The organism is Shimia gijangensis, assembly GCF_900142085.1.
Lineage (GTDB): Bacteria > Pseudomonadota > Alphaproteobacteria > Rhodobacterales > Rhodobacteraceae > Shimia > Shimia gijangensis.
Genome location: NZ_FQZQ01000015.1, coordinates 1 through 57,671 on the forward strand (window position 1 = coordinate 1; position 57,671 = coordinate 57,671).

The window sequence follows — 57,671 nt, forward strand, 5'->3', positions numbered from 1 at the left end:
GACCTCGGGTAGCCCTTGTTTTGCTGGAGCTACCAGCTGAAGTGACGCCTGCAGCGGGAACACAAGCCGCACCACTAACCGTGTGGGGGCACCATCACGTCAGCTAACTCATTGGTATCGCTTCAGCTTTTAGCCCTTGCTAGGAGCCGTAGACCATGTCGGCACGTAGCTTTGCAACAGTCACGACTTTAGTGCCGGAATTAACCCCCACCATTGATGACAGAAACGCTGTCTCCCTTTCGCCTTAGTTAGGGCGAAGGCCTCCTCCAGCACAAAGGAAACAAAATGACTGAACAACTCAATCAAACCCAAATCGACGCGATCCTGGCCAGGCACGAGAGTATGACTTCCATAATTGCGGATTTGCGGATGGAAGATGACCATTTGGAGCAGCTCGAACTGCTTATCGACGTATTCGGCGCGGACACGACATTCGGTGAAGCAATAAAGCGCCAAGCGACCACTATTAGTGCGCTCGAAGAAAGGCTTATTGAAACAGAATGATACGTGATCGCGGGAGGGCTATTGGCCCTTCCTCAACCGGCATTTTCGGCTAAACGATCCTTACATAGTCTTCGACAACCACTTTCGAAGCACCTCCAGCGGGTAGCCTGAGCCATATCCGTGCCCCACTCCGTCTGTCTGCCAGCCCCCTATCTGGTCAACGATGTCGGCAGGACACTCAACGGCTCTGAGCCTATCACGCATCGAGTGACGGAAGCTATGCATCGAACATCCTGCAGGTACGTGTTCCTTCATCCATTTGTTCAGTGCGGCACTTGCTGCGTTGGCGTTCGTGGTGTCGGTCTTGTTGTACCGAGGGAAGGCAAACTGAGAGGAGGTCTGCTGATCGAGGATGCGTTGTGCTGCCCATCGCGCCTCGCCTTCTAGCGGGACGTCCCGTTCACTGCCCTTCGTCTTGAGGCGACGCCAAGGATGAGGGCGGACCCGAGCGTACAAGGACCCATCCTCGCCTTGAACCAAGTCCTCTCTGGTCATCCCTGCAGCTTCAGCTAGGCGCATCCCCGTGTCGGAAACAAGCGCAACCAGCCAGCGTAGATCGTCATCAAGCTCCCGACACTTGCCCTGAACCACAGCCAGAGCTTCGGCAGGAACAGAGGTTCGATCCGAGACGCCTGCCGACCTATCATAGTAGACGCCAGCGAAGGGGTTGTTCAGGGTGAGACCCTGTTCGCTTGCGGCGAAGTTCGTCACGGCCCGGACGGTACCAAAGACCCGCGTCATACTGCTCCCAGCGAGACCACGGGCTATCAGCGCATCACGAAAGGCGTTGGCGTCGGCTTTGGTGTAGGCGTCGAGGTGCTTGTCCCCACAGGCGTCGATCACGTAGCCACAGGACCTCTCAGCGGCTCTTTGGAAAGTCACAGGGCGGCCTTTGCCCTTCAGCTGCAGATAAATCCCCACGGCCTCTGACAAAAGAACAGATGACGAGGAGACAACAAGCGGAAGATCAGAACTGTTGGCTCCCGACGTCCTTTGCAGCCTCAGCATGTGCTTTCCCGGCAGCTCTGCGTCACGACATCTCAGGTGATACCAGTACTCATCAAGCTGATCGGCAGCTCTTCTGGCTCTCACTTCGGCGATCTTCGGCGATTTCGTGCGCAGCGAATACGCAATCCGAGATGAAGTGTAGTGCTCCTTCAGTTCTCTCGGGATTCGACGGCTGAAGTAAAAAACACCATCTTTGACGAAGGTGAATGGGCGTGAAATGGTCTCCGACATGGTCTACGGCTCCTAGCAAGGGCTAAAAGCTGAAGCGATACCAATGAGTTAGCTGACGTGATGGTGCCCCCACACGGACTCGAACCGCGGACCTACTGATTACAAATCAGTTGCTCTACCAGCTGAGCTATAGGGGCACTGGGCGTTCGTTTAAGCCGAAATCCACGGTGTCGCAAGTGCTAATTTCAACGATTTGCGCGTGCCAGAAGTCCAACAGCAATCATTCCCACCGCAACAATTAAGATGGCGCCGGGGCTCGCGTCTCCGAGGTTTTCTAAGGAGGCCTGATCGTGCACGCGTGTGGCCAGCGTATCAAAGTTAAAAGGGCGCAAAAGCATGGTCGCGGGCAACTCTTTTACGCAATCCACAAAGACCAACAACAAGGCGGACCCGACCGAGGCGCGGATCAGAGGGAAATAAACCTCAATGAGCGTTTGGCCACGCGTGCGCCCCAAAGATCGCGCTGCCAAAGGTAAGCTGGGCGACACCCGCCCCATCGCGCCATCCGCAGCACCCTGTGCAATTGCAAAGAATCGCACGCAATAAGCCAACACCAATGCAAAGGCGGACCCGGTCAGCAGTAGTCCTGCATCCCGACCGGTCACGGCCTCGATGAAATCTGCCAGACGGTGGTCAATCACGGCGAGAGGGATGAGGATCCCAACGGCCAGCACTGCCCCCGGTGCTGCATAACCAATGGTTGTCAATGGCAACAACAGTTTGGGCAAGGTTCGCCCCGACAGGCGCACGCCATAGACAAGGAATACACCCGCCAAAACCGTGACAATCGCTGCAATACCACCCACCATTAAAGTGTTGAACAAAGCCCGAATGAGAGCCGGGTCGCTCCAACGGTCTGCATTATCAAGCGCGTGTGTCAGAATCACGCTTACTGGCAGGACAAACCCAACCGTGAATGGAATGAGACATGCCACGGCGGCGACCCACCCCCATCCAGTAGCCAGCTGCGTGCGTGTCGGTGGGCGATGGCGGGTTGCAAGGTTGAAAAACTGAAGCTTTCGCCGGCTTGTCTTTTCCAAAGTCACCAAAAAGATAACCAGCATCAGCACCACACAGGCCAATTGGGCAGCCCCGCCGGCATTGTTGCTTTCCAGCCAGACGCTAAAAATTCCAGTTGTCAGCGTCTGGACCGCAAAATAATCCACAGTACCGAAATCGTTGACCGTCTCCATCATGACGATGGCGGTTCCGGCAGCGATGGCGGGGCGTGCCAATGGCAGGCCCACACGACGGAACCGCTGAAAGGCCCCTGCCCCAAGCGATTGCGCCACTTCTTCACCTGCACCAGATTGTTCGCGGAATGCAGCGCGTGCCAGAATATAGACGTAAGGATAGAGTGCTGCGGACAGGACGATGATGGCCGCCCCCATTGAGCGTATTTCAGGAAACCAGTAATCCCGCGCATTTTGCCATCCAAATATCGCGCGCATGCCAGTTTGGATCGGGCCTGCGTATTCTAGAAAGTCTACAAGAGCATAAGCACCGACATAAGCCGGAATGGCCAGGGGCAGCAAAAGTGCCCACTGCAGCCAGCGCAATCCCGGAAAATTGTACCGACTGACCAACCACGCTGCACCGGTTCCGATGCTTGCTGACAACACACCAACCGACACCATCAAGACAACGGTATTGCGCAGATATCTAGGCAGCGTGGTGGACAGCAAATGCCCCCAAATATTCTCGGTGGGATTAAGCGCCATCCAAAAGACCGCGACGATCGGCGCAACTACAATTGCGCAAATGAAAACGGCGCCAACGGACCACGGGCTAAGTCCGCGCCGTGTTTTCCGGGTTCGGGGTGTGACGGTTTGCGTCTGATTCATGACCTTCTGTTGCCTGAATCTTGTTCCACTGTCCAGAAAGCAAGATATAATGTTCAAACCAAAGCCAACCGATCCGGGGACCAATGCAAGTAGCCTTACATACAGGAGCACATTTTACAGATGATGATCGGCTTCTGAAATCCCTTGGTAAAAACCGTGATATGCTGGCAGAACGTGGTGTGTTCTTACCCAAACCCAGAAGCTATCGCCGACAGGTGCGGGATTTATTGAATGACGCACGCTCAGCACCGCTCAGTCATAGTTCGCGTGATAGTATTCTGTCTGGTCTCAAAGGCGTTGAGATCGTAGATCCTGACCGGATTATCATGTCCAATAGCAATTTTTTCGGGGTTCCACGCCTGGCCGTAAGCGACAACAAGTACTATCCCACAGCCGAATCGCGCCTTCAGGATTTCTGTAGTGTTTTTGCCGAAGAAGAAATTGACGTGTTTCTGGCTATCCGCAATCCGGCAACGTTTTTACCTGCTTTGCTGGCGGGTTGCCCGGAAGACACCATTGATCAGGTCACTGATTCATCAGCCCCCACAGCGTTGCGGTGGTCAGAGCTGGTAATGCGTCTGCGTCAGTCCCTTCCGAACGTTTCTTTCACAGTATGGTGCAACGAAGACACCCCCCTTATCTGGGAGCAATTGCTACGCGAACTGTCGACAGTTGAAGCCACTTTACCAATGGAAGGTGGCAGCGATCTGCTCGGCGAAATCATGTCTGAATCAGGGATGAAACGATACGGTGAATACCTCCAAACTCATCCGGGCATGACCGAAATTCAGAAACGCCGCGTCATGGCGGCGTTTCTGGATAAGTTTGCATTGGAAGACGAAGTCGAAGAAGAACTCGACATGCCTGGATGGACTGAGGAATATGTCGATGCGCTGACCGAAATCTACGACGAAGATGTCTATGAAATCTCGCGTATTGAAGGCGTGTCTCTGATTTCCCCCTAGCGCCTTAACCCATTCCCAAGGCTTCTTTAATATGGAGTAGCTTTGGGCATAGATGCTTGTTTTTTTAGTCCCGTAACATTTTGACCTATTTTGCATCTGGAACGTGCCCGTTTCCTCCACTGAAATCATCGTTGGAGACCGAACAACAGGCTATCACCTTTTTGGAGCTGTCCTGCCCCCCGAAACTTCCCTCAGTTTGATGTAGAGTTTGTTCAATCTTTCGAAGGAGCAAACGAATGCGAAAGAGCCAATTTCCCGCCTGCGGTGCGCAAAAGCATCTTCACAACGAATGCCATCGAGAGCCCGAACAGAGTGACCCGCAAAACCACCAAAACTACAGGCAGCCCCCCCTCTCATGCATGTAAACATACACCGCGGAGCAGCGGATGATGCCGCAACCAAACTGGTCTATCTGGCGATCCGCAGTTTCGAGAAGGCAGGTCGATGCGTCAGAGAATGGGTTGCTGCAAGGAATCAGTTCGCTATTCTTTTCCTAGAACGGTTCAACAGATGTTCCGCTTCAACGGCATGGGCTAAACCGCATACAGAGAGTTGCAGATACTCCCACGCATCAAGTTCAAATTTCGGCATGGCTTTCTCCTATCATCGAACCCGGTGTTCTGCGTTCCCTGAATCGAGGCTCTTCGCCATACTCATCACCGTTAAGTTTAGACAACTTAAAACTCACAGTTCACAGTACGCGCACAAGCTTACATCAAAGCACCTGGTTCCAGATGACACTCAATAGTGTGACCAGTCCCGACCCGCATTCGGGGAGGGGCGACAAGATCGCATTTGCCAGCAACGCTTTGTGGACAGCGCGCGAAAAATGGGCAGCCAACGTCCGTCAATTCCACGGCTCCGGCGATACCAGCTTGCGCTTCCTGGGATTGTATTGCGCCTTCCAGCCAACCTATCCGTGGTTCAGGTACGGAAGAAACCAATAGCCTGGTGTAGGGATGGAATGGCGGAGTAAGGACTTTGTCGGTCTCACCCTGCTCAGCGACCCGCCCTGCATACAGCACCACGATCTCATCTGCAAAGGACGCGACCGTTGACAGATCATGGCTGATGAACACGAACGAAACGCCAGTTTCCTTCTGAAGCCGGGTCAACAGGTCGATCACATTCGCACCCACAATAGTGTCAAGCGCAGACGTGACCTCGTCACACAGCACAACTTCCGGTTCGGCCGCCAGTGCGCGGGCAAGGTTAACGCGCTGCTTTTGGCCTCCGGACAACTCGTGTGGGAAACGATCAGCAAACTGTGTTGGCAATTCGACCAGCCGTAAAAGCTCTTCTACACGAGCGCGTTTTTTGGCGCCCTTTAAGCCCCGGTAAAACTCAACCGGGCGGCCCAGAATATCGCGTATTCTCTGATGAGGGTTCAGCGCTGTTTCAGCCATCTGATAAACGAACTGAACTTTACGCAGTTGTTCCCGTGTACGCTTTTCCAGTTGGGGGTGCAGCACTTGGCCATCCAACCGGATCTCGCCATCACATGCTGGCAGCAGCCCTGCCATCACTCGGGCAAGTGTTGATTTTCCGCAACCGGATTCACCAATGATTCCAACGGTCTTGCCCCGCTCAATTGCAACATTGATGTCACGCAGAACCATTACATTGGGTTTTCCTCCTGAGCCTGTGCCGTAGCCCGCGTCAATGTTGCTAACCTCCAGAGCAGCGTCATCGCGCAAGTGCTCATCCGAGGATATCTCTCCCTGCCCTGCTTCTGGAAGTGGTCTTATCGCCGCCATCAATCGCTTGGTGTAGGGGTGGGCGGGCGCATTGATGATTGTATCAACCGGCCCTGCTTCTTTCACTTCGCCATTGTAAAGCACCACAATATGATCCGCGATCTGAGCAACGACCGCTAGGTCGTGAGTCACATAAATTGCCGCGGCACCCTGATCCTGGATCACCGATTTAAAGGCCTTCAGAACTTCGATCTGGGTTGTCACATCAAGTGCCGTCGTTGGTTCATCCAGAACCAACAGATCCGGATCGCCACACAACGCCATCGCAGCCATGAGCCTTTGCAACTGGCCACCGGACACCTGATGGGGATAACGGCTGCCGATGTTTTCCGGATCGGGAAGTTCCAGCGCTTTGTACAGCTCAAGGGCTTTGGCATTAGCCTCGGCCTGCGTTTTGGTGCCGTGTAAAACCGGGGCTTCGGTCACCTGTTCGTTAATGCGGATTGATGGATTGAACGTGGCCGCGGCACTTTGCGCCAGATAAGCAACATTTTCACCGCGCGCAGGCCGCAACTCATCTGTGGTTTTCCCGGTCACATCCTCGCCTAGCAGAATCGCCTGGCCACCCGCGAACTTCAAGCCGGGTTTGCAATATCCCAGGGCGGACAAAGAAATTGTGGTTTTACCGGAACCGGATTCACCAATGAGCGCCACAACCTCTCCACGCTTGACCTGAAAGTTCACGCTTTTGACAATTTGAAGTTCGCTGCCATCTTCGCTCTCTGCGCTAATGACAAGATCTTTCGCCTCGAAAATTACATCATTTGCCTGTGTATCTTTGGGCACTTCTTACATCCTTTTCGAAAGCTTGCCACCGCCATGGGCAGAGACGTCGTCGACGATCAGATTGATTCCGACTGTTAGCGAAGCAATGGCGAGGGCTGGTGCAACAACAGAAATGATTGAGCCGCCATATTGAAGCGCGCCGAGATTATCACGCACCATGGAGCCCCAGTCGGCCTTAGGTGGTTGCACACCAAGACCGAGAAAGCTGAGACTGGAGATGAACAGGATCACGTAAATAAGCCGCAACCCAAAATCCGTAATAAGCGGCATCCGGGCGTTCGGCCAGATTTCACGGGTAATGATCCACCAACGCCCCTCACCGCGCACCTTTGCCGCCTCGACAAAATCCATCACCATGATCTCCATGCCGATTGCCCGCGACAAGCGAAACACGACACTGGCATAGATCAGTCCCGCGGTCACAATCAGGACCGGGATCGAAGACCCCACGGCAGCGACAACAACAAGGCCAAGCATGATGGTTGGCAGGCTTAAAAACGCGTCATTGATCCGGCTCATGGCCATATCAACACGGGGCCCTGACACGGCGGCACCAATACCCAGTACGACGCCCGTCAGATACGCCAGCAAAGTTGCAGACAGTGAAATGCCGATGGTCCGACCGGCTCCAAACATAATGCGCGACAGGACATCGCGATCCTCAACGTCAGTGCCCAGCCAAGCACCCGATCTTGGTGACTGAAACTCTGAATATGCATCGGGAAAAGGAAGGGCGTTTTCACCATAAGGGGCAATAAACGGCCCAATCAATGCAACGGCCAACCAGAAAACCGCAACGGTGATCCCGATCCAGCCCATGATGGAAGGGCGATACCCGGTTGTAGGCGGTGCATCAGGCAATTCATCAAAGCTAACGCTATCATCATACGGTGCAACGAAGTGCTCAAGCGGGTCAGAATTGCTCATTTCGGGTGCCTCAGGCGGGGGTTAGATGCAAATGATGCGACGTCAGCGGCCAGCATCAGGATGACGTATGTCAGGCAGAAAATCATGCCCAGTCCCTGAACAAGGACAAAGTCGCGTGTCTGAACGCCTTGCACGATCAGCGTCGCAAGACCTGGGTAGCCAAAATAAACTTCGACCACGACAACGCCAGTCACCAGATAGGCCAGGTTAAGCGCCACGACGTTAACGATTGGCCCGATTGCATTCAGCAATGCGTGGCGCAAAATGATCCTGCGGCGCGGAACGCCTTTGAGAATTGCCATTTCGATGTAAGGTGAACTCATCACATTCAGCACTGCGGCCCGGCTCATCCGGATCAACTGAGAGGCAATCACGAAACTTAGCGTGGCTATCGGCAGTGCGAAATGAGCATACATGCTAAACAGCCCTTTGCCATCAGGGCTACCGACAACAACTGCATTTCCCAGATCGAGCGCAAAGACAAACAGCAGCACCAAAAGCGTTGCCGTGAAAAACTCTGGCGCGGCCACAAGCGTCACCGAAACCAGCGTTAGGATGCGGTCGTAATAGCTGCCGGGAAACATTGCGGCCAGAATGCCAAGCGCCAGCGAGACCGGCACCGCGACGATCGACGTCAGAACGCTCACATACACCGTATTCTGGTAGCGGTCTGCAATGAGGTCTGTAATCGGGACATCGCTGGCCAGAGAAATTCCTAAATTGCCAGACAAAAAGTTACCAAGCCACGTCACATATTGCATGACATAGGATTTATCGAGCCCCATGCGTTCGCGCATCGCAGCCATGTTGGCCTCGGTCGCCTCCTGACCCAACCGGATTTGTGCCGCGTCGCCGGGCAAAATCTTGGTTCCAAAGAAAATGATGATCGACACCGCAAGCGCTGTGATCATACCAATGCCAATTCGTTTGAGGATCAAAGATGTCATCTGAGCCTTTCGCAGTATTCGAAAAAGGGAGTGGCCCCGCAACGCGTGCGGGGCCATCGTGGTGGATTACACCTTAGGAGTCACGCCACAGCGAAACCGGAGATTCTGATCCACCAAAGTTGTTCAGCGGCACATGGGTGCGGCCTTTGACATGCGATGCTGCCGCATCAACGTAGTTCCGGTGCACCGGAATAACCATGCCGTTCTCTTCATGAATCATGGTCTGAAGGTCGCCGTACATCTGCTTGCGTTTAGCCGCATCAGTGACACCGCGAACTTCGACCAGAGTCTGATCGAACTGCTCATTGTGCCAACGGGTTTCGTTCCACTTGGCATCGCTCTTGAACAGCAGTGACATCAGAATGTTGGCAGTTGGCCGCATGTTTACCACGGCAACGGCAATCGGTTCTTTCAACCAAACAGCACCCCAGTAGCCGTCTGTTGTCACCTTTTTGACGTCAATGTTCATGCCAATCTTGGCACCTTCACGCTGCAGGTAGAGGCATTGCTCGACGGTTCCGGGCGACAGGTCGGCGGTCACAATTGGAATTGTTGTCGATCTGAGGCCGGACTTTTCAAAGTGGTACTTGGCTTTTTCCGGATCCAGCATGCGCTGCGGAATATCCGGGTTGTGATCGAAATAGGCCGAGCTGATTGGCTGGTCGTTGCCCAGAGATGCCTGGCCTTTGTAAACGCCTTTTACCAGACGCTGGCGGTCCATCAGGTGTTGCAATGCTTTGTGCAGGTGCTTGTTTGACGACTGTGCCATATCCAGACGTGGCGCGATGTTGATGTATGCACCTGATTCAATCGACCAGACGTCTCTGCCTTCTGCGGCTTCGACCTGCTCAATGGCTTTGGGTGGCAGGTTCACCATAGCGTCGACATCGCCCGCCATAAATGCGTTCAGGCGCGCGACACTGTCACCGATGCCATAATGCTCCAGCTCGTCCAGATAGCCGCCTTCGCCCCAGTAGTTTTCAAACCGTGCACCGACCGCGCGCACACCAGGTTTGAACTCTTTGACCCTGTAAGGTCCGGTGCCGATCGCGGTCGAGAAATCCGTGGTTCCTTCTTGCACAATTTTGAAATGGAAGGTTCCCAAGGCAATGGCCAGGTCAGCATTTGGTGAGCTTAGAACCGCGCGCACCTCATAGTCGCTTACCTTTTCCCAACGATCGACCATTGCCACCAACGAGGCCGCTTTTGAGACGCTGTCTGCGCCCATATGCCGGTTCATCGAGTAAATGACATCATCCGCCGTCAGCGTTTTGCCGTCGTGGAATTCAACGCCTTTACGGATTTTGAATGTCCATACGGTTGCGTCCGGGTTCGAAATGACCTCTTCGGCCAATTCAGGCTCGTAGCCCAGTGAATCCGTCAGCCGGGTCAATGACCCATAATACATCCTGCCACGGAAATAGTCGGCGCCAGACGCGAACAGCGCCGGGTCAAGCGTGTCATTGGGGCCATGCTGGTCAGCCGCCATGACCAAACGGCCACCTCTCTTGGGCGTATCGGCAAAGGCTTTGGTTGCACTGCCAAACAGCAAACTGGACGAGGCAGCAGTCGCCCCGGCAGCCATAAACCACTGCATAACCTGACGGCGGGTCGCGCCGCGCTTGATCATGTTGTACAGCTGTTCGTCATCTGCATGGTTGAGGTGACCATACCGTGGGTCGTTCTTTCTGAATTCGGTCATGTTACTTCCTTCTGTTGGGTGTTCACCGCGTTTTTCTTGCGAGTGGAACGGATTGCCCGGTCAGGGGTTGGTCGATATCAGATGATGGGTTTCCAACTGCTCTAAGCAGTGCTCGATTTGTTTTTGTTTTTCATCATCTGACCATTGCATCGCGCCGGCGACGGCTTCTGCAGCCTTGGATACTGTCTCGGAATTCAGCTCCCCGCTCCAAAGCGCACCGGATCGCCGCAGCAGGATATCCGCGAGAGCAACTGGCATTTCCTCGCGCGCAAGATCTTCCAGATGAGACAATCGAACCGAGGGGTCACTTTCAAACAAGGGGGGAGAATTGGTATTCTCACGCGGTTGCCGCGATCTGAGATCCGGTGTTTGTGGTGCGCGGCTTGGGCGCAAACCCTTGGTCGCAATCTCGGCGGCCTTACGACCTGTGAAACGATGCGTCATAAGTGCGCCACCGGGAACTGACAGAACGTCCGGATAGCCATCACTGTCATGCGTATTGTACTCAGGCAAAAGATTTTGCTTGCCCGTATATCCCTCAATATGTGGCATGGGGCGAACGCCAGCCCAAGAGTAAAGCACGTCATCGCGCGAAAGCGGTATCCCCGGAAGCATCCGGTTCGCCTCAAAAACGAGCCAGTCGAGATCCTCATCGGTGACGCGCACATCAGAAGGGTTACCTTCAAAGGGCGTTTCGCTTGCGCCTATGACATGGTGGTCACGCATCGGCAGAAAGTAGAACGGGTATCTGCCGGTTGTGAAATGCGCAAAGGATTGCCCTTTGTACTTTTCCGGCAACTGGATGACCGCGTGAGCCCCTTTTGTCGCTGCAATCTGGCGGGTTGCGTTCAAGCCGGAGTCACCCAAAACCAGATCGATCCATGCCCCGGCTGTGTTGACCACGCGTTTGGCGCGGACAGACACAATTGCGTTGGTCTCTGCATCCTCAAGGGTCAGAGCGATGTCACCTTCCTTGGCGCGCTCCATCTTGTTTAGGCGGGTGTAGTTACGACACACGGCCCCCATGCGCACCGCATCCAGCATATAGTCGGCAACCAGCCGTTCAGGCCAATCATAGCGATGTTCGGTGATGGCAAAAACCGCTTGCAGTTGATCGCGGTCGCGCGCATCGGCCACAAAAGGTGTGGTGTCCATTTCTGACCTGGACAGGCGACGCCACTCGGCTGGTGTGCTGCATCGTGAAATCGCATTCATCAACCGCAGGCCCATTTCGATTTGCCACGGTGCAACAAAATCTTCCTTATAGATGGGCACATACATCGTATAGGGGATCAGGCGCTCGGGCATGTCGCGCACAAGCTCGGCACGGTGTCGCATCGTATCCCGGGCGCGTTTGCATTGAAGGATGAACCAGGCGGGATTTTTGATGTAGTTCCAGATCGGCTCGCCGCGATCAAGATATCGCAATCCAAAATGCATCATCTTTGCAGATCTGCTGCTGGCGCCCGAAGCAAAATCCTGTGCTTCGACAAGCAGAACGCTATACCCTTTTGCCGCCAGACTCTGCGCCGTGCCAGCCCCGTTAATTCCACCGCCAATGACAGCAACATCATAGCTTTGGCCATCCAAATCGGCCAGATCAGGGCGTTTCAAGGCCTTTGATTGCATGTTCATCACGCCGCTTTCATCGTTTCAATTTCTGCTTTGCGCTTTGCCACATAGGCATGGATTGCCTCGCGGCGGTCTTCCTCGAGGGGCGGTGGAGTGTATTCCTGCAAGAGCTGCTTCCAGACCGCATTGGCCCGCTGCGTGGCGTCCAGACCTCCGGACTCGTTCCAATTCTCAAAGTTGTTCCAGTCGGACACCATGGGCGCATGGAACGCATTGCGGTAACGGGCCAATGTATGGGCCGTTCCGAAAAAGTGCCCTCCGGGGCCCACTTCGTCCACGACCTCGACGGCCAGGTTTTCTGCAGAAAACGACAAAGGCTTCATCGCCGCTGTCATCATTTGCAACATTTCGGAATCGATGACCAACTTTTCAAAAGACGTCGTCAGCCCCGACTCGAGCCAGCCATGACCATGAAAAAAGACGTTTACGCCACCAAGAAAAGCCCCCCAGATCGACATCTGGGATTCGTATGTGGCCTGCGCATCAACGACGTTTGAAGAGTTGATATTGCTGGATCTGTACGGCAGGCCATACCGCCGGGCCAGTTGCCCCGAGATAATCGCACATTTGTTGTATTCGGGCGTGCCAAATGCTGGCGAGCCGGTTTTCATGTCCACATTTGACGAGAATGCGCCATAAACGACAGGGGCCCCGGGGCGCACAATTTGAGTCAGCACAATCCCCGACAGAACTTCGGCATTCTGCTGGGCCAGAGCGCCTTCCATTGTCACCGGAGACGTTGCACCTGCCAGCGTAAACGGCGAGACGATGACCGCTTGCCCCATCTCGGACATCTCAATCAGACTATCAGACATTGTGTCGTCAAAAGTGAGCGGCGAATTGATGTTGACGTTGATGAGCAGACTTGGCTCATTTTTCAGCTGCTCACGCGAAATACCCCGCGCAATACAGATCATTTCGAGACCGTCCTTGACCGCATCCGGAGTTGTTCCATACGGCCGCCAGACTTTGTCGGTCAGCTCAATGAACGCCGCGTAGCAATCGAGATGTCGGGTCGGAACCGGCAGGTCTTGTGGCTCAACCGGATAACCGGTCATGGCATGCACGGTGTTCAGACTTTGGCACAAGCGCAGCAAATCAGACATGTCCTGGAAATTTCCGGTCCGCCTGCCGCGATCAATGTCAGAGCAGTATGGCGGCGTTGCCGCTGTGAGAAAGGTAAGATTCTTTCCACCGATTTCCAGATTTCGATCCGGGTTCCGGGCGTGAAGCGTAAACTGGGAAGGCGCTGAGGCAAGGCAAGCCTTTACCATGTCGCGACCAAGGCGAACCCGGTTGTTGCTATAGTCAACCTTGGCGCCCGCGGCTTCATACAGCCGCAACGCTTTTTCGGACAACACGTACAAGCCGGTGTTTTCCAACAATTCCATCGAGGCATCGTGAAGTGCCTCAATCTCTTCTGCGGCCGCAAAAGTGATTGGGCCAAACCGATTTATGGGTTGCCCCCAGGGTGATTGGGCAAGTTTGCCCGACCCTTTCACAACATTTCTTCCGCGGCGCGCCATCTCATCATCCTTTAGAGAATTCAATAAAGGTGAGAGTTTATCATCTGATTTGTAAAGTATAGTGAAACGTTCTCATCATAGGTTGAGCCGTTTTCAGCAGTTGGTGCAAAACAGGTCGGGAAATCCGTACTTCAGCCCCTTTTAGACTGGCTCACGATCCAGTCTCGAAAGGCAGAAACTCTGGCTATGGACAGTCGCTCTGGCGTCGAAATGAAGTAGTATGATTTACTGTCAGAAGCAGACACTCCGAATGGTGCAATGACCCGCCTGGTGGTCAGTTCTTCGTCAATCAGAGGATGGCGCGCCAGGGCCACTCCCAAACCTGCAGCCGCTGCGTCAATCGCTGTATCACGTGAGTTTACTCTGTGATCGCGTGCTGAAAAGTTACCCTTTACCCCAGCTTTTTCTCTCCACCAGTCCCATTCCTCGGGGTGCAGCAGGTTGTGAATGCGGTTCAAATTGTTCAAAGCATTCGGATCGGTGGGGCGCCCTGAGGCGATATGAAACTGCTCACTGCAAATCGCCACGACTTCTTCGCTCAGCAGCTTTACGCATTCATAGTTGTCGATTGGCCGTTTGGTGTATTCGATCGCAATGTCAGTATCGGAAGACGAAAAATCGAATGGACTAGTGGTAATGACCAGGTCCATTTCGATATCGGGATAGCGGCTGGTAAAACTTTCCAGCCGGGGAATCAGCCATCGATGTGCAAACGTAGGATATAGACGAATCTTTAGCGGTCCCGACAACCCTTGATGCCGAATTTGGTCGCCTGCGATGCTGATCTGATCCAGGCCGGAACGCACCCCCGCAAGATAGGTCTTGCCAGCGTGTGTCAGAGACAGGCCGCGGCCCTTCGGCTCAAACAAAGCTATATCCAAACGGCTTTCCAGGGCAGAAATCCGGTGGCTGATGGCCGAGGGTGTCAGGTTTAGCTCCTCAGCTGCAGCTTTCAGACTGCCCAGCCGCCCAGCGGCCTCAAATGCTTGCAACATGCTAAGCTGCGGCATGGCCGTCGACATAGCTGTGTACTCCCCGATGAGTAAAAATGGTGCATCGTCTGTAAGACTGTATGTTCAAAGCCTGCAAGAATGAAATGGGCTTTGTTATGTAGTATGTCGCAAACATCTGGCTTTGGGTCCTTCTGGTCGAATGTCGCCAGCAGCGGAAACGCCGAGCCCCGGTTCATGCGCATTTTAGATATTGCACAGCAATCAAGGTGCATTATCAAATAATGGCAATTTGGCCTTTACCCTTCGGCATATCGAGTTAATCAGGTTGATTTGATTATTATTGCCAATAAAGGACGCAGCTCTCATTGTCCTTGTTTTCAAGAAGAATAGGAGGGTTTGGCCCGAACTGGGGGTCACCCTACTCGAGACGCGAAATAGATCGGATTCACAAGATCGAACTGAGTGAACCGCGCCGGGTCTGCCGGAGGCTGATTTGCCTTATTTACGCGGCCATGTCTGATCTTTCCAGAGCAGCGTAGAAGTTTGTTTCTGCTTCAGCTGGTGGGGTGTTCCCGATGGGTTCGAGAAGACGGCGGTTGTTGAACCAGTCGACCCATTCGGGGGGGGCATATTCGACGGCATCAAAGCTACGCCAAGGGCCACAGCGAAGAATGACTTCTGCCTTGAACAAGCCGTTGATCGTCTCGGTCAAGGCATTGTCATAGGAATCCCCGACACTCCCAACCGACGGCGCGACCTTCGCCTCCGCCAGTCGTTCGGTGTACTTGATCGACAAGTATTGCGACCCGCGGTCCGAATGATGCACGAGTTGATCCTGTTCTGGCCTACGTTGATGAACGGCCTGTTCCAAAGCATCTAAGACGAAACCCGCATTGGCTGTGCGGCTGGCCCGCCACCCCACGATCCGCCGCGCAAATACGTCGATGAGCGAGCGATTGACGGCGCCATTGGTTCGAGCCCAATGGCGAGCCGCCACATATACGAACCCTTGCCACGTCGCGACATAGGTAAAGTCACTGACCCAGAGCACGTTCGGTGCTGGTGCATGGAACTGCCGGTTCACGCGCTCCAACGGGCAAGGTAGCGCCTTGCCAAGCACCGTTGTCTTTGGTTTTTTGCCGCGAATGACACCTTCAATGCCAATGTCCTTCATCAATCTGGCAACGGTGCAGCGTAAAATGTAAAAGCCTTCTCGGCGCATTTGGTGCCAGATTGTACGCACGCCATAAACCTTGAGGTTCTCCTCAAAGACCGGTTCAATCTCGGGCTTGAATTCTGCGTCACGTTTGGCGCGATCTGAAAGATGTGAAGGGTTGGCGCGGATAGCCAAATGATCGTAGAACGGTGCAGGGGCAATCGGCAAAACACGGCAGATTGGCTCGCCCCATGATCATCACGGTGATCTTCGATGAACTGGATCATCGTTTGAATGGGCGGTCGAGCTCCGCCTGGGCAAAATATGCGGACGCTTTGCAAAGGATCTCGTTGGCTTGCTTGAGCTCGCACACTTCGCGCTCCAAGGCCTTCATCTTCTCGGCCTGTTCGGTCGTGATACCGCCTCGCTGGCCAGTATCGACTTCGACCTTCTTGACCCATTCGTTTAGCGTCTGAGGCGCACAGCCGATCTTCGACGCAATCGACACAATGGCCGGCCAACGGCTCTCATGCCGTTCTGCGCCGTCCAAAACCATCCGCACGGCACGTTCGCGCACTTCAGGTGAATATTTGTGCGTTGTCTTGTTCATGATGCTCCATCCTACTCATGAGCTGGAGCCTCCGGCAAACCCGACGCGGTTCAGAGTGACCAAGAACCCTTTCTAAAGTGGCCAGAGTAATAACGGATTGTCTCTTTCCGAACACCCTTCCATGTTTAGCCCGTGCTTCCGATTTTTCACTCACATCAATAACGTGCGATTAGCTTTTCTTGTTCCTTTTTAGCATGCTTCACTGCTATACGAAGCCTTGGGTAGTGGTGTTCATGATCAAAACAGCATGCGGTTCAACAAGATTTTAGCGCGCATTTGTAGGGCGGAATTAGGTTAAGTGACTGATTTTCAAATATTTCCCGTAGCTGCTAGCCCGACCACTCAAAACCGCCCGTGCGCCGCAAGGCCCGGGCGTTTTTTGCATTCTGGGGAACGACGATGACAGGTGTATTGCCTAGCCAAACTATTGAAAACATGTTGGACTCTGGTCAGATCGTAACAGATCTTCCGGCTGTCGATGGGCAAGTGCAGCCTGCCAGTCTGGACCTGCGACTTGGCACCGTCGCGTACCGCGTGCGCGCTTCGTTCCTGGCGGGAAATGGTCGCAGCGTCAAGGATCGTCTGGAAGAGTTTGAGATGCATCGCATCGATCTCACAGGAAGTGCGGTTCTGGAAAAGGGCTGCGTCTATGTTGTGCCCTTGATGGAAAGCCTGAACCTGCCGGACGATGTTCAGGCCGTGGCAAACGCCAAAAGTTCGACCGGACGGCTTGATCTTTTGACCCGTACGATCACGGATGGTGGCACAGAATTTGACCGTATTTCTCAGGGGTATAGCGGTCCGCTGTATGCCGAGATTTGCCCACGATCCTTCTCGGTTCTGGTGCGCCCCGGGATGCGGCTGAACCAAATTCGGTTCCGTCAGGGGCAAAGCATTCTAAGCGACGCTGACTTGCGTGTTCTGCACGAGCGCTCTCCGCTTGTGGATGGAGATGCCGTCATTGACGAAGGCCTGGGTTTTTCGGTCGATCTCAAACCCGACAGCGGAACACTAGTTGGATACCGGGCCAAACCACATACCGGCGTGATTGATCTGGAAAACATCGGCCATTACGAGCCGTCGGAATATTGGGAAGAACTGCACTCATCAGATGGGCAGATCATCCTTGATCCCGGTGCGTTTTATATCCTTGTGAGCCGCGAAGCTGTGCACATCCCCCCTGCCTATGCCGCCGAGATGGCGCCGTTTTTGGCCATGGTGGGCGAGTTCCGTGTGCATTATGCGGGCTTTTTTGACCCCGGATTTGGTCATGATGCGGCTGGCGGCACCGGATCACGCGGTGTGCTTGAGGTACGCTGTCACGAGGCGCCTTTTGTGCTGGAACACGGGCAGGTCGTCGGGCGTTTGGTGTACGAGCGCATGGCCGACGTGCCAGATCAGCTCTATGGCTCTGGAATCGCGTCGAATTATCAGGGTCAGGGCCTGAAGTTATCCAAGCATTTTCGCATGAAGTAGACCCTATTTGATGTTGGTGCCTTGCGACAATTCAGGGGTAACACCGACCTGAACACCGCGCTCCAGATGGGTTGAAAGCACCACATAGGTGCGTGTGCTGCGCACACCGGGCATGTCGTAAATCCGCCAAAGAAACCCCTCCATCGCTTCGGGGCAATCCATGCGCACTTTGAGAATCAACCCGGTGTCACCGGTGACGGCATGGACTTCTTCCACTTCCGGAAGGTCAGCCAGTTCCAAAATGCCTTCGGTTTTGCCCCAGCCGGCGGCCTCAACATGCACAAAAGCCAGAAAATCTTTGCCGAGCGATGGCCCATTCAAATCAGCGCTGGTGCGTTTGATCACCCCAGTGGCGCGCAGACGCTTGACCCGCTCATGAACGGCAGGGGCGGAAAGCCCGACATCACGCCCCAGATCGGCGTAGGATCGGGTCGCGTCCTGAGACAGCGCAGCCAGGATTTTTCGGTCAAAAGCGTCGAGAGCCTTGGACTTGGGGGCTGTTTGCCGAAGATTGTCTGTTTCTTCACTGCGGTTGTTCATCGGGGTATCCCCTGAATGCCATCTGGATCACACCCGAAGTATCGAACCCCATTCACTGTTTCAAGGGCCCTACCGATGATCCTTTTGCGGATGGTATCTGTTGGCGGGATGAATGACAGCGCGCCGGGGCGGTCTGCGATTGCTGCTCTCAAGTGTGTTTGGCACAAAACCGTAGCTCAACTCAGTTTTTCAGACGAAACGACCGAGTCGGTGCAAATGGGGTTACGTCATTCAATCGGTTTGGTGCTCGAGGCAACCTAAGACATCAAGCATTGGCAAGGCAAAGGCTCAGAAACGGGTCATCTTTTTTGTGATGCGCATCGCCTGACGGGTGTGTTGGGCGTCTGGTTGAGTCATTTTCCCGCTGCGCTGGTCTTGCGGGGTCGCACGTCCGGCACTTTCTTCGGATGAAAGAGCCTTGGTTCCGGCTTTCATGCCAAAACGCATCGCTTTGCGCACAAATATTCGCAATACCATATTAATTAGTTGGTTCGAGTTCATAATACTGTCTTCTTTTTAAATCTGCCTTTGACGTAAAATAGCGTCAAATTGTGAAAACTGTAAGGCAGTCGGCAATAATTGGCGCAAAGGTCAGTCTTCGAACAATTCTGACTGGCCTTCTGTGGCCTCTTCTTCGGCGTCCTCGTCTTCGCCCAGTTTGGGCATGGAGCCCGGTGGTGGACGGTTTTCCAAAAGGCCTGCAGAGCGCAACTCCTTGAGTCCGGGCAAGTCACGCGCGTTTTCCAGACCGAACTGATCCAGAAACTCTGGTGTGACCACAAAAGTGACTGGGCGACCCGGAGTCATTTTGCGCCGTCCAAAGCGAATCCACTCCATCTCGAGCAGTTGATCTACGGTACCGCGGCTCACGCTCACACCGCGAATTTCTTCGATTTCGGCACGCGTAACGGGCTGGTGATAGGCAATGATCGCAAGCGTTTCGATGGCGGCGCGCGACAGTTTGCGGGTTTCGACCATCTCTTTTTGCATGAGAAACCCAAGGTCCGGCGCCGTCCGCATGGCCCAGGCATCGCCAACTTTTGTGACCCGCACACCGCGACCTTCATAGCGTTTGCGCAGATGTGCCAGCGCCTCGGCCGCGTCGCAGCCATGCGGCATCCGGTCATTCAGCTCTTTGACTGACACAGGTTCAGCACTGGCAAAAAGAATGGCTTCACACATCCGTTCCTGCTCGGCGATGGGCGGAGCCTCGAACAGGCTTTCTTCTTTGCTTTCAATTTCTTCAGGCATGATTTTCATCTTTTTTGCGCAGTTGAATTGGTGCGAAAATCTCGGTTTGCCGGATCTCAACTTTGCCCTCTTTGGCAAGTTCCAACGAAGCGGCGAAGGTGGCAGCAGTGGCAGAGCGGCGCTTTTTGGGGTCGTTTTCCCAGCCAATCGGCAGGTAGCTCAGGATATCCGTCCACTGCCCCGCATAGCCAATCATGCCTCGCATGCGCTCGAGCGCTTCTTCCATCGTGAAAACGGACTCCCGATCCATGGTGAAGGGGCGGAAATCATCACGGGTGCGAATGCGTGCATAGCCCTGCATCAGATCCAACAACGTTGCGGTATAGGTGACACTGCGAATGCGGGTCACGTCTTCGGGAATGCCACGGGCAAAAAATTCGCGCCCCAAACGGTCACGGGCCATCAGTTTGGCCGCCGCATCCCGCATGGCCTGCAACCGCTCAAGCTGAAACGCCAGATGCGCAGCCAGTTCTTCGCCAGACGGGCCCTCTTCGGTGGGATCAGGTGGCAGCAGCAACCGTGATTTCAGGAACGCCAGCCAGGCCGCCATAACAAGGTAATCGGCAGCCAATTCAAGCCGCAATTGTTTGGCCTTCTCGACAAAGGCCAGATATTGCTGGGCCAAGTGCAGGATCGATATTTTGCGCAGATCAACTTTTTGAGTGCGTGACAGGGTCAGCAGAAGGTCCAAAGGGCCTTCGAATCCATCCACATCCACGATCAGTGCTTCGGCGGCCAGACGTGCTGCCACTGCTTCTGTTTGGATTTCGCCTGAGAATTTCTCAGTCATGCCCCTGCCCGTCAAATAAGGGTCTCAAGTTCGGCAGTGAGCGCAGAAATGTCAAGCGTTACAGGTATTTTGCGGGCATCAAGAACCGCTTGAGCCCTTACCTGTGCGACCTGTGTCATTTCACCAGCGGCTTCGACCACTTCGGCCATCTCTTGCAGATCGCCATTGCAGTGCAAAACCACGTCGCATCCTGCGTCAATTGATGCCGAGGAGCGCTGTGACAATGGCCCTGATAAGGCCTTCATGGAAATGTCGTCGGTCATGATCAGACCATCAAAGCCAATTTTATCGCGGATCAATTGCATCACTATTGGTGAGGTCGTCGCGGGAGCCGCGTCCAGAGCATCGTAGACCAAATGCGCTGTCATTCCCATGGGCAGATCATTCAACGCCCGAAACGGCGCGAAATCGCGTTTAAGTTCGTCTGCATTTGCCGAGACAAGTGGAAGATCCAGATGACTGTCGGCCTGTGCGCGGCCGTGACCCGGAATGTGTTTCAAAACCGGTAATACGCCACCGTCCGCCAGACCATCCGCCACCGCACGCCCAAGCGTCGACACGTGCGTGACGTCCGAACCATAGCAGCGATTTTTCAAAAACGGATGGGTGACGTCACAAGCCACATCCACCATCGGCGCACAATTTGCGTCAATCCCGACAGATCGCAATTCAAGCGCCGTGATCAGGTACCGCAAATACATCGCACGTTCGGCATTTCGACCCGCAGCAGTGACAAAGTCCAAAGGGGGAGTCCATTCAGTGGCCAATGGCGGCCGCAGTCGCTGAACGCGCCCGCCTTCCTGATCAATCAGGATCGGGGCTTCGTGATCGACACAAGACCTTAGATCATCACAGAGGGCCCGAATTTGCTCAGAGGTGTCGATATTTCGGGCAAAAAGGATAAAGCCAAAGGGGCGTGCATTGCGAAAAAATGTTTTTTTCCCGGAAGTTAGCCGAAGTCCTTCACAGCCCAGAATGGTGGCACCAATATAGCTCACCTCACAGTAACCGGGATGCAATCTGCCCGCTCGGCCTTGAGCGCGGAACACATCCGCCGCGCATCGCTGAGATCAGCAAACCCCATGGCACGCAGGCGATAAAACACGCGTCCACCACTTTGGGCCTCCTGAATGACCTGAGTTTTGTCGCCCAGATAGTCGCTGAACCGAGCACTGAGCCGGGTCCATTCTTCGGCCGCCATTTCAGAGCTGGCATAAGCGCCAAGCTGCACCAGGTGGGTTCCCACAGGGATCGACGCGGCGTCGACAACAGACGCGGGCGCATCAGCGGTCGCCGTAGCGGAGGCCACTTTTTCGGTTTTCCCCAATCCCTCGGGTCGCAAATGCGGACGCAGGGAATGGCTGACACCGTTGGTAAACTTTACTTTCGGGGTACTGGGTTCCGGTTTCGCCTCAGGTTCTGAAACCTCGACATCCCCCAGTGATACTTTGACCGGATCGGTATCTGCCGGGCCAGATTGGCTGAGAGGTTCCACATCATTGGCAATCTGCTGAGCAAAGGCTTCGATAGCTTCGATTTTCCCACTGGCCAGCGGTGGTGGCGCGACGATATCGCTTTGGTCGGTTTTGCGAGCTTCTTTTGCCGTCGTTGTCTCACCCCCTGGCAGGCTGGCATTCTGAATCTTGGCATCTTCGTTGCTCAGATCGATCGGCGCTGGCGCGAGTGTAAGCCGGTCTGCCGGGGCCGCAGCCGATCCATCGGCGGCAACGCTGTTCACTGACAGTCCCTGATGGGCAGCTTGCCGCCCGCCGGGTTCTTCGGGTTGAACACGCATCGGACCCTCAACCGAACGCACCACCGGCACACCGCTGACGTCGCGCATCAAAAGTTTGTAGCTCCACACACCCGTGCCGACCACCAAAGCCAGACTGGTAAGCGCGCCAGCCCAGTTGACAAGCGGCCCCAAAGAGCGCGCCTTATCAGGTACAACCTGTTGTTCCGAAATCGGAATCTCTACCATCATCGCCTCACTGCCACGACGATGCATTGTCGTCGGGGTCATCTTGCCTTTGCCTCAACCCCGCGACATGTGCAGCTTGGTTACCGCATCTCCTGCGCAGGAGTTACGCCAAGAATACCAAGACCGGCAGAAATAACAACGGCTACGGCACGTGCGAGTGCGATTTTCGCCTGAGATGTGGCTGCATCACCCTCTTGGATGAAGCGCAAGGACACGTCGTCGTTGCCTTTGTTCCAAAAGGCATGCAGTTCGCTGGCCAGTTCATAGAGGTAAAACGCCACGCGGTGGGGTTCATTGGTGCGCCCTGCAATCTCAACCAGACGGGGCCATTCGGCGATCTTTTTGGCAACGGTGATTTCTGCGTCGCTGTCCAGTTTCGACAGGTCCGCCGCCATCAACGTGGCGTCATCCGCCGCAATCCCGGCCTCGGCAGCTTTGCGCAGAACCGAACAGACCCGCGCATGGGCGTATTGCACATAAAAAACCGGATTGTCCTTGGACTGTTCCAGCACCTTGTCGAAATCAAAGTCCAGCGGTGCGTCGTTTTTGCGGGTCAGCATGTGGAACCGGGTCACATCCGCGCCAACCTGATCGACAACGTCGCGCAAGGTAATGAACGTACCTGCCCGTTTGGACATTTTGAACGGCTCACCGTCTTTCCACAGTTTCACCAGCTGGGTCAGTTTGATGTCGAGCGGCACCTTGCCGTCACTCAGCGCAGAAACCGCTGCCTTCATGCGTTTGACATAGCCACCATGGTCAGCCCCGAACACATCAATAAGAGCGTCGAAGCCTCTGGAAACTTTATCATAATGATAGGCGATGTCTGGTGCGAAATAGGTCCATCCGCCGTCTGATTTTTTGACGGGGCGATCCACGTCATCGCCGTGTTCAGTCGACTTGAACAAGGTTTGTTCGCGCGGCTCCCAGTCTTCGGGCTTTTTGCCCTTGGGTGGTTCAAGCACGCCTTCATAGATCAGACCCTTGTCATCAAGTGCCTGTAGTGCGGCTTCGATCCGGCCTGTGCCGTAAAGCGATTTTTCGGAATAAAACAGATCCATCTCAACGCCCAGAGCTTTGAGATCAGCCCGGATCAGGTCCATCATCGCCTCGGTCGCGTATTCGCGGATTTCGATAAGCCAGACGTCTTCGGGTTGATCGACGTAAGCATCGCCGACTTTGTCTTTTAGTGCCTGACCAACCGGGATCAGATAGTCACCGGGATAGGTGCCATCCTCAAACGCGACCTCTTTGCCAAAGGCTTCGAGGTAACGCAGGTATACCGAACGTGCCAACACATCGACCTGCGCACCGCCGTCATTGATGTAATACTCACGGGTGACGTTGTAGCCGACAAAATCCAGCAGGGACGCCAGAGCATCACCAAACACCGCCCCACGGGTGTGACCAACGTGCAGTGGCCCGGTGGGGTTGGCGGAAACATATTCGACATTGACCTTGAGCCCCTGCCCCATGGACGAGCGGCCAAAGTCAGCGCCGCCCTGAACGGCGTCTTTGACCAGTCCTTGCCACAACGTGGGTGCCAGGCGCAGGTTCAAAAACCCCGGACCGGCAACTTCGGCGCTGATAATGCGGGCGTCTTCGGCCAGTTTGGCGGCCAGCACGTCAGCAATATCACGTGGTTTCATCCTGGCAGGCTTGGCCAACACCATCGCGGCATTGGTCGCCATATCGCCATGTGCGGCGTCGCGCGGAGGCTCAACCGCCACATTGGCAAAGTCCAGACCTTCAGGCAGCACGCCTTCGGAAGTCATCTGTTCCAGCGCGCCGATCACCAGCGTGCGAATATCGGTGAAAAGGTTCATGAGACCCGTCCTAAATGATTTGGGCCGGGTTTATCACCGTGGGCGGTCAGGTCAACCGATCAGACCCGGTTCAGACCGATCCAAACAGCCGCGCATGTTCCTGTAAGGCATAGCGATCGGTCATACCGGCAAGATAGTCTGACACGATCCGTGCCACATGGGTTTTATCAGGGGCATGCGCCAGATCCGCCTGCCAGTTTTCGGGCAACAGAGCGGTATTGCCCATAAACAACGGGAACAAATCCTCGACAATTTTGGTCACCTCGGCCCGTTTCATCATCACCGATGGCGCCCGGTACATGCGGGTGAACAAAAAGTGGCGGATTTCTTGCAGATCAGACCAAAGCGCGGTGGAAAATTGGATCACGGGTGCTTTGTTGGCGCGAATTTCCTCAACGCTTTGCGCACCACTGGCTTGCAGCAGGTCCCGCGAGGTGTCGATCACGTCGCCGACCATCACGCCGAACACTTGTCGCAACGCCTCGTGGCGACGACGGTTGGCATCCAGCCCCGGATGCAATCGATCAACTCCGTCGTAAGCCTCTGAAATGATGGGCAGGTTCAGAATATCTGCTTCTGTGAACAGCCCGGCCCGCAAGCCATCATGCAGATCGTGATTGTTATAGGCAATATCGTCTGCAAGGGCGGCCACCTGGGCCTCAGCACTGGCGTATGTGTGCAGCTCAAGGTCATGCACAGCGTTGTAGTCAGCCAGCGCATAAGGCAAATTGCCCACAACCGGCCCGTTGTGCTTGGCAATGCCCTCGAGCGTTTCCCACGTCAGATTGAGCCCATCAAACCCGGCATAATGACGTTCGAGCGAGGTTACGATACGAATGGCTTGCGCATTGTGGTCAAACCCACCGTAGGGTTGCATCAAAAGGTGCAGCGCGTCTTCACCAGTGTGGCCAAAGGGCGTGTGTCCAAGATCATGGGCCAGCGCCACGGCCTCGGTCAGCTCAGCATTTAGCCCCAAAGCCCCGGAAATGGTGCGTGCAACTTGCGCCACCTCAATGGAATGGGTCAGACGTGTGCGATAATAATCGCCCTCGTGTTCAACAAACACCTGGGTTTTGTGCTTCAGTCGCCGAAAGGCGCTAGAGTGGATGATCCGGTCGCGATCCCGCTGAAAGCAGGAGCGAAAAGTGCTTTCCTCTTCCCTGACACGCCGTCCCCTGGCGGTACTGGGATCCGAGGCATATGACGCTCTCATCGATCTGGTCCTTGTGGCCTGTCCCTTAGGTTTCTATATTGCAGGGTGGCTGCCTTGGAAACCGGCCAAATTCCCGCGAACCTGTAACCTGTTCAGCCTGTCAGGAGAGACACAATGAACCTTCCGCCCAAAGTGACCGACCGAGCCTATGAACGTCTTGCCGAAATTGGTGCGGCAGATCAGGGTCAGGCCTTGCGTGTTGCCGTCGAAGGTGGGGGATGTTCCGGGTTTCAATACGAGATCAAGCTGGACACGCCGGCCGAGGATGACATGGTTCTGGAAAGCAACGGCGAAAAGGTCATTGTGGATTCCGTGTCAATGCCATTTCTGGCCAATGCCGTCATCGATTTCAGCGAAGAACTGATTGGGGCACGGTTTGTAATCGACAACCCCAACGCGTCAAGCTCGTGCGGATGCGGAACCAGTTTTTCGATCTAAATCAGAATTTTACCTGACGATCTTCGTGTATCTTCTGGGCTGCCACAGGCGCAGGCTGAAGCGTTGTGACAAAGGGATGGCCACCGCCTTGTCTTTGGTGGGTTGCATCTGATCCCAGATCAGGAACACGCCCGACCCGATGACGATGGCCACACCAAGATAGATGTTGGAGGCAGGCACTTCGCCAAAGAACACAGCGCCCAGGACAACCATCCAGACAAATTGCAGATTCATCAAAGGTGTGACGGCATAGGCAGCAAGCAAGCGCAGTGACACCACCAGCAGCCAGCGCGCGGCAAACAAAAACACGGCATAAGCCCCGACCCATCCCAGATCCCCAAGGGGCATCGGTTTGTACACAAAAGGCAAAACCATCGCCATCGCCACACAAAGCGCGGCATTGGGAAAGAACACCTGAGCGAGCGAATTGGCCTCATACCGACCGATGAAGCGCGCCAACACCATGGACAGCGTGCCACAGAGACAGGCAAACAGTGCCACCAGATGGCCAAAGGAAACCGAAGCAATCCCGCCCGGAAACAGGCACAACACGCCAATGAAGCCCGCAGCAAGCGCCGCCCATGCCACGGGGCGCACGTACTCGCCCAAGATGGGGGCGGAAAACAATCCGGCAAAGATGGGCATCATGCCAATGAAAACAAAGACTTCCGCAAAGGGCAGAAAGCGAAAGGCGTAAAAGAAGGCCACCGATCCGATAACGGTAAGCAAGGCCCGCAGCGCCATGGCGCGCGGACAAGAGGTGCGCAAAGACTGGGTTTCACCGCTGGCGCGCGCGGACACCCAGCTGAGCCCCACCACGATGGCCCCGGAAAACGCAAAAAGCTGGGGGGCGGCATATCCGGCAGCGATGAATTTCGTGATCGCATCGGCCGAAGAAATTGCCAGCGTGTAGAGAAGAACCAATCCGGTTCCCGCAAGCGCGCCTTTGTTCCAGAGGGCCATCACATCACCGCCAACGCACGACCAGTGCGGGCAAAGCCTTGGAAAAAGGCGCTAAATTTGTCCGAGGAGGTTTCTGCCCAGGACATAACGGCCTGTGCGTCTTCGGACAGGTGGTCCAGAACCACCGGGCGCATTGTCTCCCAATCGTCGCTGCGGTCCGTGAGCTTGAACATACATTCCGAAAGCTCGCGTAGTGGGCCAGACACTCCATCGGGGCGGAAAAAGGCCATGCGTTCCGATTTCAACGTTTTGGCAAAGGGTTGATGACCGGTGACAGACAGCATCCAGTTACAAACCAAAAATTCGTGGTAATCATCATTTGGGGTGGTTTTCTGATCGGTTTGCACATCGAAGCGATGTGTGTGGCGCAAAAGCCAGGTCTCCCAGACCTCGGGCACATCAAAGCCGCCAAAACGCAGTGCGATGCAAATCTCGGCCAGCAAGTCAGCGTTTTGTTCGATGAAGGCCAGAAGACCGGTAAATTCAAGCGAGGTCCGCGTTTCAGCGTCCAGCATGGGGTCTTTGCGGCCATATTCGGACAGATAGAACACCGCGTGGGTCAGCTCGTATGCAGCCTTTTTGTTGGGCATCGAAAAGGTGGCAGAGCGCGCGATAAAGCTGCGCATCCGATCCTCAAGGCCGGTATCCCCCGCCAGAGGATCAACCCCGCGCCGCGCCATCAGGCGGCGGGCCTCGAGGCGTTGGAGGTCAGACAGCTCAGCCTGAGCAAATCCTTGATCTGCAACCCATTTTACCAAAGCAGCCCCCTTGTCACCCGGTATTCCAAGGTCTTCAAGGTCAAGGCAGATCGACAGTAAAAAGCGATAGTATTGGGGGAAAAACTGCAGGCGGTTTTCGACCTTGTCATAAAACCCAGCAAAGGCGGTCAATGCGTCGTCGTCGACCTGCGCACCTGTGCATTCCAGGATATTCAGCAGCTCGGCATTTTCTTTGAGCCAGAACACATCGTCCCCAAAGCGACGAAAGCTGGCAAAACTGTGCATGAGAGCGCCGTGGCGCTCGGATGCGGGTTGCCGCCGGGACGGGACGTTGAGTTGAACAATGTTAGTCATGTCAGTCTCCCTGGTGACAGGGGGCGCGACCCCGCGCCCCGTTCCGGTAAGCAGTTGGGCTTAAAGACCTGAGGTGAACAGGTCGGCACCTTCTCCGGCGTCCGCCCGAGCAGTGGTTGTGGGCGCAAGGCCCGAAGTGAACATCTGAACCAGACCTGAAGTGAACATCTCGGTGGCGTCACCCGCATCCGCAGAGGTGCCACTGGCCGCAAGGCCCGAGGTGAACATTTCCAGGCCTTCACCTGATGTTGTTTGTGCCGTTGCACTTGGGGCAAGACCCGAAGTGAACATTTGCACGAGACCGGATGTGAACATTTCTGTTGCATCCCCGACCTCTGTCGACGTGCCGCTTGCGCTGAGGCCTGATGTAAACATCTCAAGCCCCTCACCTGCGGTCGTTTCTGCCGTAGCACTGGGCGCAAGGCCCGAGGTGAACATCTGGACCAAACCAGATGTAAACATCTCGGCACCATCACCAGCCATTGCGTCCGAGGCCATCTCGGGTGACAATCCCGATGTGAACAGTTCGGTGTTCAGGCCGTCATGCATGCTTGTTCCCGAGCGATGTTGCGCACGGTTTGCAAACGTTTCGTTAACCATTTCGACAGATTTTTGAGCGAGCATTGGTAACCCTCCAGGTTGAAGTTTTGAGCACCATCACGCTTGCACGTTAAGCGGGTTTTGCAAATCATTTTTTCTCGTTTTTGGTGCGCAAGGTTTGAGAGCGATTAAAGATGAAACAATCTATCCAATTGATATTATGACCTTTTTAGTCTCTTTTTGCTGCCTCATTTTTGACGCAATTTAGCCCACTTTTTGCCACACTTTACCAAAGTACCGCTTAAGTTGAATCCAAATCAATGCCCTTCCATGGCGAATCCCCCCTCGCAGTGCGACTCGATTCCGTGTTTGGGTTTGCGGATTTTCTCTGCCACAGCCCCCTTGCCAGCCATCACCATGTGCGGGATACAAGGACCACGCCGGGCAAGGAGACCTCAATGAAAGTCGCGACATTCAACATCAACGGCATCAAAGCCCGGATTAATGCGCTGCCACAGTGGCTCGACGAGGCCCAACCGGACGTCGCCCTGCTGCAGGAAATCAAATCCGTTGATGAGGCTTTTCCGCGCGAAATCTTTGAAGATCGTGGTTATCAGGTCGAAACCCACGGGCAAAAGTCGTTCAACGGTGTGGCGATCCTGTCCAAGCTGCCCCTTGAGGATGTCACGCGCGGTCTGCCCGGCGACGCCGAAGACGAGCAGGCGCGCTGGATCGAGGCCACGGTGATGGGCGACACAGCCATTCGGGTTTGCGGGCTCTATCTGCCCAACGGCAACCCCTGCCCCGGCCCTAAATATGACTATAAACTGAGCTGGATGGAGCGTCTGCACGCGCGCGCGCAGGAATTGTTGTCTGCAGAAGAACCGTTTTTGATGGCGGGTGACTACAATATCATCCCGCAGGACGAAGATGCCCGCAGCCCCGAAGTCTGGCAGGAAGACGCGCTGGCCCGCCCAGAAAGTCGCGCGGCGTTCCGCCGGTTGATGAACCTTGGCTTTACCGAAGCATTCCGCGCCCGCACTCAAGGACCCGAGCATTATTCGTTCTGGGATTATCAGGCCGGCGCATGGAACCGTGACAATGGTATTCGTATCGACCACTTCTTGCTGAGCCCCCAGTGCGCCGACCTGTTGCTGGACTGTCAGATCGACAAGGAAATCCGTGGCCGAGAGAAGCCTTCGGATCACGTGCCGGTATGGGTGGACTTAGCGGTGTAAGATCAGTCAGTTGATCAAGACCTAGAAACAGACGTTCTGAAAAAGGCTTCCGCAATATCCAAATGCCCGCTTTGAGCCCCTTTTTTTTGACCGAAAGCACAGCCGCAGAAAATTGTCGATCCAGGTGGAAGCCGATCAATTTCTTCCTCAAAAATTCCGCGCTTTCTGAGCGACCAATGCCGGACACATTGCATGTACGCCACCGGCCACTCGTAGCAAATTTTGACACAAATTTGGATTTCTACAGAGGTCGGGCCGTTTTTAAATTTGAGAGCGCTCCAAGGACGGCGCAATGCCGAATTAGTGTAGCGATCTCTTTTACCACCATGGAGAAACGACCGGCAAACGTGCACAAATAGATCGCATGGCCGCAGATGACTTATCACAGACGAGCAATGGCGAAGGCGACACGCTGCAGCTTCACCTCTCTTGTGCCCGACCGTTCAAGACGGTCGTCAACCAATTCGGATCCATTTGAGGGACTGAACTTAACAATAGCTCGGTATAATCTGGATGTGGTGGGGCAAAGATGTCTTCCCGCGACCCCATTTCTACAAGTGCTCCGTCTTTCATTACGATCACATCATCCGCAATCGCGCGCACGGTGGCCAGGTCATGGGTGATGAACATATAAGTGAGGTCCAGGTCACCTTGCAGTTTTTGCAACAGACGCAGGATGCCCTCGGCCACAAGCTGATCCAACGCCGAAGTGACCTCGTCACAGATAATGAAGCTGGGCTCAGCCGCCAAAGCGCGGGCAATACCGATGCGCTGTTTTTGACCACCTGACAGCTCAGACGGGTAACGGTCGATAAACTGATCCGGCTCCAGTTCGATCTGAAACAACAGATCGCGCACCCGCTCACGTGCCGCTTTGCCTTTGAGATCAAGGTAGTATTCCGCAGGGCGACCAATGATTTCGCTGATCTTCTGTTTGGGGTTCAGCGCCGTGTCGGCCATCTGATAGATCATCTGAACCTGTTGCAACTGGGCCTTGCTACGCTGTTTAAAATGCGTGGGAAAGGCTTCACCGCCGATCAGAACCTGCCCCTCGCTGGGTGGCAAGAGCCCGGCGATAACCCGCGCGGCAGTGGATTTCCCCGACCCGGATTCTCCCACAACAGCGACCGTGCGCCCTTTGTGGATATCAAAGCTCACGTCATGCAGCACCGGGACTTTGCCGTAGGCGGCTGTCACTCCCTGTACCTGTATCAAGGGAACATCGCCTTTGGCTGGCGCTGGTTTTATCGGTGACTTGAGGCTGCGAACGGCCCAAAGAGATTTGGTGTATTCCTCTTGTGGGGCGTCCAGCATCTCGGCGGTGGGGGCCTCTTCGACCTGATCACCCTTGAGCAGAATTTTGATCCTGTCGGCCATCTGGGCCACCACGGCCAGATCATGGGTGATGTATATCGCGGCTGTGTTGAACTCGTCGACGATGTTGCGAATCGCCGACAAAACTTCGATCTGAGTCGTCACATCCAGCGCCGTTGTCGGCTCGTCAAAGATAATGAGGTCCGGTTTACAGGACATGGCCATGACCGTCATGGCGCGTTGCAGTTGCCCCCCCGAGACCTGATGCGGATAGCGAAATCCAATGGTGTGCGGATTGGGAAGTTGCAGCTTCTCAAACAGAACCTCAGCTTCTTTCTTCGCCTCTGTTCGGCCTTTGACTTTGTGCACCACGGGGCCTTCTGTGTACTGGTCAATAATTCGGTGCGCCGGATTAAAACTGGCCGCCGCAGATTGCGCAACATAGGCAATCCGCTTGCCGCGCAGACCCCGGCTTTGAGCAGACGACAGGTTCAGCAAATCAATCCCGTCGAAATTGACCGACCCACCAGAAATGCGGCAACCGTCGTGGGCATAGCCCATCGCCGCAAGGCCCAGAGTCGATTTGCCGGCACCGGATTCGCCAATCAGGCCAATCACCTCACCTCGGTTCAGGGTCAGGTCGACCCCGTTTATGATCTGCTGCCATGTGTCGGCGGATTTGCCTTCGACTTTTAGCCCTTTGATATCCAAAAGAATGTCTGACATGTCTTGTTCCTCAGGATTTCAGGCCGGAAGCCTGGTGAAGTTTCCAGTCGACCACAAAGTTGACGGCGATGGTCAGCCAGGCGATGGCGGCGGCGGGCAACAAGGGCGTCACTTCGCCAAAAGTGATCAGTGTCGCGTTGTCGCGCACCATCGACCCCCAGTCTGCGGTCGGGGGCTGAATGCCCAATCCCAGGAACGACAGGGCCGAGATCACAAGAAACACGAAACAGAACCGCAGGCCGAATTCCGCGATCAGGGGTGGCATGACATTGGGCAGAATCTCACGCCGGATTTGCCACAACAGGCCTTCTCCGCGCAGCTGTGCCGCTTCAAAGAAATCCATCACGATGACGTCCATCGCCACGGCGCGCGCCAGCCGGAACACGCGCGTTGAATCCAGGATGGCAATCACCAAAACAAGGCTGACCACATTGGTGCCAAAGATCGTCAACAGCAGCAGGGCAAAGATCAGCATGGGGATCGACATCAGCACATCAACAAGCCGCGAGATCAGCTGATCCAGCCAGCCCCCAAGCGTTGCTGCCATCAGGCCCATGAACACCCCAAGCGCAAAGGTGATCATCGTGGTCACCAACGCAATGCTGACCGTGTTCCGCGCGCCGTAAATCAGACGGGACAGCATATCGCGGCCCAGATTGTCCGTGCCCAAAAGAAACTCGGCCCCCCAGGGTTCGAACTTGCGTCCAACAATCGACGTTTCATCAAACGGCGCCAGAACATCGGCAAAGATAATCAGCACAATGTAAAAGGCGATTGTGACGATGCCAAACCAGGCGGTCAGTGGGGCTTTTTTCAGGTCATTCCACATGCGTCACCTATTTCTTATGCATCAGGCGCGGGTTGGTCACGATCGACAGAACATCCGCAGTGAGATTCAATATGATGTAGACCGAGGCGAAGATCAGACAGGCGGCCTGAACAACTGTGACATCCCGTTTTGAGACGCTGTCGACAAGCAATTGCCCCAGTCCCGGGTAGACAAACACCACTTCGACCAGCACCACGCCGGTGATCAAATAGGCCATGTTCAGGGCGATCACATTGATGATCGGGGCCAGTGCATTTGGCAGAGCGTGTTTCAGGATGATCCGACGGCGCGGCATACCCTTGAGATCGGCCATCTCGATATAGGGGCGTGCCAGAAGATTGATGATCGCAGCCCGCGTCATCCGCATCATGTGGGCGGTGATCACCAGAGTCAGCGTCAGCGCGGGCAGGAAGGTTTTGTATAGGAACTCAAAGAACCCGACATCCCCGCGAATGTTCGAAATCCCCGGAAACCAGCCCAGCTTGGACGACAGGAACAGGATCAGGATGTAGCCGACAAAAAACTCAGGGAACGAGATTGTGATCAGGGTTGTGACATTCACCATGCGGTCAAAGATCGAATTTCGATAAAGAGCTGCGGCAAGTCCAAGGCTGATCGCGACCGGCACTGCAATGGACGCGGTGTAGGCTGCCAGCAACAGGGTGTTGATAAACCGCTCACCGATAAGGTCCTGAATGGCGCGGCCATTGGCCAGCGACACCCCGAAATCTCCACGCAACGCACCGCCAAGCCATGAGACATAGCGTTCGATCAATGGCCGGTCCAACCCCAGATCCCGGCGCATGGCGGCCACGGATTCCTCGGTGGCACGCTGGCCCAGTATTTCCTGCGCCAGATCCCCCGGCAAAAGCTCGACCGACAAAAAGATCACCGCCGACACGATCAGCAGGGTCAGCAACCCCAATGCCACGCGTGACAGGATCAGTTGGATCAAGGCAATCATGTCATGTCTCCGTTGCTAGACAGGGGTTTTGTCACATGCACCGGGGGCGTTTTACCAGCCCAGGGAAAGGCCTGTTCAAACTGCCGGGATATCTGCAAAAGTCTGGCCTCATCGCCAAATGGTGCGGCAATCTGAACACCCATAGGCATTCCGGTTTCATCATAGTGCAGGGGCAATGAAATGGCCGGATTGCCAGAAACGTTAAACACACCTGCAAACACATCATTGGCATAAACGCTGTTGTGCCATTGTGCAAAATCAATCTCCGCGCCGGGCTCTGGGTCATAAAAGCTGACCGGCGGTGCGGACCGCGGGGTCATGGGCAAAACCAAGAGATCATAAGTTTCAAACAGAGATCCGATGGCGGCAGTAACCTCCTGAAATACCATCAAAGACCGGATATATGTCTCGGCTGAAATCTCACAGCCACGTTCAAAAAAGCGGGCTGTGCTGCTCAGGACATGATCGGATATGTTCGGGCGATCAAACCGTTCGGCCAATGACTTGAGGTTCACAACAAGTCCTGCGCTCCAGACATTCAGCGCCGCGTTAATAAAGGCCTGATAATCAATTTGGGGTCCGTCCTGCACCACCTCGTGGCCTTCCTGCCGCAGGAAGTCGACGGTTTTCATGACGCTCGCATGGGCGGCGGCATTTGTGTCGTAGCCATACCAAGACTCGGTCAGATAGGCGACTTTCAAGGGACCGGTGTTGTCCTGCCAGGACGTTTGGAAAGGCGCACCCGGTAGTGGCATGCGATAAGGATCGCCTGCATGACCAACGCTGAGACAGTCCAGCAGAACAGCACAATCACGCACGCTGCGCGTCAGTGCGAAGGGGGTGGATATCCCGACATGGGCATCAGATCTGGCAGGGCCTTGCGAAATGCGCCCTCGCGATGGTTTCAGGCCAACAATGCCGCAGTAAGCGGCTGGCACCCGGATGGAACCGCCCGCGTCACCCCCACTGGCCAGTGGCACGGCCCCTGCAGCGACCATGGCGGCCGATCCACCGCTAGATCCGCCCGGTGTGCAATTTGTGTCCCAGGGGTTGCGGGTGATCCCGGTGGCACGGTTCTCGGTGATCCCCAAAAGACCGTACTCTGCCGTTGTCGCGCGGCCCAAATTGAAGAAACCAGCCTTTCGAAACTGCGAAAAGACCAGACTATCTTCCTGCATGACCCGTCCCTTGGCCAAAGGGCTGCCCATTTCCTCAAGGCATCCGGCTTCGCCTGCTGAAAGGTCTTTGTTCAACATCGGCACGCCGTGGAAGGGGCCGTCGGGCAATGTCTGATCAAACCCGTTGTCCAAACGATCCTGATAAAACTCGACAATGGCGTTAAGCGCTGGGTTTACCCGTTCGACACCCTTTGCAGCCAGCTGGGCCAATTCCTTTGGGGTGACGTCCCCCTTTTGAACCAGTTCTGCCAACCCGCAGGCATCATATTGAGAGTATTCGTCGAGGTTCATACTGTTACACGCGCTTTCGTGGAAAGGGTCGATGAGCCGTCCGAACACTAAAGGCATCGCGCCCGGGAACACGAAACAGGCACACCAGGAAAAAGTGGGCTGCACGCATCAGAGATGATGCAGCCCTGGGGAGAGCGAAAACCACACAAAGGGGAGTCTGGTGATTTCCACTATGGCGCGATGGCGCTGTTTAGGCGTGCCACCAGCGTTCTGCGCAACGGCGGGTGTCCAGCGCCCAGCGAGGCTCTAGCTCGCCATGCTGAATGCCATCGGAAATCGCATAAACATTGCTGGCAAACATCGGGATGATTACGCTGCCTTCTTCGCTGATCAGGCGCTGCATTTCGCCGTACATTTCTTTGCGCTTGGCTTCGTTCAGCTCTGCCCGCGCTGTAACCAAGAGTTGGTCAAACTTATCGTTTTTCCAGAACCCTTCGTTCCACGAAGACTCACTCTGGAAGGCCTGGCTCATGGCCAGATCGGCTGTGGGTTGGCCACCCCAATAAGACGCTGACCACGATTTCTGCATCCATACTTTGGACCAGTAGCCGTCATTCGGATGGCGATTGACCTTCAGATCAATCCCAGCCGCCTTGGCGTGTTCGCTGAACAGAACGGCGGTGTCGACCGCCCCTGCATAAGCCGCGTCGGCCACGTCAATCTCAACTGACAGATTCGAAACACCCGCTTTATCAAGGTAGAACTTGGCCTTGTCGGGGTCATAGGTGTGCTGCTCAAGTTCAGCGTTGTAATACTTATGTGTTGGGGCCAGAGGCTGGTCATTGGCGACCGAGCCGTACCCACTCAGGATTGTGTCAACAATTGCCTGACGGTCCACGGCGTACTTCAAAGCCAATCGCACGTTCACATCGTCAAACGGTGCGGCAGTTGCGTTCATTGGCAGAGTGTAATGGGTGCCACCATTGGTTTCGATCACTTTGACGTTGCCGCTGCGTTTCATCAGATCGACGGTGTTCAGATCAACCCGGTCAATGGCATCAACCACTCCAGTGACCAGCGCATTGGTCCGCGCAGCCTGATCCGCAATGGTCAGAATCTCGACTTCGTCAAAATGTGCGCGGTCCGACTTCCAGTAGTTCGGATTGCGGGCGCAGTTTGCACTGACACCGGGATCAAAGTCTTTCAACATGTAGGCACCGGCCCCAACGCCGTTCTTCCAGTCTACACCCTCACCCTCTGCCGGCAGGATCGGCAGACGGAAGTCGGCCATGATGTAGGGCAGGTCGGCGTTGCCGCCCGCAAGAGTTATGACCACGTTGTCCCCGTCAATGGCCACATCCGTGATGCTGGACAGAACCGGCTTCAGCGAGGATTTGGTATCTTCGCGACGGTGAATGTTGATCGAGTTCAGCACATCTTTGGGCATGACCGAACGGCCATCATGAAATTCAACACCCTTGCGGATTTTGAATGTCCATACCTTCGCATCTGACGAGGCTTCCCAGCTTTCAGCAAGCTCAGGAATAGCGTTGCCTTTGTAATCCGTCTCAACAAGAAAGTTGTGGATCGTAAACCCAAGGGTCGCGTGAAAACCGGTGCCAGTGTTCAGTTCCGGGTCAAGCGTGTCGGTGGTTGACCCATGGCCGAGAGCCACTGTGAACTTGCCGCCCTTCTTGGGCGTTGATGCATTGGCAAACGACGGGGCCAGGCCCGCGCCCAACAGACCGGTGACACCCAGAGCGGCAGAGCCTTTCAGAATGTCGCGGCGCTTGAGCATGCCTGACTTGGTGAAACGAGATTGTGTCATTCTATTCCTCCCAGAATGGTTGCCGCTGTTTCTCCGGATGAGAACACAGCAACGAATTCTCGAACAGGTTAGAAACCGGGGCACGTCACCACAATTTCGCTAATGAAATTGTTGTTGCTCCTCATTGACGGGCAAATGTGCGTCAAGTAGCGTCACATTCACTTGGTAGCAGCCTGAAACCTGGTAATTTTGGCAACCCTGCTGCTTTTGACCTCACTTAGCGGATTCATGACCCATGCAAGAACACCCAAACGATTTGTCAGAGAATCTAAAGCTGCTTTGCGCATCTTACCCTTCGGTTGCCGAAATTTGCAGGCAAATGGGCATGAATCGCCAGCAGTTCAACAAATATCTTTCCGGCTCGGCGCATCCCTCTCGGCGCAACCTGATGCGGATTTGCACTTTCTTTGAGATCGCGGCAGACGATCTTGACCTGCCGCACCGCGAGTTTCTGCGGCTCAGCCAACTCAGAAAACATCCATTGTTGTTAGCCGGTAAAAAAATCGATGGCCAGTACAACCCTGATTCACAGAGCAAATCCGACCTACAGCGGTATTGTGGTTACTATCACACCTATCAAAAACTACCTCACGCCAAAAACAGCGTGGTGATCGGATTATGTCGGATCAAGCAATCAGGCAGCCACTATCTCAGCGACTATGTGGAATTGTTGCAGGGCGATATCCGCAAAGAAATCAGCCAAAAGAAATCAAAGATGCACGGGTTGGTGACGCTTGAGGGCGGGTTTATTTACATCCTCGACCACAAGGCAGGCAACAATCCAAGCTATGCGATGACCGTTCTGTTTCCCAGCCGCAGCCCTAAAATGGAGATGATTACGGGCATGACACTGGGTGTTTCGCATCACCTTAGCGGCTCACCTTATGCCGCAAACATCGTCTACAAGAAGCTGCCTGATGATCTGAACCTCAGGCAGGCGATACGGCACACAGGACAATACGCCAGCGATACAGTGGATATCGCTGAGGACATTCTGCACATTATCTCCAACCAAATCCGCCCGGACCAACACGTTCTTTCGCATGGTTTTTTGTAAGGTATTGTCAACTGACTAATGTTGAACCTGTCCAATAAGTGGGGCAAGGTACAAAGCTGACATTTACCGCAAATACCACTACATGCATTGTGCGTTCACTCCAGCCTTTCGTCACAAAATGCACCAAGGTCAGCAATGAGTTGGAAGTACAAGGTGGGTGTCATCTTTCGAGCGGATTTGACAGGATCCAAGGACTGGCCATTATGAATGCAGGCCTCGCGCGTCTTAAACACGCTGGCCAAGCGTTTTGATTTATAGGAAAACCATGACCTTTGCATCACTTCTCCGCGCCCTTCCAGTTCTGCTTGTTTTGGCGACACCTGCCATGGCGCAGCAAGCCCAAAGCGGCGTTCAGTTCAATCTATTCGAGTTTGAAGGGGCTTATGTAGACCGTATCTACAATTTCGATGAGGCATACACGGCCAAACATGGCATCCCAGTACCAACGCCCTTTTCGATCTCGGTTCCAATTCGCAAGGATGTGAAAATGATTGCCGACGGCAAACCCGAAGGTGGGGCCTTTGCCAAATTCACCTTTGCCATCGAGAACGCGGATAAACTGGTGCTCTTGGAAAACATCCAAATCATTCGCGGCGCATTCCCTATTCCGACGGATACAGAAGATCCAGAAGCCCTCCGACTGCAAATCGCCGCCAATGTCTTAAAGGAACAGGTCTTCCCCAGCGCAGTTCAGGGCTTTCAGTCGCCTCAGATACTGGCACTTGAAAAATATAAGTTTGACCATTCCAGCGGCGTGCAACTGGTTGGTCGTTATGTTGACCCAACCATCGGGCCGATGTTGCTGCGCCTGACAGTGAATTTGCACCCCAATCAGCCTGAAAGCTACTTCACAGTGGCCAACATCAATCTGGCCTTCGTGCCTGTCAGCGATGGTGAAACACTACGGCAAACGATCTCAGGGCGCGTCGCGAATAGTCTGTCTTATCCCTAGGACATATCGCTGTCAGACCGTGTCACATCGTGGCGGTAGATCCAATCGAACTGTTGCAACAGTTTTTTGGGTGCCAGCGTGGACAGCATTTTCAATCCCAAATGCGCGCCAAAACGGGAGGGTGGGAAGGACAGATGGTATTTCCACGCATTGCCGCTGGCGGTGTCGATGACTTTGCTGGCGCGCGCATGGCGTCGGGATTGGTAGGCGACTAACCCCTCGGCAGTTGTTTCTGCCTTGTCCAGCGCGTCAGCCAGAACCCAGGCATCTTCCATAGCCATAACTGCGCCCTGTGCCATAAACGGCAGAGTTGGATGGGCCGCATCGCCAAGGATGGCGACATTCTCGCCGACCCATCTGGGGGCAACGGGATGACGGAAAAGACCCCACAAGCCAACATCCGTGACCTGAGCCAGCATTTTGGCCGCATCCCCGCCAAAATCCGAGAAAGCCGCGCGCAGGTTGTCAGGATCATCAGTATGGACCCAGCCTTCGTCGGCCCAATCCATACGCTCCTGCACCATGACAAGATTGATAAGTTCTCCACCGCGCAACGGATAGCTTACCATGTGGCGTTTTGGGGCCATGTGAACACGCGCAACGGCGGGATGGTTCAAATCATTCGGGATCGTCGCGCGCCAGGCCACTTGCCGGGTGAAAAACGGCGCGACTTTGCCATTCAGGACTGGGCGCAACTTTGAATGCAGCCCATCGGCGCCCACGACCAAGTCTGAGTTGACCACCGCACCATTGGCCAGATGCACTTTGGGCGACGGGCCGGGATCAATGGTCTCTGCCTGTTGCAGGAGGCGTACTTTGACCCCTGCGTCGCGCACCGCATCGGCCAGCGCATCAATCAGATCAGCGCGGTGGATAAAGAAATAAGGCTGATCGGCGGGCAACAACCCAAGATCCAACCGGGCGACTAAGGTGCTTTTGCGGTAGTCGCGCAACTCAACCGCCTGTCCCTGAACCGCGCGGGCCTGAAAAGCCTTACCCAACCCCAACGCACGCAGGACGCAGAACCCATTTGGGCTAATCTGAAGGCCGGCCCCCACTTCGGAAATGGACCCGGCTTGTTCAAGCACTGTGACGTCAGCACCACGCGCTTGCAGCGCCAGCGCGGCGGTTAAGCCGCCAATGCCGGCCCCAATCACAGTCACTTTTTTGTTCAACAGACTCATGCTGCAACTCTGGAACGAAAAACGCCGGGGAAAAACCCCCGGCGTCTTTTTTCTTACCGTTTTGAGACGCGGTTAGTCGTCGCGGTGGACTTTTTCGCGCCGCTCGTGCCGTTCCTGTGCCTCAAGGCTCATTGTGGCAATCGGTCGGGCGTCCAAACGTTTCAGCGAAATCGGCTCTCCGGTGACTTCACAATAACCGTATTCACCTTCATCAATCCGGCGCATGGCCGAATCAATTTTGGCAACCAGCTTGCGCTGACGGTCACGTGTGCGCAGCTCAAGTGCGCGGTCTGTTTCTTCGCTGGCACGATCAGCCACGTCCGGAATACTACGTGTACCTTCCTGAAGTGCTTCGATCGTGTCGCGACTGTCGTCCAAAAGCTCAACGCGCCAATCACTCAGCTTACGGCGGAAATACTCGACTTGGCGGTCGTTCATGAACGGTTCGTCTTCTGCGGGACGATAATCGTCGGGCAGGAAGTTCTCAGCTTTCATATCTGCTCCCTCGATGCGGCTCGTGTCCGTCGCGGTCGTTCCTTCAGACATCAGGCCCCCCTTTAACTATGGGCAGGGATTACCCCACCATTTGGGGATTGTCACTACCTGTTAACACTGCATTGCGGTGAAAATTTGTTCACGTTAGTGTGCGGCGAAATTTGAACGCTCGCGCAAGGAAATCCGCATGAAATTCGAAGGCACCAAAAGCTATGTGGCGACCGAGGATCTGAACGTCGCAGTGAACGCTGCTGTGGCTCTGGAACGTCCTTTGCTGGTCAAAGGTGAACCGGGCACCGGCAAGACCGAATTAGCCAAGCAAATTGCCGAAGGTCTTGGGTTGCGGATGATCGAGTGGAACATCAAATCCACCACCAAAGCACAACAGGGTCTTTATGAATACGACGCCGTCAGCCGCCTGCGGGATTCGCAACTGGGTGAAGAGCGCGTGCATGATGTCAGCAACTACATCAAAAAGGGCAAACTCTGGGAAGCATTTGAAACTGACGAAAAAGTGGTTTTGTTGATTGATGAGATCGACAAAGCCGATATCGAATTTCCCAACGACCTTTTGCAAGAGCTCGATAAGATGGAGTTCCACGTTTACGAGACGGGCGAAACCATCAAGGCTAAGAACCGTCCGATCATGATCATCACGTCGAACAATGAAAAAGAATTGCCCGACGCCTTTTTGCGCCGATGTTTTTTCCACTACATTCGTTTTCCCGATCACGACACCCTGCGCGAGATCGTGGGTGTGCATCATCCGGACATCAAGGACACTCTTTTGGCCACCGCGCTGACACAATTTTTTGAAATTCGTGACACGCCTGGCCTCAAAAAAAAGCCGTCCACATCCGAAGTGCTGGACTGGCTGAAACTATTGCTGGCCGAAGACCTGGACGCCGAAGATCTGGCGCGCGATGGCGCAAATGCCTTGCCTAAGTTGCACGGCGCGCTGTTAAAGAACGAACAGGACGTGCATTTGTTTGAACGTCTTGCCTTTATGGCCCGCTCGGGCCGGTAAGAGTATTTAAGGCATCCCGAAAAAGTTGGGAGGCGAACGTATTGATGACTCTTGGTTGGCTGAAATCCCTTTTCGGGCCATAATGTTGACCAAGACCCGAGCTAATTTATGCAAGCCCGGGCACAACGGGCCGCAAAGAATCGGAGGCAGCTCATGTCGAGCGCGAATCACAACTTAAGCATCCGCCCCTTGCGGGCGGAGGACGAGGCCCAGTGGCGTGAGCTTTGGACCGGATATCTTGAGTATTACGAGACCTCTGTGCCTGAAGAAGTTTATCAGACCACGTTTGCAAGGCTACTGGGGGATGATCCGCAGGATTTTACCTGCCTTGTGGCCGAACTTAATGGTCAGATGATCGGCCTGACCCATTACCTGTTTCACCGTCACGCTTGGAAGGTTGAAAACATCTGCTATTTGCAAGACCTCTACTCTGCACCCGAAGCCCGTGGCACAGGTGTTGGGCGTGCGCTGATCGAAGCCGTTTATGCCGCGGCAGACGACTCAGGTGCAGGTGGCGTTTACTGGCTGACCCAGGATTTCAACGAAACCGCCCGAAAACTATATGATCGCCTCGGCAAGCTGACCCCGTTTATCCGGTATCAACGTCCCTGATGCGCCGTTTCTTGATCCCTCTTTGCCTGACATTGGGCGCCTGTATGCCGGCCACGAACACCGAGGCCCCGACCCGTGGGGCCATTGCGGATTCGTCCTTGCCGCCGATGAAAATCTTCGCGGTGCCCTCACCCACGCCGCCTGCCCGCTCGAACCGTGATATTGCCCGCGATTTTGCCGATCTGGCCTTCACGATGGAAAGTGGACGTGAGTTGCCCGTCATGACCCGGTTTGAGGGGCCAATCACCGTGCGGGTCACAGGCAAGCCTCCGGCCGGCCTCAGCCCGGACCTCACCCGATTGCTGTATCGTCTGCGCACCGAAGCGGGCATCGATATCACCCAAACCAAAGACAAATCCGCCAATATCACGATCGAGGCGGTTTCGCGCAATGACATCCGACGCAATCTGCCTCAGGCCGCCTGTTTTGTAGCGCCCAACATTTCGTCTCTGTCGCAGTACCGATCAGCCCGCCGCACATCAAAAACCAACTGGGCGTTGATGGAGAGCCGCGAAAAAATCGCGATCTTCCTTCCCAATGACACCAGCCCTCAAGAAGTGCGCGATTGTTTGCATGAAGAACTGGCTCAGGCCTTGGGCCCTCTCAATGATCTTTATCGCCTGTCCGACAGCGTCTTTAATGACGACAATGTTCACGCTGTTCTGACCGGCTTTGATATGACCATTTTGCGGGCCTACTATGACCCTGCTTTGGCCAACGGCATGTCTCGTGACCAAGTTTCGGCGCGGTTACCATCGGTTCTGGCCCGCATAAATCCGCGCGGACAGAACAGATCGCCGCATTATGCCAAAAGCACGTCCCGAGATTGGATCAGTGCCATTCAAACGGCTTTGGGTCCCGGCGCGGGTCCTGTCGTGCGCCGCAATGCCGCCAACCAGGCGCTGGCCATTGCGCAACGCGAGGGATGGAACGATCACCGGCTTGGTTTTAGCTATTTTGCGCTTGGACGATTGATGCAATCGGTTGATGCAGACAAAGCTCATACCTATTTTCTTTATGCGGACCGCGCCTATCGTCAAAGTCCGAATACGGCCCCACATCGCGCATTTGTCGCCACACAGTTGGCCGCATACGCCGTTTCTGCGGGCCGTGGGCAAGAAGCCCAAAACCTGATTTCCCCACATCTGTCTGTGGCGGCGCGTCATGAAAATGCAGTTCTTTTGTCGACGCTCATGCTATTGCGCGCAGAATCGCTCGACTTGCTCGAACGCTCGACCGAGGCCTCCCAGGTGCGTCTGGACAGTCTCGGCTGGGCGCGCTACGGCTTTGGTCCGGATTGGGCCGTTCGCGCCAAACTGCGGGAAATTGCGGCACTCAACCCACTCAACGGGAGATACTAAGCCAAATGTTCGTTCTAGGCGGTGCCCTATTGGGCTTGATCATCGGCGCGATGATCGCGAAAAAACGCAAAGGTGGCCGGTTGGACATCCTGCAATATGCCATAGTTTATGCAATAGCCTTTGCACTTTTGGGCCTATTCGTCACCATCGGCGTTCATCGGTTTTCGGTCTGATCTGATGTTTCTTCCTTTTTTCGAAAATCTCAGAGACGGCGGCGTGCCGGTCAGCTTGCGCGAATATCTGAGCTTTCTCGAAGGGGTCAAAGTCGAACTTGCCACCTATGATATAGATGCGTTTTACTATCTTGCTCGTGTTGTCATGGTCAAAGATGAACGCAACCTCGACAAGTTTGACCGCGCTTTTGCGGCCACCTTTAGCGGCATGGAAAACATCAGCCTGCAGGATGTTCTAGAAGCCGTCGAAGTGCCCGAGGAATGGCTGCGCAAAATGGCGGAAAAGCATCTGTCACCCGAAGAAATGGCCGAGATCGAAAGCCTGGGTGGCTTTGACAAGCTGATGGAGACGCTGAAAGAGCGCCTTAAGGAACAAGAAGGACGTCACCAGGGCGGCAGCAAGTGGATTGGCACGGCAGGCACTTCACCCTTTGGGGCCTATGGCTATAATCCCGAAGGCGTGCGCATCGGCCAGAAAGAAAGCCGTCATCAGCGGGCTGTCAAAGTCTGGGACAAACGAGAATTCAAAAACCTCGATGACAGCATTGAACTGGGCACCCGCAACATCAAAGTGGCGCTGAAACGTCTGCGCCGCTGGGCCCGTGATGGCGCCCATGAAGAGCTGGATCTGGACGGCACCATCCGTGCCACGGCCGAACATGGCTATCTGGACGTGCAAACCCGCCCCGAACGGCGCAATGCGGTTAAGGTGTTGTTGTTCCTCGATATTGGCGGATCAATGGATCCCCATATCCGGATTGTCGAAGAGCTGTTTTCGGCCGCCAGCACCGAATTCAAACACATGGAACACTTTTACTTCCACAACTGCCTTTATGAAGGTGTGTGGAAAGACAATCGCCGTCGCTGGGATGCGCAAACTTCAACCCACGAAATCATGCGCACCTATGGGTCGGATTACAAATGCATCTTTGTCGGCGACGCGTCGATGTCACCTTACGAGATCGCCTATCCCGGTGGTGCCAACGAACACTGGAACGCAGAGGCCGGGCAAGTCTGGCTGGAACGCGCACGTGATCAATGGCAGTCAAACCTCTGGATCAACCCGGTCCCGGAAAAATACTGGCCGCATACCCATTCGATCAAGATGATCCGCGAGATCTTTGAAGACCGTATGGTGCCGATGACCCTCCAGGGGATTGAACAAGGCATGAAAGATCTGACGCGGTAACGGGTTGGCGCCGGCGCCTTGCGAAAAAATACTGACATTGTGAGGTCTCTTTCTTATCCTGTTATCAGGGAGAGAACAGATGAACGAAAGACTTGTTGGGGGCTGCAAATGCGGCGCGGTGCGATACAGCGGAAGCCGCGCGGATGTCCCGATGTTTCGCTGTCACTGCCGCGATTGCCAACAGCTTACCGGGTCAGGTCATTCGGACATGGTGCCACTGGATGCGGCAAGTTTTTCCATGAGCGACGGCAGTAAAACCTATGAAATGGCCGGGGGGTCGGGGCGCTCGACCTTTAGCGGCTTTTGCCCCAATTGCGGCGCGCAACTGACCCGTCGCAGCGAAAGATCACCTGATCGCATCTATGTACATGCGGCCTCGTTGGATGACCCAAGCGTCTATAAACCTGCCAAATCCATTTATGCCGACTGCGCCCAACCCTGGGATAATGCAGTCGTCGCCACCAGAGATTAACGCCCGCCACGCAGAGACGTTGAGAGGGCGCACGAAACCTTGACGGGGTTGTCATGCTTCTGTCATGGCTTTGACCAAGGATTCAGCAAACCGGGGCAACTTCATGAGCGACTGGCTAACCCAAGCATTGTTGACCTATGGCCCACTTTTGCTGGGGCTTTCCACCTTTGCCTGTTGTCTGATCGTGCCGATCCCGGCCTCTTGGCTGATGCTGGCGGCAGGTGCGCTGGCCTCAACCGGGGCGATGTCCCTGCCGGTCTTGTTGGTGGTCGCCTATGTCGGCGCGGTGTTGGGGGATCAATTGGGTTATTTCACCGGCGTAGCGATCCATGATCGGGTGCAGGCAATAGCCGGGCGTCACCGACGCAGCGCACAATTGTTTCAAAACGCCCAAGATCTGACCGCGTCGCGCGGGGGGCTTGGCGTGTTTCTCAGCCGGTGGCTGTTGTCGCCACTTGGGCCTTATGTCAACATAATCTCTGGCGCAGCCGAGATGACATGGGCGCGCTTCACTCTATGGGCGTCTTTGGGCAAACTGGTCTGGGTCGGCCTTTATTGTGGGGTGGGCTTTGTCTTTGCACAGAACCTGCCACGGGTGGCGCGCATGCTGGGCGGGCTGACATGGGCGCTGACCGGGGTCGCGATACTCACGGCGATAATAGCAATATACTGGCAAAGGCGCCGCAAGCGCAAAGCGTGACTTGCTCTTGCGCGCGCCCTGCCCCATATCTGAACCATGTTACGCCTGACCCCGATCCTTCTGGCCCTGGCCTATGGTATTATTCTCTATCGGTTTTCCGCATGGCGGACCTCGCGAGAGCTGGACGCGCGCTCAACCGAGCTGATGGATCCTTTGCTTGTCCCCTTGATCCGTAAGATGGCCGCAGCACTGGATCTGCCAAGGATCAAAGTGCACATCTATGAGATTGAGCCCGTAAATGGCCTTGCCGCACCGGATGGGCGCATCTTTATCACCCGTGGGTTCTACAACCGCTACAAAGCAGGCGAAGTCAGCGCAGAAGAAATCTCAAGCGTCATCGCCCATGAACTGGGCCATGTCGCACTGGGGCATTCGCGCCGTCGTATGATCGACTTTTCCGGCCAAAACGCCCTGCGCACAGCTTTGGCAATGGTGCTGGGCCGCCTGATCCCCGGCGTAGGCGTGTGGCTGGCCAATCTCGCCACCTCAACATTGGCCGCACGCCTGTCGCGCAACGACGAATACGAGGCCGATTCTTATGCCGCCGCTCTGCTCACGAAAGCGGGCATCGGCACGGCGCCTCAAAAATCCCTGTTCCACAAACTGGAAAACCTCAGCAATTCAAAAGGTGGCATCACGCCCGCCTGGCTGCTCAGCCACCCCAAAACCCCCGATCGGATCAAGGCGATCGAAGATCTTGAAACCAAGTGGGGCGTCTCAAAGACCTGATTTCGCTATTTAAGAAATTCTTTGGGGTGAACGTTGTCTTAGCGACGCAAGGGCGACGTGAGGCACAGCGCTAGCCTACGCCAGCGCCTTGGCAAGCCTCGGTAGTCGGGCTTTTTTGAGCAATCCGCGCATATCCCAGTCCCGCCCTGACAAGCGCTCAGCCTCAAGCCGTACAGAGTCAGCAACCTGTTCTACCAACTCTGGTTGGCTCTCCCAGATACTGCGCAACAAACCGTCCGGATCAATGCGTAGCAACCCTTCTTCCGCCAGTATTCCACGTGGGAAGTCCTTGGCATTCATCGTGACAATTGCATCCGCTGACCCGGCAATTGCTGCCGCCAGAACATGTTCATCCGCCGCATCCGGCAGATAAAGGCGATCTTCGAGCGATGGCTTCCAGGTGACTTCAGCTTTGGGCCAATTGGCGCGCAGCAGCGCAATTTCTCCGCGCGCCTGAGGTTCACCCGCCGGGCCCAGTTTCCGCGCGGCCCGCGCCCATTCTTCCAAAATTCGCGCCGACCAAAGCGGTTCAAACGCGCCGGCCGTGGCCACACCCAACAACATCTCACGCATCACCGTGGGATAAATCACGCATGTATCCAGAAGATACCGCTTCACAGGCGGAAGAACAGCGCTTTGAGGTAGCCGCTTTCGGCCAGTTGCGGCATCAGCGGATGATCTGGACCGGCGTATCCGGTGTGGATCAGCTGAGCCTGTCGCCCTGCCCGACCAATGCCGCGCACCGATGCACCGCGAAATCTGGCCAGATCAGCTGCATGCGAACAGGAACACAACCCCAAATAGCCACCTTCCCGCACCAAAGGTGCCGCAAGACGCGCAACGCGCTCATAGGCACGCAGACCTTTCTCTAACGCAGGTTTGGAAGGCGCAAAGGCTGGTGGGTCGCAAATCACCACATCAAAGGTCTCGCCCTCATCCGCCAAAGCGGTCAGCACGTCAAACGCATCGCCCTTGCGCGTGCCAAAACGGGCTTCAAAACCTGACGCGCCTGCGCCGTCTTCAGCCAGCGATAAGGCCGCAGCCGAACCATCCACACAAAGGGCCGAGGCCGCGCCAGACGCCAAAGCCGCCAGACCAAAACCGCCGACATGGGAAAACACGTCCAGAACCCTTGCATCTTTGCAGAGTCTGGCCGCAAATTCCTGATTGGCACGTTGATCAAAGAAAAGTCCGGTTTTCTGCCCGCCCATCAGGTCGGCCATATAAGTGGCCCCGTTCATCGTCACAGGTACCGCCGCGTCAGGGGCCTGCCCCACCATCACGCAGCTTACATCATCAAGACCTTCCAGCGCGCGCGCGCGCCCTGAGCCACTCTTTAAAACAGTGGTCACGCCGGTGACCTCGATCAATGCTGCGACCAGAGCATCCAGCAAGCGATCCGCCCAGGCGGCGTTTGGCTGGATCACAGCCACATCGCCAAAGCGGTCAATCACCACGCCCGGAAGACCATCGGCTTCGGCATGGATCAATCTGTAAAAGGGCGCTTCATAAAGCCGGGTGCGCATATCGTAAGCGCGCGTCAGCTTGGCCGCCAGCCACACCTGGTCAATCGACGCCTCCAGATTGCGATCCAGCATTCGACAGGTGATGCGCGAATTTGGATTGACCTCGACAAGGCCCAGCGGATTGCGTTCATTGTCTTGCAGAACAGCAATCGTACCCGGTTCAATGTTGCGGGTGCGCCGGTCTACGACCAGTTCATTATCATAAATCCAAGGAAAGCCATGGCGAATTGCCTGTGGCTTGGTTTTGGGTTTCAGGCGGACAATAGGAAAAGAGGACGACATCATGTCGTCCTCCTAAAGATTTCCATCGCTGGTGAAAAGGCCGATTACGACCCGATCTGTTTCACCGGGGTCATCGGAACGATCGAAGCGGTTGTTCCGCCTTTTGGAGGCACCCAACCGGTCGCCAGTGTCATTTCATCCTGAATGACGCGCGCCAGGTGGTTGGTGATGCGATATTTCTGGGTCAACCCACGGGCTTCGGCCTGAAGGGCTTTGCTGCCGCCATACCCAACAAGGTCTGCCTTGATCTCACGTGGGCCCCGCACAACAGCACCTGTCTGTGCGTCTCGGATGGTCATCACGAATTCGATCGAGTGGATACCCCCGACGGAGTAACGTGTTTTTTCGGTCAGGGCATGAAAGCGCTTGAGTTCGATATCAACCACAACATCCATAGCACCAGTCAGATTGCCCGCGCCCAGTTGGATTGAATCCTCAAGGATCGCACCAACTTGCTTATAGCGATCACCATAGGGATCACCGCGCCAAACAATGTCACCGCTTGGGCGGTAGCTGTTGGCTTCGGATACTTTCAAAGTGGTCGGGACGTTTACGGAAAACCCTGCCAATGCAAAAGACGGCGCCGGAGCGGCCATTTCTGCCGGGATTTGCTCCAGAGGAGCGTTACGGGTTGCGGTGTCTACGGACGCACAAGCCGAAAGGCCGAGTCCGAGTACCGTCATCATCACTGTCATTCGAACATGTTTCATGTTCATTCTCCTTGGACCCCCAGGTCCATATACACTGCCGCTAAGTTGCGCGCGAAATGAGGCGAGAATGAGACAATTTGAGTTCAATTCAGTGGAATTTGTACCGAAATAACCAGCAAGAATTTATCTTAAGCTACTGGCAAATCACGTCTAATTTCTGTTCCGAGATCGCCAACCACCACGCCGTTTTGGATTGACCATCTGAACGCGCCCTTGCTCCAGGATGCTGGTCATGGGGTGGTCAGCCGGTTGAGATTGATTGCGAATGAGAAGCGCTTCGATCGCCACCTTGGCCTCAATGGTTCCGGGCAGGGACAAAGCCCAATCCAAAAAAATCGAACGGCATTGGTCCTCGGTGATACCTTCAATCTTATAAGATTCCCGGATCAACCCCTTTGGATCGAGATCTTTTTCATCCATCACCTAGCCCTTTTGTGGTGCGCGCGTCAAAGCGGACTGAATACAACTGCCGACTTGCTCGACTGCTGTGCCCAGAAGATCCGCCAAGTCAGCCATTGTCTTGGTTCCGGTTTCTCGCAGTACAAAGGCTGCACCACCTTCTCCGATGACATCTGCTGACAGATCCTGTTCGCTCAACAGTTTGGAAACAACCTGCACCTTCCAGAAAAGGTCGTAAGCGTCCCCAAGCGCTATACGATCTGCGGCACTGAACCAACCAATCGCGACACCGGCGTCTAACCCGTCAGCCACAGAGCGGCCCGAGGTCCCCGCCAAAAGCGCAGCAGCCTGCGATAACAGCTCAATATCTTGCAGACGCCCGGGACCGATCTTGGCATCCCAAATACCGGTCGGGGATTTTGCGGCGGCGATCCTGTCGCGCATTTCGCTAACGTCACCCCGGATTTTGGCCTCATCTGCGGGCTTTGACAAAACTTCTTGGCGAAACGCTTCTACTTCTTCCATCAATTCCGCCGTTCCGGCGATAGGGCGCGCGCGCGTCAGAGCCAGATGTTCCCAGGTCCAGGCCTCGTTTTTCTGATACTCCTTAAAAGACGCCATCGATGTCGCAACCGGCCCCTGTGATCCAGACGGACGCAGGCGCATATCCACCTCGTAAAGGCGCCCCTGAGCCGTCTGCGCCGTCACAGCGGTGACCATGGCTTGGGTCAGGCGAGCGTAATAAGCGCGCGATGCCAGCGGACGTCGGCCTTCCGAGAAATCCACACCGTCCGCATCGTAGATCACAATCAGGTCCAGATCTGACGCCGCATTCAGGTGGCCTGCCCCCATGGATCCCATACCCAAAACCATGGCGCCACGTCCGGGCATTTCGCCGTGTTTCTCGGCAAATTTCTCAACCACCACCGGCCAGAGTGCCGCCAGACTAGCACTGGCCAGATCGGCATAATGTGCACCGGCTTCGCGCGCAGAAATCAAACCCCGCAGATGATGCACGCCTACTCGGAAATGCCATTCCTTGGCCCAGCGGCGTGCCGTGTCCAGTTTGTCTTCGTAGTCGTCCCCTTCGCGGGCAAGAGCATCAGTCAGGTCTTGCTGCAATCCATCCTGATTGGGCCAGTCCGTAAAGAAAGAGCCACCAATCACCGCGTCGAACACCCCGGAATTACGCGACAAATGCCGCCCCAACGCAGGGGCCGTTCCCACAATATCCACCAAGAGGTCAATCAGTTGTGTGTTGGCATCAAACAACGAAAACAGCTGCACCCCGGCAGGTAATCCTGACAGGAACCCATCCAAGGCCAGCAACGCCTGATTAGGGTGGGCGGTATGCGACAGCCGGTCCAGTATCTCGGGCTTCAGCCGGTTGAAAATCTTCACCGCCCGCTCTGAACGCAAGGCCGGATAGGTCTGCCAGCGTTCGATGACGTCGGTGTCAAATTCATGCGCTTTTTCCCCTACCCCGGCGTCCGGTGCAAAGAACCCTTCGGTCAGCTCGTGCACCTCGGTCAGCCGGTGCGAGATGTTCTTTTTCATCTCGTCCAGATCACGCCCCATCAGGCAGGCAATACGTTGCATACCATCTGCGGACTTTGGCATGTCGTGGGTTTGGGCATCATTCACCATCTGAATGCGGTGCTCAACTTCGCGGTGCGCGCGATAGTGATTGCCCAGAATTTCCGCGGTCTCAGGTGGTACCCAGCCCTTTTCCGCCAGCTTGGCCAAGGCAGGCACGGTTCGGTTATCGCGCAAGTAAGGATCACGACCGCCGGAAATAAGCTGTCGGGTCTGGGTGAAAAACTCGATCTCGCGAATACCACCGCGCCCCAGTTTCATATTGTGACCAGCCAGAGTGATATCGCCCCCCAAACCTTTGTGTTCGCGAATACGCAGGCGCATGTCGTGCGCATCCTGAATGGCGGTAAAATCCAAATGCTTTCGCCAAACAAACGGTGTCAGAGCCGTCAAAAACCGCGCGCCTGCCTCCAGATCCCCCGCCGAGGGGCGCGCCTTGATGTAAGCGGCACGTTCCCAGGTCCGCCCAAGACTTTCATAGTACCGCTCAGCCGCTTCCATTGCGAGGCACACTGGCGTGACAGCCGGATCCGGGCGCAAGCGCAGGTCGGTGCGAAACACATAACCTTCGCCAGTCAAATCATTGAGCATCGCCGACATTTTGCGCGTGGCACGCACGAAACTGGCCCGCGCATCATAGAAATCATCGGGATCAAAGCGTGTTTCATCAAACAAACAAATCAGGTCGATGTCCGAACTGTAGTTCAACTCATGCGCCCCCATCTTACCCATCGCCAACGTCACCATTCCGCCAGCCGTGGCCACATCATCTTCGGTTTGCCCGGGCAATTTTTTGCGACGGATTTCGTTTCCGATGGCGGCCTTGAGCGCCAGATCACTGGCCAGATCAGCAAAATCCGTCAGCTCACCCGTGACTTGTTCCAACTGCCACACGCCGGCAAGATCAGCCAATGCCGTCATCAACGCCACACGGCGTTTGCCCTGGCGCAACGCGTCGGCCAACCTGTCCGGGGCCACTTCTGCAAGGTCGGAAAACACCCTTTGCAACGCCGCTTCGGGGTCATCAAACGCCGTTGGCAACCACGCCTTTTCTTTCTCAATCAGGGATTTGAGGTACGGGCTACTGCCAGCGGTGCCTTTGATCAATTTGACAAGATCGCCAGTCAGGTCCGGCACAGAGGCCAGGGCATCGTTGCCAAGATTGGCGTCAAAAGCGGTCGGAAGGCGGGTGATACGGTCTGCAAAATTCATGGGGCGAAGATGCGGCTCTGGAGCAAGATGGTCAATGATCTGGCGCAAGGCATTGGCGTTGCCGCCACCTTAGGCCGCAGGGGTGTCTTGGGAAAAGCTGTTGAGCCACTCATTATCCCTATGTTCCCAGATTGACGAGATATACATGGCATCCCATTTCACCGCATCAACAGCCCGGTAAGCCGCATGATAGGCCAGTAAAACCCGCCCCTCTCCAAGCGGCACAAGGCGCGCTTGGGACAATCTGTATTCAGCCATGGTTGGGCCCTGATCCAATTGCCCGGTGTGCCCGACCTTGTTTGAAAAGCCGCTGGGATAGACACCCAGAAAATCTGACGTCAACATCGCGCCATCTGCGACAGGGTCGCCATCTATCAGGGCCTGCCAGACTTGCTTTTCAAGGATCAGGATGTCGTCGAGAGTCGGGGGGTATGTCTGTGTCATTCGCCAATCTTGGGCCGCTCTGACCGCGCGGTCAACGCCTCTTTACAACCCCAAACCAGACAGCTTTTAATGACCAGAACTGGAGAAAACATCATGAGCAAAAGCCTGAAACGCGTGCGCGCAGCTTTGGAGGCCGCGGGCCTGCCTTCGGATGTCCGTGAAACCGATGGCGCCCGGACGGCACAGATGGCTGCGGACGCGGTGGGTTGTGCGTTGGACCAGATCACCAAATCTATCATCTTCCGGGGAGAAACCAGCGGTCAGGCCATTTTGTTTCTGACCGCAGGTGGCAACCAGGTTGACCCGGCAAAGGCGAGCGCGCTTGCTGGCGAGCCGTTGGGCAAGGCTGATGCAGCCTTGGTGCGCAACCAAACAGGGTTTGCCATTGGCGGCGTGAGCCCCGTGGGCCATCTGAACCCGATCCGCGCCTTTATCGACAAGCGCCTGATGGCCTTTGACATTGTGTGGGCAGCCGCAGGGACCCCAAACCATGTTTTTCACATTGATCCACATGATTTACCTGGCTTAACCGGGGCATCCGAGGCCGAATTCACTGCATAAGTTCAGAAATTTCACCTAATTTGGGAAGGTGATATTTGTTTATTTTCAATCGCATAAATCAATAATGTAAAAAACATTCACATACAGTCTTGCAATCCGCCCCCAACACTCCGATCTTGAGAATGTAAAGACGATTTACATTGCAAGGAACGGAGAGACAAAATGACAGCGACTGCCACCAACGCAACCGGTCCAACCGGATGGTTTTCAAAGAGTGAAGCCTGGCTAGACAGCAAAGGCAAAGGCGCCTGGATTGTCGCCATGGTGCTGGGCTTTATCTTCTTTTGGCCAATCGGTTTGGCCCTCGTTCTCTATATCACTTACACCAACCGCTGGAGCAAAAACATGTTTTCAAAATCTTGCCGTCGTAGCCACCACCGCAGTCACGGTATGCGAATGTCGCCCACCGGCAACCGCGCCTTTGACAGCTACCGCGAAGACACGCTGCGCCGTCTAGAAGATGAACAGGCCAACTTTGAAGCCTTCCTGGAACGCCTGCGCGAAGCCAAGGACAAGTCCGAGTTCGACCAGTTCATGGCGGATCGTGCCTCAGCGGCCGCAACCGAGACGCCCGAGCCACGCGCTGACGCCTGATAAACAAACAACGCGGCCCCGATCTGTGGGGCCGCGCTGACGCTTTTCCCCTATCCCGTATTGGAATTTCACCTCCTATGACCCATATGGCCCAGATGGACTATAGTCTTCCCAACCCCGACACTCAGCCCGAGTTTTATGCGGATGTCCCCACCAAACGGTTGGTGGCCTGGTTCTTTGATCTGATCGTCATTGTCGCAATCAGCGCTCTGATCGTGCCCTTCACCGCCTTTGTTGGCCTGTTCTTTTTTGGCTTTTTGATGCTGGTCACTGGGTTCATCTATCGGACTGTGACGCTTGCCACCGGATCTGCAACTTGGGGCATGCGGTTGGTGTCTATTGAATTTCGCGATCGCACGGGTCAGAAATTCGATCTTGGCAGCGCCTTTTTACACACGCTGGGATACCACATCTCGATTTCGATCTTCCCCGCGCAAATCGTCTCTATCATTTTGATGCTGACGTCGTCACGTGCCCAAGGTTTGACCGATCATGTGATGGGTTCGGTCGCGATCAACCGAGCCGCGCGGTTCTAAGGGCAACGCACCCTCTGCGCCATTCATGTAAAAGCCTGACAATTTAGAGGCTTGGCGCGCGCGAAAACCATTGCTATCGTCCTTTGCGAACAGTCGTAAAAGGACGATATGCGCCACACGCTTCCTCTTGCTCCGCAGTTCTATGTGACTGCACCTCAGCCCTGCCCTTATCTTGAGGGGCGGATGGAACGCAAATTGTTCACGTCACTGCAGGGCGAACACGCCACCGAGTTAAACAATTCATTGTCCCGACAGGGCTTTCGCCGATCGCAAAACGTCTTGTATCGCCCATCGTGTTCGGACTGTTCCGCCTGCCTTTCGGCGCGGATTAATGTGGCGAATTTCACCCCATCCAAAAGCCAGAAACGGATCAGCAAACGCAACATCCGTTTGAAACGCCGCGCGACATCTCCTTGGGCAACCGAAGATCAGTTTGATCTGTTTCGGGTCTATCTGGACAGCCGCCATGCTGATGGCGGCATGGCCGATATGGATGTGTTTGAATTTGCCGCCATGATCGAGGAAACCCCGATCCGCAGCCGCGTTATTGAATACACCGATGAAGACAGCCAGGAATTAATCGGCGTCTCTCTGACAGACGTGCTCGAGGACGGGTTGAGCATGGTTTATTCATTTTACACACCGGACCTGCCACGCCAAAGCCTTGGCACCTATCTGATCCTCGACCATATCGACATCGCACGCGAAGCAGGTCTGCCTTATGTCTATCTGGGCTATTGGGTCCCTGGCAGTGCCAAGATGGGGTACAAAAGCAATTTCTCGGGCCTTGAGATCTATTCCAAAGGCAATTGGCAGGAAATCGGCGACCCGGAACGCTTTGCCTCCGAGCTGCATCCTTTGTCCACTGATCCGATTGCCGAGCAAGTCGCCAACCTGTCTTTGCCTGACATCCGCGCGCCAAAAATCTAAACATCTGCTTCGGCGCGGCTTCACTTTTCACTGTTCGCTTTTTCGAAAACACTCGCGCCGCAGGCACAGGAACGCGTCCCGTTCAAATGAAAACGGGGGCCCGAAGGCCCCCGTTTTATTGCGCTACCTGATGCGTCAGATCAATTCGGGATCAACGCAGGCAGGATGGTCACGATGGATGGGAAGAACCACAGGATTCCCAGACCAACCACCTGGATCAACACAAACGGGATCACCCCTTTGTAGATATGGGCTGTTGTCACCTCTTTGGGGGCAACCCCGCGCAGGTAGAACAACGCGAACCCAAAGGGTGGCGTCAGGAACGATGTCTGCAGGTTCACCGCAATCATGATGGTGACCCATTTGGGATCAAACGTACCGCCATAGATCACCGGCCCAACAATCGGGATCACGATGTAGATGATCTCGAGGAAGTCGAGCACGAAACCCAAGACGAACAGAACCAACATCACAATCAAGAACACTGTGAATTCGTTGTCAAACGACTTCAGAAAACCTTGGATGTAATGCTCTCCACCAAAGGAAATCACCACAAGGTTCAGCAGCTGAGATCCGATCAGGATGGTGAACACCATAGATGTCACCTTGGCTGTCTCTCGCACAATCGGCGTCAGCACATGGCCCCGGAACAATACCCAGCACCCATAAAGGATACCAAAGATTGCAAACAAATAAGTGATCTTGGCGACGCCAAATGCGATCCAGTTTTCAACCGTCACCGTGGACTGATTGACACGCAGGTCAAAGTTCACACCAACAAGGATCATCACAATGATAGAGAAGGTCGCCCAGATGATAATCCGGCCCGACTTTTCCTGATCTTGCAGCTTGCGATAAGCCGCCAACATAATCGCCCCACCAGCCCCAAGTGCCGCAGCCGGCGTTGGGTTGGTGATACCGCCAAGGATCGAACCGAGCACCGCAATGATCAGCACCAAAGGCGGGAACACCACGCGCAACAGTTCGTTTTGCCCCAGTAATCCAGCCGCATAACGGCAACTGTACAGTACCAGAACGAGCGGAATGGCGATGATTAGAACGGTAAAGCCCGGCGACGTAATTGGTGAGATGAATAAAGCATCCGCCAACAAGCCAAGTGCAATACCTGCCATTCCGATCAGTAGCGGCCTGGTGTTTGCGGTTGGCGACACACCGCGCGCCGTGGTCAAAACCAATGCCAGCATCAGAAAGCCAATGGCCAATCCCGATCCAATCACAGGGGCAGAGGCCATTTTCACCTGAAACGCGGCTTCGCGCTCTTCTGGTGTCAGCTTGCGAGCTTCCTGAACACCGCCTGCGGCGTCGATTTCTTCTTGTTCCGCTTTGGCAGCATCCCAAGCCTCTTGCCCGTGCAGCTCGATCATCGAGGCTTCACAAGACTCGCTGACCTTGGTGCGCAAAGAGGCTGTTTGCCCCGCATCCGAGAAGCTGTCGACAATCACATTCTGACTGCCCACAATGCCGACCGAATTCAGGCCGATCAATCCAACGACCAACAAGGCTGGTACACCTAAGAACCATGTCAGGCCGTGGTTGCGACCAATGGCTTCGCTGTTGGATGCCCCCAATTGCACAGCCGGCGCCTTGGTCGGGTTGAACAGAGCATAGCCAAAGGCATAAAGCCCGTACAGAATTGCCAACATAATGCCCGGTATAAGAGCCGCCTGAAACAAAGTGCCGACGGACACCACGGCGGGTTCGCCCAGATAGGTCAGCGCATCAGAACACCCAGCCACTTGCGCGCGGGTTTCTTGTGCGGCCGAATAAAGGTCTCCGGCCAATGTTCCCAAAAGAACAATCACAATTGACGGCGGAATGATCTGCCCCAACGTCCCCGAGGCGGCAATCACACCGGTGGCCAGTTGCGGCGAATACCCGTTACGCAACATCGTTGGCAGCGACAGCAGCCCCATGGTGACAACAGTGGCCCCCACGATCCCGGTCGAGGCGGCAAGAAACGCC

The 57,671-nt window shown here is 55.1% G+C and carries 53 protein-coding genes, 1 tRNA gene, 1 pseudogene and 1 other annotated feature (1 of these 56 running past the window's edge); of the genes and pseudogenes, 19 read left to right on the top strand and 36 right to left on the bottom strand.

What is annotated here, in order from left to right; genetic code table 11:
• Window positions 1-285: 285 nt before the first annotated feature.
• On the top strand, window positions 286-504 hold the full coding sequence (locus tag BUC32_RS13195; RefSeq protein WP_073253620.1) for a hypothetical protein: 219 nt from the start codon (window positions 286-288) through the stop codon (window positions 502-504).
• A 60-nt stretch (window positions 505-564) separates the two neighbouring features.
• Here the strand turns inward: BUC32_RS13195 and BUC32_RS13200 are convergent, their stop codons facing one another.
• The 3 genes from BUC32_RS13200 to BUC32_RS13210 all read right to left on the bottom strand — a co-directional run bounded on the left by BUC32_RS13200 (window position 565) and on the right by BUC32_RS13210 (window position 3,587).
• Entirely contained in the window at window positions 565-1,743 is a 1,179-nt protein-coding gene (locus tag BUC32_RS13200; protein ID WP_073253622.1) for a DUF6538 domain-containing protein, read from the bottom strand.
• Window positions 1,744-1,804: 61 nt separating this feature from the next.
• Window positions 1,805-1,880 (bottom strand) — tRNA-Thr (locus BUC32_RS13205).
• Between the two features lie 48 nt (window positions 1,881-1,928).
• A complete protein-coding gene (locus BUC32_RS13210) occupies window positions 1,929-3,587 on the bottom strand; it encodes an ABC transporter permease (RefSeq protein ID WP_073253625.1) in 1,659 nt (552 codons plus the stop codon).
• Window positions 3,588-3,670: 83 nt separating this feature from the next.
• Between BUC32_RS13210 and BUC32_RS13215 the strand changes: the two genes are divergently transcribed.
• Window positions 3,671-4,552, top strand: coding sequence for a hypothetical protein (locus tag BUC32_RS13215; RefSeq protein WP_073253628.1), 882 nt, complete (start codon window positions 3,671-3,673; stop codon window positions 4,550-4,552).
• A 710-nt stretch (window positions 4,553-5,262) separates the two neighbouring features.
• On the opposite strand, the gene BUC32_RS13220 is transcribed toward BUC32_RS13215, so the two are convergent.
• The 8 genes and pseudogenes from BUC32_RS13220 to BUC32_RS13255 all read right to left on the bottom strand — a co-directional run bounded on the left by BUC32_RS13220 (window position 5,263) and on the right by BUC32_RS13255 (window position 16,548).
• Window positions 5,263-7,095 (bottom strand): ABC transporter ATP-binding protein, encoded by a 1,833-nt coding sequence (locus BUC32_RS13220; RefSeq protein WP_073253631.1) that lies wholly within the window; start codon window positions 7,093-7,095, stop codon window positions 5,263-5,265.
• 3 nt (window positions 7,096-7,098) lie between these two features.
• Complete coding sequence (locus tag BUC32_RS13225) at window positions 7,099-8,022, bottom strand: ABC transporter permease (RefSeq protein ID WP_083599331.1); 924 nt, start codon at window positions 8,020-8,022, stop codon at window positions 7,099-7,101.
• Entirely contained in the window at window positions 8,019-8,969 is a 951-nt protein-coding gene (locus BUC32_RS13230) for an ABC transporter permease (protein WP_073253634.1), read from the bottom strand. Before BUC32_RS13230 ends, BUC32_RS13225 begins: the two co-directional genes overlap by 4 nt.
• Before the next feature lie 73 nt (window positions 8,970-9,042).
• Window positions 9,043-10,671 (bottom strand): ABC transporter substrate-binding protein, encoded by a 1,629-nt coding sequence (locus BUC32_RS13235; RefSeq protein ID WP_073253637.1) that lies wholly within the window; start codon window positions 10,669-10,671, stop codon window positions 9,043-9,045.
• 60 nt (window positions 10,672-10,731) lie between these two features.
• Window positions 10,732-12,306, bottom strand: coding sequence for an FAD-dependent oxidoreductase (locus tag BUC32_RS13240; protein WP_073253640.1), 1,575 nt, complete (start codon window positions 12,304-12,306; stop codon window positions 10,732-10,734).
• Window positions 12,306-13,829 (bottom strand): trimethylamine methyltransferase family protein, encoded by a 1,524-nt coding sequence (locus BUC32_RS13245; RefSeq protein WP_073253643.1) that lies wholly within the window; start codon window positions 13,827-13,829, stop codon window positions 12,306-12,308. Before BUC32_RS13245 ends, BUC32_RS13240 begins: the two co-directional genes overlap by 1 nt.
• Window positions 13,830-13,960: 131 nt before the next feature.
• A complete protein-coding gene (locus BUC32_RS13250) occupies window positions 13,961-14,851 on the bottom strand; it encodes a LysR substrate-binding domain-containing protein (protein WP_073253646.1) in 891 nt (296 codons plus the stop codon).
• 433 nt (window positions 14,852-15,284) lie between these two features.
• A pseudogene (locus BUC32_RS13255) lies at window positions 15,285-16,548 on the bottom strand (IS3 family transposase).
• Window positions 16,152-16,267 (bottom strand) — a sequence feature (AL1L pseudoknot). It overlaps the preceding pseudogene by 116 nt.
• Before the next feature lie 399 nt (window positions 16,549-16,947).
• Between BUC32_RS13255 and BUC32_RS13265 the strand changes: the two are divergent.
• Window positions 16,948-18,024, top strand: a complete 1,077-nt coding sequence (locus BUC32_RS13265) for a 2'-deoxycytidine 5'-triphosphate deaminase (protein ID WP_073253891.1) — start codon at window positions 16,948-16,950, stop codon at window positions 18,022-18,024.
• Window positions 18,025-18,027: 3 nt separating this feature from the next.
• Here BUC32_RS13265 and BUC32_RS13270 read toward each other — a convergent pair whose 3' ends face one another.
• From BUC32_RS13270 to BUC32_RS13310, 8 genes are all read right to left on the bottom strand, one after another.
• The gene (locus tag BUC32_RS13270) at window positions 18,028-18,564 is read right to left on the bottom strand and encodes an Lrp/AsnC family transcriptional regulator (protein ID WP_073253651.1); all 537 of its coding nucleotides are present in this window, start codon (window positions 18,562-18,564) and stop codon (window positions 18,028-18,030) included.
• 288 nt (window positions 18,565-18,852) lie between these two features.
• Entirely contained in the window at window positions 18,853-19,065 is a 213-nt protein-coding gene (locus BUC32_RS13280) for a hypothetical protein (RefSeq protein WP_139280728.1), read from the bottom strand.
• A gap of 90 nt (window positions 19,066-19,155) precedes the next feature.
• Window positions 19,156-19,815: an SMC-Scp complex subunit ScpB gene (gene scpB / locus BUC32_RS13285; protein WP_073253894.1), complete on the bottom strand. Its 660-nt coding sequence runs from the start codon at window positions 19,813-19,815 to the stop codon at window positions 19,156-19,158.
• Window positions 19,808-20,605, bottom strand: coding sequence for a segregation and condensation protein A (locus BUC32_RS13290; protein ID WP_073253659.1), 798 nt, complete (start codon window positions 20,603-20,605; stop codon window positions 19,808-19,810). Before BUC32_RS13290 ends, scpB begins: the two co-directional genes overlap by 8 nt.
• Before the next feature lie 11 nt (window positions 20,606-20,616).
• Window positions 20,617-21,603, bottom strand: coding sequence for a beta-N-acetylhexosaminidase (gene nagZ / locus BUC32_RS13295; protein WP_073253662.1), 987 nt, complete (start codon window positions 21,601-21,603; stop codon window positions 20,617-20,619).
• A complete protein-coding gene (locus tag BUC32_RS13300) occupies window positions 21,600-22,628 on the bottom strand; it encodes an SPOR domain-containing protein (protein ID WP_245815184.1) in 1,029 nt (342 codons plus the stop codon). The genes nagZ and BUC32_RS13300 overlap by 4 nt, the downstream gene beginning before the upstream one ends.
• Before the next feature lie 38 nt (window positions 22,629-22,666).
• The gene (gene argS / locus BUC32_RS13305) at window positions 22,667-24,412 is read right to left on the bottom strand and encodes an arginine--tRNA ligase (protein WP_073253664.1); all 1,746 of its coding nucleotides are present in this window, start codon (window positions 24,410-24,412) and stop codon (window positions 22,667-22,669) included.
• A 70-nt stretch (window positions 24,413-24,482) separates the two neighbouring features.
• Window positions 24,483-25,625 (bottom strand): deoxyguanosinetriphosphate triphosphohydrolase, encoded by a 1,143-nt coding sequence (locus tag BUC32_RS13310; RefSeq protein ID WP_073253665.1) that lies wholly within the window; start codon window positions 25,623-25,625, stop codon window positions 24,483-24,485.
• A gap of 114 nt (window positions 25,626-25,739) precedes the next feature.
• Here BUC32_RS13310 and BUC32_RS13315 point away from each other — a divergent pair, with 114 nt between their 5' ends.
• The gene (locus BUC32_RS13315; RefSeq protein ID WP_073253668.1) at window positions 25,740-26,063 is read left to right on the top strand and encodes a HesB/IscA family protein; all 324 of its coding nucleotides are present in this window, start codon (window positions 25,740-25,742) and stop codon (window positions 26,061-26,063) included.
• Between the two features lie 9 nt (window positions 26,064-26,072).
• On the opposite strand, the gene BUC32_RS13320 is transcribed toward BUC32_RS13315, so the two are convergent.
• Genes BUC32_RS13320 through BUC32_RS13330 form a run of 3 tightly spaced genes read right to left on the bottom strand, consistent with a single transcriptional unit; the run spans window position 26,073 to window position 28,723 of the window.
• The gene (locus BUC32_RS13320) at window positions 26,073-27,026 is read right to left on the bottom strand and encodes a DMT family transporter (protein ID WP_073253670.1); all 954 of its coding nucleotides are present in this window, start codon (window positions 27,024-27,026) and stop codon (window positions 26,073-26,075) included.
• Window positions 27,026-28,099, bottom strand: coding sequence for a DUF6902 family protein (locus BUC32_RS13325; RefSeq protein WP_073253673.1), 1,074 nt, complete (start codon window positions 28,097-28,099; stop codon window positions 27,026-27,028). Before BUC32_RS13325 ends, BUC32_RS13320 begins: the two co-directional genes overlap by 1 nt.
• A gap of 60 nt (window positions 28,100-28,159) precedes the next feature.
• Window positions 28,160-28,723: a DUF6749 family protein gene (locus BUC32_RS13330; RefSeq protein ID WP_073253675.1), complete on the bottom strand. Its 564-nt coding sequence runs from the start codon at window positions 28,721-28,723 to the stop codon at window positions 28,160-28,162.
• 374 nt (window positions 28,724-29,097) lie between these two features.
• On the opposite strand from BUC32_RS13330, the gene xth reads away from it, so the two are divergent.
• Window positions 29,098-29,877 (top strand): exodeoxyribonuclease III, encoded by a 780-nt coding sequence (gene xth / locus BUC32_RS13335; RefSeq protein WP_073253899.1) that lies wholly within the window; start codon window positions 29,098-29,100, stop codon window positions 29,875-29,877.
• A gap of 420 nt (window positions 29,878-30,297) precedes the next feature.
• Here the strand turns inward: xth and BUC32_RS13340 are convergent, their stop codons facing one another.
• The 5 genes from BUC32_RS13340 to BUC32_RS13360 all read right to left on the bottom strand — a co-directional run bounded on the left by BUC32_RS13340 (window position 30,298) and on the right by BUC32_RS13360 (window position 36,947).
• A complete protein-coding gene (locus BUC32_RS13340; RefSeq protein ID WP_073253678.1) occupies window positions 30,298-31,917 on the bottom strand; it encodes an ABC transporter ATP-binding protein in 1,620 nt (539 codons plus the stop codon).
• Window positions 31,918-31,927: 10 nt separating this feature from the next.
• Entirely contained in the window at window positions 31,928-32,746 is an 819-nt protein-coding gene (locus BUC32_RS13345; RefSeq protein ID WP_073253681.1) for an ABC transporter permease, read from the bottom strand.
• A 7-nt stretch (window positions 32,747-32,753) separates the two neighbouring features.
• Window positions 32,754-33,710 (bottom strand): ABC transporter permease, encoded by a 957-nt coding sequence (locus BUC32_RS13350; RefSeq protein WP_073253683.1) that lies wholly within the window; start codon window positions 33,708-33,710, stop codon window positions 32,754-32,756.
• Window positions 33,707-35,179: an amidase gene (locus tag BUC32_RS13355; RefSeq protein WP_073253687.1), complete on the bottom strand. Its 1,473-nt coding sequence runs from the start codon at window positions 35,177-35,179 to the stop codon at window positions 33,707-33,709. The genes BUC32_RS13350 and BUC32_RS13355 overlap by 4 nt, the downstream gene beginning before the upstream one ends.
• Window positions 35,180-35,369: 190 nt before the next feature.
• A complete protein-coding gene (locus tag BUC32_RS13360) occupies window positions 35,370-36,947 on the bottom strand; it encodes an ABC transporter substrate-binding protein (protein WP_073253690.1) in 1,578 nt (525 codons plus the stop codon).
• A gap of 325 nt (window positions 36,948-37,272) precedes the next feature.
• On the opposite strand from BUC32_RS13360, the gene BUC32_RS13365 reads away from it, so the two are divergent.
• Both BUC32_RS13365 and BUC32_RS13370 read left to right on the top strand, forming a co-directional pair.
• Window positions 37,273-38,004, top strand: a complete 732-nt coding sequence (locus tag BUC32_RS13365) for a hypothetical protein (protein ID WP_139280729.1) — start codon at window positions 37,273-37,275, stop codon at window positions 38,002-38,004.
• A 265-nt stretch (window positions 38,005-38,269) separates the two neighbouring features.
• Window positions 38,270-38,956 (top strand): hypothetical protein, encoded by a 687-nt coding sequence (locus BUC32_RS13370; protein ID WP_073253695.1) that lies wholly within the window; start codon window positions 38,270-38,272, stop codon window positions 38,954-38,956.
• On the opposite strand, the gene BUC32_RS13375 is transcribed toward BUC32_RS13370, so the two are convergent.
• Together BUC32_RS13375 and dksA are read right to left on the bottom strand one after the other, a co-directional pair.
• The gene (locus BUC32_RS13375) at window positions 38,953-40,140 is read right to left on the bottom strand and encodes an FAD-dependent oxidoreductase (protein WP_073253697.1); all 1,188 of its coding nucleotides are present in this window, start codon (window positions 40,138-40,140) and stop codon (window positions 38,953-38,955) included. The two genes, BUC32_RS13370 and BUC32_RS13375, sit on opposite strands and share 4 nt — an antisense overlap.
• A gap of 72 nt (window positions 40,141-40,212) precedes the next feature.
• Window positions 40,213-40,686 (bottom strand): RNA polymerase-binding protein DksA, encoded by a 474-nt coding sequence (gene dksA, locus BUC32_RS13380; protein WP_073253700.1) that lies wholly within the window; start codon window positions 40,684-40,686, stop codon window positions 40,213-40,215.
• A gap of 136 nt (window positions 40,687-40,822) precedes the next feature.
• Here dksA and BUC32_RS13385 point away from each other — a divergent pair, with 136 nt between their 5' ends.
• The 8 genes from BUC32_RS13385 to BUC32_RS13415 all read left to right on the top strand — a co-directional run bounded on the left by BUC32_RS13385 (window position 40,823) and on the right by BUC32_RS13415 (window position 46,898).
• On the top strand, window positions 40,823-41,662 hold the full coding sequence (locus tag BUC32_RS13385) for an AAA family ATPase (protein WP_073253703.1): 840 nt from the start codon (window positions 40,823-40,825) through the stop codon (window positions 41,660-41,662).
• Window positions 41,663-41,815: 153 nt separating this feature from the next.
• Window positions 41,816-42,274, top strand: coding sequence for a GNAT family N-acetyltransferase (locus BUC32_RS13390; RefSeq protein WP_073253902.1), 459 nt, complete (start codon window positions 41,816-41,818; stop codon window positions 42,272-42,274).
• A 44-nt stretch (window positions 42,275-42,318) separates the two neighbouring features.
• A complete protein-coding gene (locus BUC32_RS13395) occupies window positions 42,319-43,635 on the top strand; it encodes a DUF2927 domain-containing protein (protein WP_245815185.1) in 1,317 nt (438 codons plus the stop codon).
• A gap of 5 nt (window positions 43,636-43,640) precedes the next feature.
• Window positions 43,641-43,808, top strand: a complete 168-nt coding sequence (locus tag BUC32_RS20670) for a hypothetical protein (protein ID WP_175556939.1) — start codon at window positions 43,641-43,643, stop codon at window positions 43,806-43,808.
• A gap of 4 nt (window positions 43,809-43,812) precedes the next feature.
• Complete coding sequence (locus tag BUC32_RS13400; RefSeq protein WP_073253709.1) at window positions 43,813-44,997, top strand: vWA domain-containing protein; 1,185 nt, start codon at window positions 43,813-43,815, stop codon at window positions 44,995-44,997.
• Window positions 44,998-45,076: 79 nt separating this feature from the next.
• Window positions 45,077-45,469, top strand: coding sequence for a GFA family protein (locus tag BUC32_RS13405; RefSeq protein ID WP_073253712.1), 393 nt, complete (start codon window positions 45,077-45,079; stop codon window positions 45,467-45,469).
• Window positions 45,470-45,572: 103 nt separating this feature from the next.
• Window positions 45,573-46,169: a DedA family protein gene (locus BUC32_RS13410; protein ID WP_175556940.1), complete on the top strand. Its 597-nt coding sequence runs from the start codon at window positions 45,573-45,575 to the stop codon at window positions 46,167-46,169.
• Window positions 46,170-46,205: 36 nt separating this feature from the next.
• Entirely contained in the window at window positions 46,206-46,898 is a 693-nt protein-coding gene (locus BUC32_RS13415) for a M48 family metallopeptidase (protein ID WP_073253717.1), read from the top strand.
• A gap of 75 nt (window positions 46,899-46,973) precedes the next feature.
• Here BUC32_RS13415 and BUC32_RS13420 read toward each other — a convergent pair whose 3' ends face one another.
• The 6 genes from BUC32_RS13420 to BUC32_RS13445 all read right to left on the bottom strand — a co-directional run bounded on the left by BUC32_RS13420 (window position 46,974) and on the right by BUC32_RS13445 (window position 53,067).
• Window positions 46,974-47,516 carry an RSP_2648 family PIN domain-containing protein gene (locus tag BUC32_RS13420; RefSeq protein ID WP_281248984.1) on the bottom strand — a complete coding sequence of 181 codons (543 nt, stop codon included), beginning with the start codon at window positions 47,514-47,516 and terminating at the stop codon, window positions 46,974-46,976.
• Window positions 47,513-48,709, bottom strand: coding sequence for an RSP_2647 family RNA methyltransferase (locus BUC32_RS13425; RefSeq protein WP_175556941.1), 1,197 nt, complete (start codon window positions 48,707-48,709; stop codon window positions 47,513-47,515). The genes BUC32_RS13420 and BUC32_RS13425 overlap by 4 nt, the downstream gene beginning before the upstream one ends.
• A 41-nt stretch (window positions 48,710-48,750) precedes the next feature.
• Window positions 48,751-49,416, bottom strand: coding sequence for a DUF6778 family protein (locus BUC32_RS13430; protein ID WP_073253908.1), 666 nt, complete (start codon window positions 49,414-49,416; stop codon window positions 48,751-48,753).
• 150 nt (window positions 49,417-49,566) lie between these two features.
• Complete coding sequence (locus BUC32_RS13435; RefSeq protein ID WP_073253723.1) at window positions 49,567-49,836, bottom strand: hypothetical protein; 270 nt, start codon at window positions 49,834-49,836, stop codon at window positions 49,567-49,569.
• A 3-nt stretch (window positions 49,837-49,839) separates the two neighbouring features.
• A complete protein-coding gene (locus BUC32_RS13440) occupies window positions 49,840-52,623 on the bottom strand; it encodes a [protein-PII] uridylyltransferase family protein (RefSeq protein WP_073253726.1) in 2,784 nt (927 codons plus the stop codon).
• Window positions 52,624-52,692: 69 nt separating this feature from the next.
• A complete protein-coding gene (locus BUC32_RS13445; RefSeq protein WP_073253729.1) occupies window positions 52,693-53,067 on the bottom strand; it encodes a nuclear transport factor 2 family protein in 375 nt (124 codons plus the stop codon).
• A gap of 93 nt (window positions 53,068-53,160) precedes the next feature.
• On the opposite strand from BUC32_RS13445, the gene BUC32_RS13450 reads away from it, so the two are divergent.
• The 4 genes from BUC32_RS13450 to BUC32_RS13465 all read left to right on the top strand — a co-directional run bounded on the left by BUC32_RS13450 (window position 53,161) and on the right by BUC32_RS13465 (window position 55,688).
• Window positions 53,161-53,628: a YbaK/EbsC family protein gene (locus BUC32_RS13450; RefSeq protein WP_073253731.1), complete on the top strand. Its 468-nt coding sequence runs from the start codon at window positions 53,161-53,163 to the stop codon at window positions 53,626-53,628.
• Window positions 53,629-53,790: 162 nt separating this feature from the next.
• Window positions 53,791-54,222: a DUF2852 domain-containing protein gene (locus BUC32_RS13455; protein ID WP_073253734.1), complete on the top strand. Its 432-nt coding sequence runs from the start codon at window positions 53,791-53,793 to the stop codon at window positions 54,220-54,222.
• An 86-nt stretch (window positions 54,223-54,308) separates the two neighbouring features.
• Entirely contained in the window at window positions 54,309-54,758 is a 450-nt protein-coding gene (locus tag BUC32_RS13460) for an RDD family protein (protein ID WP_073253910.1), read from the top strand.
• A 108-nt stretch (window positions 54,759-54,866) separates the two neighbouring features.
• Complete coding sequence (locus BUC32_RS13465) at window positions 54,867-55,688, top strand: arginyltransferase (RefSeq protein WP_073253737.1); 822 nt, start codon at window positions 54,867-54,869, stop codon at window positions 55,686-55,688.
• 140 nt (window positions 55,689-55,828) lie between these two features.
• Here BUC32_RS13465 and BUC32_RS13470 read toward each other — a convergent pair whose 3' ends face one another.
• On the bottom strand, window positions 55,829-57,671 hold the 3' portion of the coding sequence (locus BUC32_RS13470) for a TRAP transporter large permease (RefSeq protein ID WP_073253740.1). Its footprint extends 512 nt past the window's final position; 1,843 of the gene's 2,355 nt are visible here — the last part of the coding sequence; its start codon lies beyond the right edge, outside the window; it ends in the stop codon at window positions 55,829-55,831.

Coding starts and splice junctions, on each gene's coding strand:
- BUC32_RS13195 (WP_073253620.1), top strand. CDS start 286: ATGACTGAACAACTCAATCAAACCCAAATCGACGCGATCCTGGCCAGG.
- BUC32_RS13200 (WP_073253622.1), bottom strand. CDS start 1,743: ATGTCGGAGACCATTTCACGCCCATTCACCTTCGTCAAAGATGGTGTT.
- BUC32_RS13210 (WP_073253625.1), bottom strand. CDS start 3,587: ATGAATCAGACGCAAACCGTCACACCCCGAACCCGGAAAACACGGCGC.
- BUC32_RS13215 (WP_073253628.1), top strand. CDS start 3,671: ATGCAAGTAGCCTTACATACAGGAGCACATTTTACAGATGATGATCGG.
- BUC32_RS13225 (WP_083599331.1), bottom strand. CDS start 8,022: ATGAGCAATTCTGACCCGCTTGAGCACTTCGTTGCACCGTATGATGAT.
- BUC32_RS13230 (WP_073253634.1), bottom strand. CDS start 8,969: ATGACATCTTTGATCCTCAAACGAATTGGCATTGGTATGATCACAGCG.
- BUC32_RS13235 (WP_073253637.1), bottom strand. CDS start 10,671: ATGACCGAATTCAGAAAGAACGACCCACGGTATGGTCACCTCAACCAT.
- BUC32_RS13240 (WP_073253640.1), bottom strand. CDS start 12,306: ATGAACATGCAATCAAAGGCCTTGAAACGCCCTGATCTGGCCGATTTG.
- BUC32_RS13245 (WP_073253643.1), bottom strand. CDS start 13,829: ATGGCGCGCCGCGGAAGAAATGTTGTGAAAGGGTCGGGCAAACTTGCC.
- BUC32_RS13250 (WP_073253646.1), bottom strand. CDS start 14,851: ATGTCGACGGCCATGCCGCAGCTTAGCATGTTGCAAGCATTTGAGGCC.
- BUC32_RS13265 (WP_073253891.1), top strand. CDS start 16,948: ATGACAGGTGTATTGCCTAGCCAAACTATTGAAAACATGTTGGACTCT.
- BUC32_RS13270 (WP_073253651.1), bottom strand. CDS start 18,564: ATGAACAACCGCAGTGAAGAAACAGACAATCTTCGGCAAACAGCCCCC.
- BUC32_RS13280 (WP_139280728.1), bottom strand. CDS start 19,065: ATGAACTCGAACCAACTAATTAATATGGTATTGCGAATATTTGTGCGC.
- scpB (WP_073253894.1), bottom strand. CDS start 19,815: ATGCCTGAAGAAATTGAAAGCAAAGAAGAAAGCCTGTTCGAGGCTCCG.
- BUC32_RS13290 (WP_073253659.1), bottom strand. CDS start 20,605: ATGACTGAGAAATTCTCAGGCGAAATCCAAACAGAAGCAGTGGCAGCA.
- BUC32_RS13300 (WP_245815184.1), bottom strand. CDS start 22,628: ATGACCCCGACGACAATGCATCGTCGTGGCAGTGAGGCGATGATGGTA.
- argS (WP_073253664.1), bottom strand. CDS start 24,412: ATGAACCTTTTCACCGATATTCGCACGCTGGTGATCGGCGCGCTGGAA.
- BUC32_RS13310 (WP_073253665.1), bottom strand. CDS start 25,625: ATGAGAGCGTCATATGCCTCGGATCCCAGTACCGCCAGGGGACGGCGT.
- BUC32_RS13315 (WP_073253668.1), top strand. CDS start 25,740: ATGAACCTTCCGCCCAAAGTGACCGACCGAGCCTATGAACGTCTTGCC.
- BUC32_RS13320 (WP_073253670.1), bottom strand. CDS start 27,026: ATGGCCCTCTGGAACAAAGGCGCGCTTGCGGGAACCGGATTGGTTCTT.
- BUC32_RS13325 (WP_073253673.1), bottom strand. CDS start 28,099: ATGACTAACATTGTTCAACTCAACGTCCCGTCCCGGCGGCAACCCGCA.
- BUC32_RS13330 (WP_073253675.1), bottom strand. CDS start 28,723: ATGCTCGCTCAAAAATCTGTCGAAATGGTTAACGAAACGTTTGCAAAC.
- xth (WP_073253899.1), top strand. CDS start 29,098: ATGAAAGTCGCGACATTCAACATCAACGGCATCAAAGCCCGGATTAAT.
- BUC32_RS13340 (WP_073253678.1), bottom strand. CDS start 31,917: ATGTCAGACATTCTTTTGGATATCAAAGGGCTAAAAGTCGAAGGCAAA.
- BUC32_RS13345 (WP_073253681.1), bottom strand. CDS start 32,746: ATGTGGAATGACCTGAAAAAAGCCCCACTGACCGCCTGGTTTGGCATC.
- BUC32_RS13350 (WP_073253683.1), bottom strand. CDS start 33,710: ATGATTGCCTTGATCCAACTGATCCTGTCACGCGTGGCATTGGGGTTG.
- BUC32_RS13355 (WP_073253687.1), bottom strand. CDS start 35,179: ATGAACCTCGACGAATACTCTCAATATGATGCCTGCGGGTTGGCAGAA.
- BUC32_RS13360 (WP_073253690.1), bottom strand. CDS start 36,947: ATGACACAATCTCGTTTCACCAAGTCAGGCATGCTCAAGCGCCGCGAC.
- BUC32_RS13365 (WP_139280729.1), top strand. CDS start 37,273: ATGAATCGCCAGCAGTTCAACAAATATCTTTCCGGCTCGGCGCATCCC.
- BUC32_RS13370 (WP_073253695.1), top strand. CDS start 38,270: ATGACCTTTGCATCACTTCTCCGCGCCCTTCCAGTTCTGCTTGTTTTG.
- BUC32_RS13375 (WP_073253697.1), bottom strand. CDS start 40,140: ATGAGTCTGTTGAACAAAAAAGTGACTGTGATTGGGGCCGGCATTGGC.
- dksA (WP_073253700.1), bottom strand. CDS start 40,686: ATGTCTGAAGGAACGACCGCGACGGACACGAGCCGCATCGAGGGAGCA.
- BUC32_RS13385 (WP_073253703.1), top strand. CDS start 40,823: ATGAAATTCGAAGGCACCAAAAGCTATGTGGCGACCGAGGATCTGAAC.
- BUC32_RS13390 (WP_073253902.1), top strand. CDS start 41,816: ATGTCGAGCGCGAATCACAACTTAAGCATCCGCCCCTTGCGGGCGGAG.
- BUC32_RS13395 (WP_245815185.1), top strand. CDS start 42,319: ATGCCGGCCACGAACACCGAGGCCCCGACCCGTGGGGCCATTGCGGAT.
- BUC32_RS20670 (WP_175556939.1), top strand. CDS start 43,641: ATGTTCGTTCTAGGCGGTGCCCTATTGGGCTTGATCATCGGCGCGATG.
- BUC32_RS13400 (WP_073253709.1), top strand. CDS start 43,813: ATGTTTCTTCCTTTTTTCGAAAATCTCAGAGACGGCGGCGTGCCGGTC.
- BUC32_RS13405 (WP_073253712.1), top strand. CDS start 45,077: ATGAACGAAAGACTTGTTGGGGGCTGCAAATGCGGCGCGGTGCGATAC.
- BUC32_RS13410 (WP_175556940.1), top strand. CDS start 45,573: ATGAGCGACTGGCTAACCCAAGCATTGTTGACCTATGGCCCACTTTTG.
- BUC32_RS13415 (WP_073253717.1), top strand. CDS start 46,206: ATGTTACGCCTGACCCCGATCCTTCTGGCCCTGGCCTATGGTATTATT.
- BUC32_RS13425 (WP_175556941.1), bottom strand. CDS start 48,709: ATGATGTCGTCCTCTTTTCCTATTGTCCGCCTGAAACCCAAAACCAAG.
- BUC32_RS13430 (WP_073253908.1), bottom strand. CDS start 49,416: ATGAAACATGTTCGAATGACAGTGATGATGACGGTACTCGGACTCGGC.
- BUC32_RS13435 (WP_073253723.1), bottom strand. CDS start 49,836: ATGGATGAAAAAGATCTCGATCCAAAGGGGTTGATCCGGGAATCTTAT.
- BUC32_RS13440 (WP_073253726.1), bottom strand. CDS start 52,623: ATGAATTTTGCAGACCGTATCACCCGCCTTCCGACCGCTTTTGACGCC.
- BUC32_RS13445 (WP_073253729.1), bottom strand. CDS start 53,067: ATGACACAGACATACCCCCCGACTCTCGACGACATCCTGATCCTTGAA.
- BUC32_RS13450 (WP_073253731.1), top strand. CDS start 53,161: ATGAGCAAAAGCCTGAAACGCGTGCGCGCAGCTTTGGAGGCCGCGGGC.
- BUC32_RS13455 (WP_073253734.1), top strand. CDS start 53,791: ATGACAGCGACTGCCACCAACGCAACCGGTCCAACCGGATGGTTTTCA.
- BUC32_RS13460 (WP_073253910.1), top strand. CDS start 54,309: ATGGCCCAGATGGACTATAGTCTTCCCAACCCCGACACTCAGCCCGAG.
- BUC32_RS13465 (WP_073253737.1), top strand. CDS start 54,867: ATGCGCCACACGCTTCCTCTTGCTCCGCAGTTCTATGTGACTGCACCT.